Annotated in this window: 58 protein-coding genes and 2 tRNA genes (1 of these 60 only partly in view); 19 read left to right on the top strand and 41 right to left on the bottom strand. The window is 75.9% G+C overall.

Features of this window, described 5'->3' with window-relative positions; genetic code table 11:
- On the bottom strand, nt 1-872 hold an 872-nt coding region (locus FHN55_RS06220; RefSeq protein WP_180357683.1), incomplete at its 3' end, for a chromosome segregation SMC family protein.
- A gap of 221 nt (nt 873-1,093) precedes the next feature.
- Here FHN55_RS06220 and FHN55_RS06225 point away from each other — a divergent pair.
- The 3 genes from FHN55_RS06225 (at nt 1,094) to FHN55_RS06235 (ending at nt 3,998) form a co-directional block, all read left to right on the top strand.
- On the top strand, nt 1,094-1,543 hold the full coding sequence (locus FHN55_RS06225) for a hypothetical protein (protein WP_139711396.1): 450 nt from the start codon (nt 1,094-1,096) through the stop codon (nt 1,541-1,543).
- A 155-nt stretch (nt 1,544-1,698) separates the two neighbouring features.
- On the top strand, nt 1,699-3,201 hold the full coding sequence (locus FHN55_RS23230; protein ID WP_218974402.1) for a helix-turn-helix transcriptional regulator: 1,503 nt from the start codon (nt 1,699-1,701) through the stop codon (nt 3,199-3,201).
- A gap of 74 nt (nt 3,202-3,275) precedes the next feature.
- The gene (locus FHN55_RS06235) at nt 3,276-3,998 is read left to right on the top strand and encodes a hypothetical protein (protein WP_139711397.1); all 723 of its coding nucleotides are present in this window, start codon (nt 3,276-3,278) and stop codon (nt 3,996-3,998) included.
- Here the strand turns inward: FHN55_RS06235 and FHN55_RS06240 are convergent.
- From FHN55_RS06240 to FHN55_RS06280, 9 genes are all read right to left on the bottom strand, one after another.
- Nucleotides 3,979-4,221: an acylphosphatase gene (locus tag FHN55_RS06240; protein ID WP_218974403.1), complete on the bottom strand. Its 243-nt coding sequence runs from the start codon at nt 4,219-4,221 to the stop codon at nt 3,979-3,981. The genes FHN55_RS06235 and FHN55_RS06240 overlap by 20 nt on opposite strands.
- The gene (gene mutM / locus FHN55_RS06245) at nt 4,214-5,233 is read right to left on the bottom strand and encodes a bifunctional DNA-formamidopyrimidine glycosylase/DNA-(apurinic or apyrimidinic site) lyase (RefSeq protein ID WP_139711398.1); all 1,020 of its coding nucleotides are present in this window, start codon (nt 5,231-5,233) and stop codon (nt 4,214-4,216) included. Before mutM ends, FHN55_RS06240 begins: the two co-directional genes overlap by 8 nt.
- 7 nt (nt 5,234-5,240) lie before the next feature.
- Nucleotides 5,241-6,041 carry a ribonuclease III gene (gene rnc, locus FHN55_RS06250; RefSeq protein ID WP_139711636.1) on the bottom strand — a complete coding sequence of 267 codons (801 nt, stop codon included), beginning with the start codon at nt 6,039-6,041 and terminating at the stop codon, nt 5,241-5,243.
- Nucleotides 6,038-6,241 carry a 50S ribosomal protein L32 gene (gene rpmF, locus FHN55_RS06255; RefSeq protein ID WP_139711399.1) on the bottom strand — a complete coding sequence of 68 codons (204 nt, stop codon included), beginning with the start codon at nt 6,239-6,241 and terminating at the stop codon, nt 6,038-6,040. The genes rnc and rpmF overlap by 4 nt, the downstream gene beginning before the upstream one ends.
- Nucleotides 6,242-6,243: 2 nt before the next feature.
- Nucleotides 6,244-6,837, bottom strand: a complete 594-nt coding sequence (locus FHN55_RS06260; protein WP_139711400.1) for a DUF177 domain-containing protein — start codon at nt 6,835-6,837, stop codon at nt 6,244-6,246.
- A 119-nt stretch (nt 6,838-6,956) separates the two neighbouring features.
- Nucleotides 6,957-7,454 (bottom strand): pantetheine-phosphate adenylyltransferase, encoded by a 498-nt coding sequence (gene coaD / locus FHN55_RS06265; RefSeq protein WP_139711401.1) that lies wholly within the window; start codon nt 7,452-7,454, stop codon nt 6,957-6,959.
- Between the two features lie 9 nt (nt 7,455-7,463).
- Nucleotides 7,464-8,063 carry a 16S rRNA (guanine(966)-N(2))-methyltransferase RsmD gene (gene rsmD, locus FHN55_RS06270; protein ID WP_139711402.1) on the bottom strand — a complete coding sequence of 200 codons (600 nt, stop codon included), beginning with the start codon at nt 8,061-8,063 and terminating at the stop codon, nt 7,464-7,466.
- Nucleotides 8,060-9,322, bottom strand: a complete 1,263-nt coding sequence (locus FHN55_RS06275; RefSeq protein WP_139711403.1) for an MFS transporter — start codon at nt 9,320-9,322, stop codon at nt 8,060-8,062. The genes rsmD and FHN55_RS06275 overlap by 4 nt, the downstream gene beginning before the upstream one ends.
- A 107-nt stretch (nt 9,323-9,429) precedes the next feature.
- Nucleotides 9,430-11,721, bottom strand: coding sequence for an ATP-dependent DNA helicase RecG (locus FHN55_RS06280; RefSeq protein ID WP_139711404.1), 2,292 nt, complete (start codon nt 11,719-11,721; stop codon nt 9,430-9,432).
- 170 nt (nt 11,722-11,891) lie between these two features.
- Between FHN55_RS06280 and rpmB the strand changes: the two genes are divergently transcribed.
- Nucleotides 11,892-12,080, top strand: a complete 189-nt coding sequence (rpmB, locus tag FHN55_RS06285) for a 50S ribosomal protein L28 (protein ID WP_109772534.1) — start codon at nt 11,892-11,894, stop codon at nt 12,078-12,080.
- A gap of 77 nt (nt 12,081-12,157) precedes the next feature.
- On the opposite strand, the gene soxR is transcribed toward rpmB, so the two are convergent.
- Nucleotides 12,158-12,646, bottom strand: a complete 489-nt coding sequence (gene soxR, locus FHN55_RS06290) for a redox-sensitive transcriptional activator SoxR (RefSeq protein WP_257570741.1) — start codon at nt 12,644-12,646, stop codon at nt 12,158-12,160.
- Nucleotides 12,647-12,704: 58 nt separating this feature from the next.
- Here soxR and FHN55_RS06295 point away from each other — a divergent pair, with 58 nt between their 5' ends.
- Together FHN55_RS06295 and FHN55_RS06300 are read left to right on the top strand one after the other, a co-directional pair.
- On the top strand, nt 12,705-13,337 hold the full coding sequence (locus FHN55_RS06295; RefSeq protein WP_139711406.1) for a superoxide dismutase: 633 nt from the start codon (nt 12,705-12,707) through the stop codon (nt 13,335-13,337).
- A complete protein-coding gene (locus tag FHN55_RS06300) occupies nt 13,334-13,846 on the top strand; it encodes a flavin reductase family protein (protein WP_139711407.1) in 513 nt (170 codons plus the stop codon). The genes FHN55_RS06295 and FHN55_RS06300 overlap by 4 nt, the downstream gene beginning before the upstream one ends.
- A gap of 26 nt (nt 13,847-13,872) precedes the next feature.
- Here the strand turns inward: FHN55_RS06300 and FHN55_RS06305 are convergent, their stop codons facing one another.
- Entirely contained in the window at nt 13,873-14,907 is a 1,035-nt protein-coding gene (locus FHN55_RS06305; protein WP_257570742.1) for a thiamine-phosphate kinase, read from the bottom strand.
- Nucleotides 14,908-14,986: 79 nt separating this feature from the next.
- On the opposite strand from FHN55_RS06305, the gene FHN55_RS06310 reads away from it, so the two are divergent.
- Both FHN55_RS06310 and FHN55_RS06315 read left to right on the top strand, forming a co-directional pair.
- A complete protein-coding gene (locus FHN55_RS06310; protein WP_139711639.1) occupies nt 14,987-15,220 on the top strand; it encodes an Lrp/AsnC family transcriptional regulator in 234 nt (77 codons plus the stop codon).
- Nucleotides 15,213-15,731, top strand: a complete 519-nt coding sequence (locus FHN55_RS06315; protein ID WP_139711408.1) for a DUF3515 domain-containing protein — start codon at nt 15,213-15,215, stop codon at nt 15,729-15,731. The genes FHN55_RS06310 and FHN55_RS06315 overlap by 8 nt, the downstream gene beginning before the upstream one ends.
- Here the strand turns inward: FHN55_RS06315 and FHN55_RS06320 are convergent.
- Nucleotides 15,728-16,879, bottom strand: coding sequence for a D-alanine--D-alanine ligase family protein (locus FHN55_RS06320; protein WP_139711409.1), 1,152 nt, complete (start codon nt 16,877-16,879; stop codon nt 15,728-15,730). The genes FHN55_RS06315 and FHN55_RS06320 overlap by 4 nt on opposite strands.
- Nucleotides 16,880-16,939: 60 nt before the next feature.
- Here FHN55_RS06320 and FHN55_RS06325 point away from each other — a divergent pair, with 60 nt between their 5' ends.
- On the top strand, nt 16,940-18,145 hold the full coding sequence (locus FHN55_RS06325) for a PLP-dependent aspartate aminotransferase family protein (protein WP_139711410.1): 1,206 nt from the start codon (nt 16,940-16,942) through the stop codon (nt 18,143-18,145).
- On the opposite strand, the gene FHN55_RS06330 is transcribed toward FHN55_RS06325, so the two are convergent.
- The 5 genes from FHN55_RS06330 to FHN55_RS06350 are packed head-to-tail and all read right to left on the bottom strand — an operon-like array spanning nt 18,104 to nt 22,687.
- Nucleotides 18,104-19,357, bottom strand: coding sequence for an MGDG synthase family glycosyltransferase (locus tag FHN55_RS06330; RefSeq protein WP_139711411.1), 1,254 nt, complete (start codon nt 19,355-19,357; stop codon nt 18,104-18,106). The genes FHN55_RS06325 and FHN55_RS06330 overlap by 42 nt on opposite strands.
- The gene (locus FHN55_RS06335; protein ID WP_139711412.1) at nt 19,351-20,259 is read right to left on the bottom strand and encodes a DMT family transporter; all 909 of its coding nucleotides are present in this window, start codon (nt 20,257-20,259) and stop codon (nt 19,351-19,353) included. Before FHN55_RS06335 ends, FHN55_RS06330 begins: the two co-directional genes overlap by 7 nt.
- Nucleotides 20,260-21,168, bottom strand: coding sequence for a DMT family transporter (locus FHN55_RS06340; RefSeq protein ID WP_139711413.1), 909 nt, complete (start codon nt 21,166-21,168; stop codon nt 20,260-20,262).
- On the bottom strand, nt 21,165-21,974 hold the full coding sequence (locus FHN55_RS06345) for a polysaccharide deacetylase family protein (RefSeq protein ID WP_139711414.1): 810 nt from the start codon (nt 21,972-21,974) through the stop codon (nt 21,165-21,167). The genes FHN55_RS06340 and FHN55_RS06345 overlap by 4 nt, the downstream gene beginning before the upstream one ends.
- On the bottom strand, nt 21,971-22,687 hold the full coding sequence (locus tag FHN55_RS06350) for a response regulator transcription factor (RefSeq protein ID WP_139711415.1): 717 nt from the start codon (nt 22,685-22,687) through the stop codon (nt 21,971-21,973). Before FHN55_RS06350 ends, FHN55_RS06345 begins: the two co-directional genes overlap by 4 nt.
- Nucleotides 22,688-22,822: 135 nt before the next feature.
- Here FHN55_RS06350 and FHN55_RS06355 point away from each other — a divergent pair, with 135 nt between their 5' ends.
- Nucleotides 22,823-24,313, top strand: a complete 1,491-nt coding sequence (locus FHN55_RS06355) for a cell wall metabolism sensor histidine kinase WalK (RefSeq protein ID WP_139711416.1) — start codon at nt 22,823-22,825, stop codon at nt 24,311-24,313.
- Between the two features lie 39 nt (nt 24,314-24,352).
- Here the strand turns inward: FHN55_RS06355 and FHN55_RS06360 are convergent, their stop codons facing one another.
- The 3 genes from FHN55_RS06360 to FHN55_RS06370 form a co-directional block, all read right to left on the bottom strand.
- Complete coding sequence (locus FHN55_RS06360) at nt 24,353-24,778, bottom strand: Hsp20/alpha crystallin family protein (RefSeq protein WP_139711417.1); 426 nt, start codon at nt 24,776-24,778, stop codon at nt 24,353-24,355.
- A 115-nt stretch (nt 24,779-24,893) separates the two neighbouring features.
- Nucleotides 24,894-25,949, bottom strand: coding sequence for an NAD(P)H-dependent glycerol-3-phosphate dehydrogenase (locus FHN55_RS06365; protein WP_257570743.1), 1,056 nt, complete (start codon nt 25,947-25,949; stop codon nt 24,894-24,896).
- Nucleotides 25,946-26,713: a 1-acyl-sn-glycerol-3-phosphate acyltransferase gene (locus FHN55_RS06370; protein ID WP_218974404.1), complete on the bottom strand. Its 768-nt coding sequence runs from the start codon at nt 26,711-26,713 to the stop codon at nt 25,946-25,948. Before FHN55_RS06370 ends, FHN55_RS06365 begins: the two co-directional genes overlap by 4 nt.
- Before the next feature lie 75 nt (nt 26,714-26,788).
- Between FHN55_RS06370 and FHN55_RS06375 the strand changes: the two genes are divergently transcribed.
- A complete protein-coding gene (locus FHN55_RS06375; RefSeq protein WP_306821789.1) occupies nt 26,789-27,517 on the top strand; it encodes an NTP transferase domain-containing protein in 729 nt (242 codons plus the stop codon).
- Between the two features lie 21 nt (nt 27,518-27,538).
- On the opposite strand, the gene murA is transcribed toward FHN55_RS06375, so the two are convergent.
- The 3 genes from murA to leuC form a co-directional block, all read right to left on the bottom strand.
- A complete protein-coding gene (gene murA / locus FHN55_RS06380; protein WP_139711418.1) occupies nt 27,539-28,873 on the bottom strand; it encodes a UDP-N-acetylglucosamine 1-carboxyvinyltransferase in 1,335 nt (444 codons plus the stop codon).
- Between the two features lie 160 nt (nt 28,874-29,033).
- Nucleotides 29,034-29,633: a 3-isopropylmalate dehydratase small subunit gene (gene leuD, locus FHN55_RS06385; RefSeq protein ID WP_139711647.1), complete on the bottom strand. Its 600-nt coding sequence runs from the start codon at nt 29,631-29,633 to the stop codon at nt 29,034-29,036.
- Between the two features lie 42 nt (nt 29,634-29,675).
- Complete coding sequence (gene leuC / locus FHN55_RS06390; protein ID WP_218974424.1) at nt 29,676-31,103, bottom strand: 3-isopropylmalate dehydratase large subunit; 1,428 nt, start codon at nt 31,101-31,103, stop codon at nt 29,676-29,678.
- An 86-nt stretch (nt 31,104-31,189) separates the two neighbouring features.
- Between leuC and FHN55_RS06395 the strand changes: the two genes are divergently transcribed.
- Nucleotides 31,190-31,909 (top strand): IclR family transcriptional regulator, encoded by a 720-nt coding sequence (locus FHN55_RS06395; RefSeq protein ID WP_139711420.1) that lies wholly within the window; start codon nt 31,190-31,192, stop codon nt 31,907-31,909.
- A gap of 107 nt (nt 31,910-32,016) precedes the next feature.
- Here the strand turns inward: FHN55_RS06395 and FHN55_RS06400 are convergent, their stop codons facing one another.
- Nucleotides 32,017-32,505: a DUF4188 domain-containing protein gene (locus FHN55_RS06400; protein WP_139711421.1), complete on the bottom strand. Its 489-nt coding sequence runs from the start codon at nt 32,503-32,505 to the stop codon at nt 32,017-32,019.
- 74 nt (nt 32,506-32,579) lie between these two features.
- Between FHN55_RS06400 and FHN55_RS06405 the strand changes: the two genes are divergently transcribed.
- Entirely contained in the window at nt 32,580-33,209 is a 630-nt protein-coding gene (locus FHN55_RS06405; RefSeq protein WP_139711422.1) for a MerR family transcriptional regulator, read from the top strand.
- Between the two features lie 89 nt (nt 33,210-33,298).
- Here the strand turns inward: FHN55_RS06405 and FHN55_RS06410 are convergent.
- The 6 genes from FHN55_RS06410 to FHN55_RS06435 form a co-directional block, all read right to left on the bottom strand.
- Nucleotides 33,299-33,371, bottom strand: a tRNA-Glu gene (locus FHN55_RS06410).
- Nucleotide 33,372: 1 nt separating this feature from the next.
- Nucleotides 33,373-33,444: transfer RNA gene (locus FHN55_RS06415), tRNA-Gln, on the bottom strand.
- Nucleotides 33,445-33,449: 5 nt separating this feature from the next.
- Nucleotides 33,450-34,490 carry a CPBP family intramembrane glutamic endopeptidase gene (locus FHN55_RS06420; RefSeq protein WP_139711423.1) on the bottom strand — a complete coding sequence of 347 codons (1,041 nt, stop codon included), beginning with the start codon at nt 34,488-34,490 and terminating at the stop codon, nt 33,450-33,452.
- Nucleotides 34,487-35,971, bottom strand: coding sequence for a glutamate--tRNA ligase (gene gltX, locus FHN55_RS06425; protein WP_139711424.1), 1,485 nt, complete (start codon nt 35,969-35,971; stop codon nt 34,487-34,489). Before gltX ends, FHN55_RS06420 begins: the two co-directional genes overlap by 4 nt.
- On the bottom strand, nt 35,968-36,753 hold the full coding sequence (locus FHN55_RS06430) for a fumarylacetoacetate hydrolase family protein (protein ID WP_139711425.1): 786 nt from the start codon (nt 36,751-36,753) through the stop codon (nt 35,968-35,970). Before FHN55_RS06430 ends, gltX begins: the two co-directional genes overlap by 4 nt.
- 112 nt (nt 36,754-36,865) lie before the next feature.
- Nucleotides 36,866-37,570, bottom strand: a complete 705-nt coding sequence (locus FHN55_RS06435; protein WP_139711426.1) for a hypothetical protein — start codon at nt 37,568-37,570, stop codon at nt 36,866-36,868.
- A 193-nt stretch (nt 37,571-37,763) separates the two neighbouring features.
- On the opposite strand from FHN55_RS06435, the gene FHN55_RS06440 reads away from it, so the two are divergent.
- Nucleotides 37,764-39,881 (top strand): sensor histidine kinase, encoded by a 2,118-nt coding sequence (locus tag FHN55_RS06440; protein ID WP_139711427.1) that lies wholly within the window; start codon nt 37,764-37,766, stop codon nt 39,879-39,881.
- Nucleotides 39,874-40,596 carry a response regulator transcription factor gene (locus FHN55_RS06445; RefSeq protein WP_139711428.1) on the top strand — a complete coding sequence of 241 codons (723 nt, stop codon included), beginning with the start codon at nt 39,874-39,876 and terminating at the stop codon, nt 40,594-40,596. Before FHN55_RS06440 ends, FHN55_RS06445 begins: the two co-directional genes overlap by 8 nt.
- A 58-nt stretch (nt 40,597-40,654) precedes the next feature.
- On the opposite strand, the gene rnhA is transcribed toward FHN55_RS06445, so the two are convergent.
- Genes rnhA through FHN55_RS06460 form a run of 3 tightly spaced genes read right to left on the bottom strand, consistent with a single transcriptional unit; the run spans nt 40,655 to nt 43,910 of the window.
- Nucleotides 40,655-41,086 carry a ribonuclease HI gene (gene rnhA / locus FHN55_RS06450; protein ID WP_139711649.1) on the bottom strand — a complete coding sequence of 144 codons (432 nt, stop codon included), beginning with the start codon at nt 41,084-41,086 and terminating at the stop codon, nt 40,655-40,657.
- A 41-nt stretch (nt 41,087-41,127) separates the two neighbouring features.
- Entirely contained in the window at nt 41,128-42,780 is a 1,653-nt protein-coding gene (cimA, locus tag FHN55_RS06455; protein ID WP_139711429.1) for a citramalate synthase, read from the bottom strand.
- 11 nt (nt 42,781-42,791) lie between these two features.
- Nucleotides 42,792-43,910: a branched-chain amino acid aminotransferase gene (locus FHN55_RS06460; RefSeq protein ID WP_139711430.1), complete on the bottom strand. Its 1,119-nt coding sequence runs from the start codon at nt 43,908-43,910 to the stop codon at nt 42,792-42,794.
- 99 nt (nt 43,911-44,009) lie between these two features.
- Here FHN55_RS06460 and FHN55_RS06465 point away from each other — a divergent pair, with 99 nt between their 5' ends.
- Nucleotides 44,010-45,449, top strand: coding sequence for an LssY C-terminal domain-containing protein (locus tag FHN55_RS06465; protein ID WP_139711431.1), 1,440 nt, complete (start codon nt 44,010-44,012; stop codon nt 45,447-45,449).
- Here the strand turns inward: FHN55_RS06465 and FHN55_RS06470 are convergent.
- The 3 genes from FHN55_RS06470 to FHN55_RS06480 all read right to left on the bottom strand — a co-directional run bounded on the left by FHN55_RS06470 (nt 45,435) and on the right by FHN55_RS06480 (nt 48,931).
- Nucleotides 45,435-46,505, bottom strand: a complete 1,071-nt coding sequence (locus FHN55_RS06470; protein WP_139711432.1) for a 3-isopropylmalate dehydrogenase — start codon at nt 46,503-46,505, stop codon at nt 45,435-45,437. The genes FHN55_RS06465 and FHN55_RS06470 overlap by 15 nt on opposite strands.
- Before the next feature lie 97 nt (nt 46,506-46,602).
- Nucleotides 46,603-46,887: a hypothetical protein gene (locus FHN55_RS06475; protein ID WP_139711433.1), complete on the bottom strand. Its 285-nt coding sequence runs from the start codon at nt 46,885-46,887 to the stop codon at nt 46,603-46,605.
- Between the two features lie 235 nt (nt 46,888-47,122).
- Nucleotides 47,123-48,931, bottom strand: a complete 1,809-nt coding sequence (locus tag FHN55_RS06480; protein ID WP_218974406.1) for an ABC transporter ATP-binding protein — start codon at nt 48,929-48,931, stop codon at nt 47,123-47,125.
- Nucleotides 48,932-49,006: 75 nt separating this feature from the next.
- Here FHN55_RS06480 and FHN55_RS06485 point away from each other — a divergent pair, with 75 nt between their 5' ends.
- From FHN55_RS06485 to FHN55_RS06495, 3 genes are all read left to right on the top strand, one after another.
- Nucleotides 49,007-50,494 (top strand): DUF2252 domain-containing protein, encoded by a 1,488-nt coding sequence (locus FHN55_RS06485; RefSeq protein ID WP_218974407.1) that lies wholly within the window; start codon nt 49,007-49,009, stop codon nt 50,492-50,494.
- Nucleotides 50,495-50,557: 63 nt separating this feature from the next.
- On the top strand, nt 50,558-52,009 hold the full coding sequence (locus tag FHN55_RS06490) for an APC family permease (RefSeq protein ID WP_139711434.1): 1,452 nt from the start codon (nt 50,558-50,560) through the stop codon (nt 52,007-52,009).
- On the top strand, nt 52,009-52,470 hold the full coding sequence (locus tag FHN55_RS06495; RefSeq protein ID WP_139711435.1) for a universal stress protein: 462 nt from the start codon (nt 52,009-52,011) through the stop codon (nt 52,468-52,470). Before FHN55_RS06490 ends, FHN55_RS06495 begins: the two co-directional genes overlap by 1 nt.
- Nucleotides 52,471-52,473: 3 nt before the next feature.
- Here the strand turns inward: FHN55_RS06495 and FHN55_RS24085 are convergent, their stop codons facing one another.
- The 4 genes from FHN55_RS24085 to FHN55_RS06515 all read right to left on the bottom strand — a co-directional run.
- Nucleotides 52,474-52,902 carry a DUF2256 and DUF3253 domain-containing protein gene (locus FHN55_RS24085; RefSeq protein WP_218974408.1) on the bottom strand — a complete coding sequence of 143 codons (429 nt, stop codon included), beginning with the start codon at nt 52,900-52,902 and terminating at the stop codon, nt 52,474-52,476.
- A 140-nt stretch (nt 52,903-53,042) separates the two neighbouring features.
- On the bottom strand, nt 53,043-54,071 hold the full coding sequence (gene ilvC / locus FHN55_RS06505) for a ketol-acid reductoisomerase (RefSeq protein ID WP_139711656.1): 1,029 nt from the start codon (nt 54,069-54,071) through the stop codon (nt 53,043-53,045).
- Between the two features lie 52 nt (nt 54,072-54,123).
- Complete coding sequence (gene ilvN, locus FHN55_RS06510) at nt 54,124-54,657, bottom strand: acetolactate synthase small subunit (protein WP_139711436.1); 534 nt, start codon at nt 54,655-54,657, stop codon at nt 54,124-54,126.
- Nucleotides 54,654-55,527: the final stretch of an acetolactate synthase large subunit gene (locus FHN55_RS06515; protein WP_139711437.1), read on the bottom strand. The gene runs 989 nt beyond the window's last position; only the last 874 of its 1,863 coding nucleotides appear in the window; its start codon lies off the right edge, out of view; the stop codon is at nt 54,654-54,656. The genes ilvN and FHN55_RS06515 overlap by 4 nt, the downstream gene beginning before the upstream one ends.

Below are 55,527 nucleotides of genomic sequence, written 5' to 3' on the forward strand. Positions count from 1 at the left end.
GGGGCCAGCCGGGCGGCGGCGGCGCGCTCGGCGGCCTCGGCCGTGGCCAGCGCTGCGCGGGCGGCGGCCAGCCGCTGCTCGAGCTCGGCCCTGCGGGCGCTCGCGGCGGCCTCGTCGGCGAGGTCCGCCTCCAGGGCCGCCTGGGCCAGGGCGACGTCGTGGGCGAGCAGCACCGAGCGCGCCTCGCGCACCTCCGCCTGGACGGTCTGCGCGCGGCGCGCGGCGTCGGCCTGGCGGGCCAGCGGGCCCAGCTGCCGGCGCACCTCGGCCGCGAGGTCGGTGAGGCGCACGAGCCCGGCCTGCATGGTGTCGAGCTTGCGGAGCGCCTTCTCCTTGCGCTTGCGGTGCTTGAGCACCCCGGCGGCCTCCTCGATGAAGCCGCGGCGCTCCTCGGGGGTGGCGTGGAGCACGGCGTCGAGCTGGCCCTGCCCGACGATGACGTGCATCTCCCGGCCGATCCCGGTGTCGGAGAGCAGCTCGGTGACGTCGAGCAGGCGGGCGGGCGTGCCGTTGATGGCGTACTCGCTGCCGCCCGAGCGGAACATCGTGCGGGTGATCGTCACCTCGGGCGCCGCGAAGGGCAGCGCGCCGTCGGCGTTGTCGATGGTGAGGGACACCTCGGCGCGCCCCAGCGGGGGCCGCCCGGGGCTGGTCGGGGTGGCGGCGGTGCCCGCGAAGATGACGTCCTGCATGGAGGCGCCGCGCAGCGAGCGCGCGCCCTGCTCCCCCATGACCCAGGCGAGCGCGTCGACCACGTTGGACTTGCCCGACCCGTTCGGGCCGACGACGCAGGTGATGCCGGGCTCGAGGTGCAGCGTGGTCGCGGAGGCGAAGGACTTGAAGCCCTTCAGGCTCAGCGTCTTGAGGTGCACCCCCCGACGCTAGCGGGCGGGTCCGACGCCCGAGGCGCGTTCGCGGGCCACCGCACCTCCTCCGCCGGACCTGGGAGCGCTCCGAGGCGACTCCCAGGCAGCTCCCAGTGCTCAGACCCCTCTCGGGGCTGGTGCGACCGGTTGCCCAGGAGCACGATCACCATCGACCCGGGGGCCGTCCCGGGCCGCTGGACGAGACGACACCTCGGGAGGCGGGGACGATGAGCTGGAGCCTGGACCGGCGCGCCGAGCAGGAGCACCCGGAGCTGCTGGACGTGCGCAACCGGGAGCACCTGTGGGTGACCGGACGGACCCTCCACAGGGTCCTCGACGGGCACCTGCCCGTCGGCGAGCAGGTGCACGAGCTGCTCGTGGGCGCGGTCGGCGACGCCCGCGCCGTGCTGGCCGTGACGGACACCCGCGCCGTGCTGGCCGCCGAGCCGCGGGGCTCCGCGCCCGCGCGCTGCGCCGACCTGCCGCTGACCGCGGTCACGGCCGTGGAGTGGACCCGCCACGGCCCCACGGGGTGCCTGGTGCTGAGGACGGCGCACGCGTGCCACGTCCTGCGGCACGTCGAGCTGCGCCACGGCCCCGAGGTGGCCGAGCGCGTGCGCGAGCGCTGGCTCGCCGTGCGCCCCGCGGTGGCCGCGCACGAGCCGGTGAGCGCCTGACTCGTCTGACGGGTCTGACAGGAGCGACGGGCCCTGGGGCCGCCGGCCGGTGAGGCCGCGCAGCCCGTCGAGCAGCGGTCAGCAGGCCGCCCTTCCCTCGGACCAGGTCCGGCGGGGACCTGGTCAGCCGGTCGGCGGGCGGGCACCATCGACGCGTGGCCACGGCGACGACGCGCGCGCCGGACGGCGCCGCGGCGGCGCCCGCCCGGCCGACCGCTGCGGGGGCGGTGGTCCTGCTGCTCGGCCTGGGCGCCGCGGCGCTGGCCGCCGCGCTGGCGCTGGCGTCGGCGCTGGCGGGGTCGACGGCGTTCCCGGTCCACCCGGCGGGGCTGGGCGCCCTGCTCGTGGCGGGGCTCACCCTCCTCGCCGGGGGTCGGAGGGCACCGCGGGGAGCAGCGCGGGCCGACGGGGCCCCAGCGGCGCTCGTCACCGCCGGGGGCGCCGGCCTGCTGGTCTACGCGCTGCTCGGAGCGGCGGCCGCGGCGTCGGCCGCCGGTGCCCTCGTACCGGGCGCCGCCCCCGTGCTGGCGGCCCTGTGGGGCGCTGCCTGGCTCCCGCCGCTGGTCACCACGGCCGCCGCGCCGCTCGCACTGCTGCGCGCCGCGTCCCCTCCCCGCCTCGGCGGACCGCCCCGCGGCGCAGCGGGTGGACGGGCGACCGGTGCCCTCGTCCTCGTCCTGCTCGCCGGGGGTGCCGTCACCACCGCCGCCACCGCCGTGCTCCAGCGCCCCGTCGACCCCTTCGACGGGGTGCCGCCGGCGGCACCCTCGGCCTGGGCGGTCACGGGAGGCGGTGCCCTGGACGCCGCCTCGGCGGTGCTGGGGACGGCCCTGCTCGCCGCACCGGCGCTGCTGGCCCTCGCGGCGACCCGTCGCCGCGGGGCGGACCGCTCGCAGGCGCTGCTGCTGTCCCTCAGCGCGTCGACGCCGGTGCTCGTGGTGGCCGTGTGCCTGCTGCTCGCCGTCGCCCGCGACCCCGGCGGGGTCGACCCCTCGGTGGGCAGCACGGGCTTCCTCGTGGCGCTCGCCACCGGGGTGTGGGCGGGGTGCGCGGGGGTGGGGGCTGCCAGCGGCGGCCAGCCCGGCGCTGCCCTCCTGGCGGCCCGGTGCGCGGCCGGCGCCGTGGTGGTGCTCACCGTGCTCGCCGCCGGGGTGGTGCTCGCGGCGCTCCTCGACGGCGCACCGCTGCTGCTCCTGGTGGGTGCGGTGGCGCTGCTGGCCGCCGCGGGGCTCGAGGCGTGGCGCAGGGCGTCCGGGTGGGCCGCCGCGCTCCTGGAGGAGGCGCGTCCGTCCGGCCCGCCGGACGCCGGACCGGCTGTTGCGCTCGCGGACCCGCCGCCGGGGCCCGTGGCCGCGCACGCCGGGGCCCGGGAGCCGGTCCCCGCGGCGCCGGCGGCCCGCGCTCCCGCGCCGCGGGGCTGGGAGGAGCTGACGCCCCGCGAGCGGGAGGTGCTCTCGGTGCTGGCCTCCGGCGCCAGCAACGCCGGGATCGCCGCCGAGCTGGGCATCTCACCGCGCACGGTGGAGGCGCACCTCCGGTCGGCCTTCACCCGGCTCCGCCTGGACCCCGCCGACGGCGCCAACCGCCGCGTCGTGGCGGCGCGGATGTGGCTCGAGCACGGCGCTGGCCAGCACACCGGGCGGCGGGCCGCGGGCTAGGTGCTGGCACCGATGCGCTCCGGGCGACCGCGGCGCACCGTCGGCGGTGCCGACCCCGCCTCCGAGGAGCCCCCGTGCCTGCAGCCACCTCCGCCCAGCCCGACCAGCTCGCGTCCCACCCGCCGCGCCCGCACCCCGCACTCCTCGCCGTCGCGGTGCTCTTCGTCGTGGCGGTGCTGGCCCGCGCAGCGTTCCTCGCCTGGCACCCTCCGCTGGACCAGCACGTCTACGACGTGGCCGACGTCCGCTCGCACGGGCCGGGCACCTGGCTGCTCATGCACGCCCTCGTCGGAGGCCCGGGGGTCGCCCTGGCGCTGACCGGGCTCTCGGTGCTCGTCGGTGCGGCCTGCCCCGGCCGGGGCTCGGTGCTGGCCGCGGTGGGCGGCGTCCTCGCGTCGCTGGGAGGTCTCGCGTTCTGCGTGGCCGTCGGGGCCGAGGGCGTCGCCTGGTGGTACGCCACCGCCGACGGGGTGCTCCCGCCCGGCGCGGGCGCGGCGGCCATGGCGGCCTTCGCGGCCCACCCCCTGCCCGTCGACGTCCCCGCGCTGGCCGGGTCGCTGGCCGGAGCCCTCGGGGTCCTCCTGCTGTCCCTCGCGCTGTGGCGCGGGCGGGTCGTCGCGTGGTGGCTGGCCGCTGCCCCGGTCGCGCTGGCCGTGCTGACCGCCCTCCCGGTGCCGCTGCCCGCGGCGGCCGGCCCGGCGCTCGCGGTGGTCGAGGTGGTGGTGCTGCTGTCGCTGGGGCTGAGCGCGCTGCGTGCGGCCTCGGCGGCCCGGGCCCTCACCCCTGCAGCTGGCTGACGACCTCGTCGACGGTGCCGGGCCTGCCCGCGGTGCCCTCGCGCAGGTCGCCCAGCAGCTGCTCCAGCGCGTCGGACCCTCCCCGGGCGCGCACCAGCACCGTGCCGTCCGCCTGGTTCACCCCGCCGCCGTCGAGGCCGAGCTGCTCGCAGCGGCGCGCGGTCCACCAGCGGAAGCCGACGCCCTGGACGACGCCGCTGACCACGGCGCGCAGCTCAGCCACGGGACCCCGCACCGGCACGGGCGGGCTGCGCCGCGGCGCGCGGGCGCGGCTGGCACACCGGGCAGGAGTGCGAGGAGCGGTTGGCGAACGCCTCGCGGCGCACCGGCGCCCCGCAGCGCGGGCACGGACGGCCCTCCCGCCCGTACACGGCCAGGCCCCGCTCGAAGTAGCCGGAGGCGCCGTTGACGTCGACGTAGAGGCTGTCGAAGCTCGTGCCGCCCTGGGCCAGCGCCTCGGCCATGACGTCGCGGACGTCGCCGAGGAGCCGCCGCGCGGCGGGCCGGGTCAGCCCGGACGCCGGGCGCTCGCCGTGCAGGCGCGACCGCCACAGCGCCTCGTCGGCGTAGATGTTGCCGACGCCGGAGAGCAGGTCCTGGTCGAGCAGGGCCCGCTTCACCCCGGTCCGCCGACCGCGCAGGCGGTCCACGAGGGCGTCCTCGTCGAGGTGGGGGTCGAAGGGGTCGCGGGCGATGTGCGCCACGCCCTCCGGCACGCGGGCGCTCGACGGCCTGCCCAGGCGCTGCGGCCCGCCCGGGGCGTCGTCGTCCTCAGCGGCCACCGGGGCCAGGCCGCCCGTGCCGCCGGGCAGGCCGTCCGGGGTGGGGACCAGGTCGACGACGGCGAGACCGCCGAACATGCGCTGGTCGACGAAGCGGAGCTCGCGGCCCTCCAGGGCACCGGCGCCGCCCGCGCCGTCCGAGTCGGACAGGCGCAGCCGCACCCGCAGGTGCTTCTCGTCCGGGGCGTCCGGGGGCTCCAGCAGCAGCTGCCCGCTCATGCCCAGGTGCGCGAGCAGCGCCTCGCCGGTGTCCAGCTCGAACCAGAGGAACTTGCCGCGGCGGACCACGTCGTCCACGCGGGCGCCGGACAGGCGCGCCGCCAGGTCGTCAGGTCCGGCCAGGTGCCGGCGGACCGGGCGGGGGTGCAGCACCTCGACGGCGTCGACGACGGCGCCGGTGGTCCAGCGCGCCAGACCGCGGCGGACCACCTCGACCTCGGGCAGCTCGGGCACGGAGCGCTCAGGCGTCCTGCGGGACGGGCTGCACCAGCGGCTGCGCGGCCGGGGTCGCGCCGCGCTCGGCGTGCAGGGCGCGCCAGGCGGACGCGGCGGCCTCCTGCTCGGCCTCCTTCTTGCTGCGGCCCTCGCCGCGGCCGCGCGGCGCCGGGCCGCGGGGGTCGTCGGCGGGCGCCTCGGGGAAGGTGGCCTCGGCCGCGAAGGTCTTGGCGTGGTCGGGTCCCTCCTCGGTGACGAGGTACTCCACCGGACCCAGGCCGTGGGCGGCGCCGAGCTCCTGCAGGGACGTCTTCCAGTCCAGGCCCGCGCCCAGCTCCGCCGACACCTCGAGCAGCGGGCTCACGAGGCGCAGCACGAGGTCGCGGGCGGCGTCGGGGCCGCACGAGAGGTAGGCGGCGCCGATCACGGCCTCGGTGGTGTCGGCGAGGATCGAGTCCTTGTCACGACCACCGGTGGCCTCCTCGCCGCGGCCGAGGCGCACGGCGGAGCCGAGGTCGAGGGCGCGGGCCACGCTCGCCAGGGCGCGCATGTTGACCACGGCGGAGCGGAGCTTGGCCAGGCGCCCCTCGGGGAGGTCGGGGTGGCGGTGGAACAGCTCGTCGGTGACGACGAGGCCAAGGACGGCGTCGCCGAGGAACTCCAGCCGCTCGTTGGTCGGCACGCCGCCGTTCTCGTACGACCAGGAGCGGTGGACGAGAGCGCGCTCGAGCAGCTCGACCTCGACCGCGAGGCCGAGCTGCTCCAGCAGGCGTGCGTGGACCTGGTCGCGCGGCGGCTCGACGGGCCGACGGCGACGGGCCGTCAGAGGTCCTTGACCTTGCGGCCCTTGTACTCGAGGTACAGGGGGGTGCCGGCGGCGTCGGTGACGACCCGGGCGGTGTGGGGCAGGGAGTACTCGGTGCCGCTGCCGCGCGAGGTGGCGACCAGCGTCAGGGGGGCCGCCTTCCACTGCGAACGGCGGTGACGGGTGTTGGAACGGGACATCTTGCGCTTGGGGACCGCCACGGTCAGCTCCTCGGGTTCTCCGGCCCGGCGGGCCGCTCGTCGGTGGGGGTGGTGTTGGTGCTGTCCGCGGAGGCGGCGAGCTGTCGCAGCGCCGCCCAGCGGGGGTCGGTGTCGTCGTGGCCGTGCAGCGGGTCGTCCGCGAGGCGGGCGCCGCACTGCGAGCACAGGCCCGGGCAGTCGACGGTGCACACCGGCTGGAACGGCAGCGACGGCACGACGGCGTCGCGCAGGGCGGGCTCGAGGTCGAGCAGGTCCCCCTGCAGCTCGAGCACGTCCTCGTCCTCGGCGGAGGACTTGCCCGGGTAGGCGAAGAGCTCCTGGACGCGCACGTCCACCGAGCGCTGCACCGGGTCGAGGCATCGGACGCACTCCCCCGTCGCCTCGCCGTGCACGGTGCCGGAGACCAGGACGCCCTCCACGACCGACTCCAGGAGGAGGTCGAGCTGGAGGTCGCTGCCCTCGGCCACGCCGATGACCTCGGTGCCGAGGTGCGCCGGCGCCGGGACGGTGCGGGTGAGGGGGTGCGAGAGCCCGGGCCGTCGACCCAGCTCGCGGGTGTCGACGACGTACGGGGAGCGCACGTCGAGGTGTTCCATCGTCCTTCTGCCTTCGCTGTCCGAGCACGGCCCGCTCCGCTCGCCGCGCTCAGCGCGCGCGAGCAGCCTGCAGACCGAGGGTCGAGCCTACCTGGTGGCGGGCCGTGCCCCCAACCCGCTCAGCCGGCGGCCAGGCGGCGCAGCACGGCGGGCGGCACGTACGGCGCCACGGAACCGCCCAGGGCGTGCACCTGCCGCACGAGGGAGCTGGACACGTGCCCCCACCGGGGGTCGGCCACCAGCAGCACCGTCTCCACCCCCGCGAGGTCGCGGTTCACGAGGGCCATGGGCTGCTCGTGCTCGACGTCGGTGGCGGACCGCAGCCCCTTGACGACGGCGGTGGCGCCCACCGAGCGCACGTGGTCGACCAGGAGCCCGCCCTCGACGGCCTCGACGCGCACGCGGCCGGCGACGTCCGGCGGCAGGGCCTCGTCGAGGCACTCCCGCAGCGCCTCCACCCGCTCGTCGGCTCCCCACTGCGGAGTCTTGGCCGGGTTGACGTGGACCGCCACGACCACCTCGTCGAAGAGGGCGGCGGCGCGGGTGACGACGTCGACGTGCCCCAGGGTCGGCGGGTCGAAGGAGCCGGGGCAGACGCACCGCGTGGGGGTGTGCACGCGGCGACCCTACGGCCGGGTCGCTTCCGGCTCTGCCGGCTCGGCGGGCTCGGCCCACCACAGAGCGGTCTCGCCGTACTTCTTCTGCCCCAGGCCCACCACCCCGTCCGGCCAGGACGGCTCCGGGCTCCTGGTCGAGCGCTCGACCAGGAGGTGGGCCAGGGGCGCCAGCCACCCGTGCTCGACCAGGGCGGCCAGCAGGCCCGCCAGGGCGTCCTCGGGGAGGTCGTAGGGCGGGTCGACGAGGACGACGTCGGCGCCCCCCGCGAAGCCCGCCGCGGTCGCGCCCGCCGCCAGCACGGACGCGGCCGTCGCGGCGCGCACCTCGACACCGGACAGGCCGAGGGCCGCGGCGTTGCGGCGGCAGACCGCGGCGGCGGCGGGCGCCGAGTCGACCAGGAGCACGCGGTCCGCGCCGCGGCTGGCGGCCTCGAGCCCGAGCGCGCCGGAGCCGGCGAAGAGGTCGAGGACGGCGGCGCCGGCGAGGTCGCGCTCGTGCTCCAGGCGGGAGAAGAGGGCCTCCCGCACGCGGTCGGAGGTGGGGCGCGTGGCGCCCCTGGGCACCTCCAGGCGCCGGCCGCCCGCGGCGCCGGCCACGATCCGCGTCACGCCGCCGGCTCCTGGACGACCGGCTCGGCGGACCGCCGGGCGCGACCGCGCCCCGCGGCGACCGCCGCTGCCAGGAGGACCGCCGCGGCGAACGCGAGCACGCCCGTCGCGTGGAGCGCGCCGTGGTGCTCGGCGAGCCACCCGGCCGCGGCCGCGCCGCTGCCCACGCCGACGACGATGCCGCTGCCGACCAGGGTCATGGCGGTGGCGCCGCTGGCGGCGGTGCTGCGCTCGGCGGCCATGGAGGTGATGGTGACCATGGCCGGCCCCACGGCCAGGCCGGCCAGCGCGGTGGCGGCCGCCAGGGCCAGCAGCGAGGGCGTCAGGGCCAGCGAGACGGCCATCGTCGCGATGCCGACGAGGAGCACGCCCGCCGCGGTCGCCAGCCGCGCCGACAGCGAGACCCGCTCGGGCACCGCGACCATGGCCAGCGCGGTGAACGCCGACCCGACGCCCATGGCGGCCACCAGCAGCCCGCCCGCGCCGATGCTGCCGGCCTCCTGCGCGGCGGCTGTCAGCGTGGTCTGGCCGCCGCCGAAGAACAGGCCCATGCCCACCGCGGCGGCGATGACGACGGCGAGGCGGCGGAAGAGCTCACCGCTGGCGCGCGACCCGGTGCGCGCGCCGCCGCCGTCTGCGGCGGCGCTGCCCGTGGGCGTCGTCGCGCTGGGGTGCAGCGCGAAGGCCGGCACGGCGACCGCCACGAGCGCCGCCGCCACCAGCAGGGAGGTCGCCGGCGACCCCACGAGGGCCACCACACCGGCCAGGGCCGGGCCGAGGACGTAGGCCACCTCGTCGGCGGCGCTCTCCCCCGCCATCGCGGTGGGCACCAGCGCCGGGGTGCGCCGCATCCAGCGGGCGCGGGAGAAGGAGCCGATGGGCGGCATGGCGAACCCCGCCGCGAAGGTGGCCAGCAGGAGCAGGGGCACGGGCAGCAGCCCCGCGCCGGTGGCCACCACGAGCAGGGCGGCCACGTTGACCGCGGCGGCCGCCAGCAGCACCGGCCGCTGGCCGCCGCGGCGGGCGAGCCGGTCGGCGAGGGCGCCCAGGGTGGGGCCGCCGACGGCCTCGCCGACCGAGGTGGCGGCGGCCGCCAGGCCGCCCACCGCCACGGACCCGGTGCCCGAGGTGACCGCGGCCAGCACGGAGACCGGCACGAGCGTGATGGGCAGGCGCGCTGAGAAGGCGGTGACGAGGTAGGGGGTGCCGGCCGCCCGGTGCAGCTCTGCGTAGGGGGCGAAGGAGGCGGTGAGGCTCACGAGACGTGCTCCAAGGGACGTGTGCGCCTCCCCACCACAGGACGCACGGATCCCTGAGCTTCTGTCGAGGACATCGTAGGGCGCACCGACCGCTGCGGCCAGCAGGTTCAGCCGCGCTCGACGAAGGCCTCGCGCTCCTCGAGCCGCTCGAGCGCCTCCCTCACGCGGGGGGCGTCGGTGAGCTCGGGGTCGAACGCGACGAGGTCGCTGGCGTAGCGGCGGGCGCGGGTGATGAGGTCCTCGTTGCCGAGCACCCTGAGGTACCGCAGCGAGGAGTTGTTGCGACCCGACTGCGCGGCGCCCAGCACGTCGCCCTCCCGGCGGGACGCGAGGTCGAGGTCGGCCACGGCGAAGCCGTCGGTGGTCTCGGCGAAGCTCTTCAGGCGCCCCAGGCCCGCCTCGTCCTCCTGCGCCCCGGTCATGAGCAGGCACAGGCCCGGCTGGTCGCCCCGGCCGACGCGCCCGCGCAGCTGGTGCAGCTGGGACAGGCCGAACCGCTCCGCGTCGACGATGACCATCACCGTGGCCCCGGGGACGTCGACGCCGACCTCCACGACGGTGGTCGCCACGAGGACGTCGAGCTCCCCGGCGGCGAAGGAGCGCATGGCGGCGTCCTTGTCGTCCGGGCGCATCCGCCCGTGGAGCGTGCCGAGGCGCAGCCCCGCCAGCTCGGGCCGGGCCCGCAGCTCGGCCAGGACCTCGTAGAGCGCACGCGGGGGGCGGCGGCCCTCCTCGTCCTCGCCCGGGGCCCCGCCGAAGAGCTGCCCCTCCTCCCCGCCGGGCTGGGAGCGCTCGGCGCGCTCACCGGGGTCGGGCGCGGACAGCACGCCCTCGTCGTCGTCCTCCGCGCCCTCCCCGATGCGGGGGCAGACCACGTACACCTGGTGGCCGGCGTCCGCGGCCTCCCGGACGCGCTGCCAGCACCTGTCGACGTAGTTCTCGCGCCAGTCGGGCACCACCGCGGTGGTGATGCCCTGACGGCCGGCGGGCAGCTCGGTGAGCGTGGAGACCTCGAGGTCCCCGAAGACCGTCATCGCCACGGTGCGTGGGATGGGCGTGGCCGTCATGACGAGCACGTGGGGCGGCACGCCGGACTTGGCGCGCAGCGCGTCGCGCTGCTCCACCCCGAAGCGGTGCTGCTCGTCGACGACGACGAGACCGAGGTCGTAGAAGTCGACGGCGTCCTGCAGCAGCGCGTGGGTGCCGATGACGATGCCCGCGTCCCCACTGGCGACGTCGAGCAGCGCCGCCCGCCGGTCGGCCGTGGACTGGGAGCCCGTGAGGAGGCGGACCTGGACCTGCGGGCCTCCGCTGACCGCTCCCCCGAGCAGCCCGTGGGCCGCGAGCGGGCCGAGCATCCGCGTCAGCGAGCGGACGTGCTGCTGGGCGAGCACCTCCGTGGGCGCCAGCAGCGCGCACTGGGCGCCGGCGTCGACCACCTGGAGCATCGCCCGCAGCGCCACCACCGTCTTGCCCGAGCCGACCTCGCCCTGCAGCAGCCGGTTCATCGGGGAGGTGCGCGACAGGTCGGCGCTCAGCGCGCCTCCCACCTCCTGCTGCCCGGCGGTCAGCTCGAACGGCAGGGAGGCGTCGAAGGCGGCCAGCAGGCCGCCGTCGCGAGCCGGGTAGGGCGTGGCGGGGAGGACGGCGAGGGCCGCGCGGCGCCTGGCCAGGGCCACCTGCGTCACGTAGGCCTCCTCGAGCTCGAAGTGCCGGCGCCCGCGGGGCGGCTGCTCGAGGTCGGTGGGGCGGTGCAGGTGGAGCAGGGCGTCGAGCTTGCCGGGCACCTGCTCGAGGTCGCGCACGCCCGAGGGCAGGACGTCGGGCACGTCCTCGGGGGTGAGCGTGTCCAGCACGGTGGCGACGGCCTTGGCCGTCTTCCAGCTGGGGAGGTTCTTGAAGGCGGGGTAGACGGGGATGACCTCGTCGGCGCGGGCTCGCAGCGCGTCGGCGTCGGTCGCCATGACGGTGTCGAGGTCCCCGGGGAGGAGCTCGTACTCGGGGTGCACCAGCTGCAGGCGGCCGCGGTAGCTCTGGACCTTGCCGGAGAACATCGCCGCCTTCCCCCACTTCAGGCGGCCCTGGTGGTAGGCGACCTGGTTGGTGCGCCCGAAGAACGCCAGCGACAGCTCGTCGCGGCCGTCGGTGACCACCACCTCGACCATCATCCCGCCGCGCTGCCGCAGCGGGCGGGTGCTGGTGCGCACCACCTCGGCGACGACGGTCGCGTCCTCGCCCTCCACCAGCTGCGACAGCGGGGTCAGCTCTCCGCGCCGGTAGTAGCGGCGCGGGAGCACGAGGACGAGCTCGCCCGCGGTGGTGACACCGTGGGTCTTGGCGAAGACCTGGGCGTTCTTGTCACCCAGCTCCTTCTTGAGCGGCGACGACAGCCGGGACACGGGTGCCAGACTGCCAGCGACCCCCGACACCGGCGGAGCCGGTCGAGAGCACCCGCCGGTTTCGGCTACTCTTGACCGTCCGCTGGGCGCGCGCAGCCCTGCCGTCGGTCATCCGGCGCCAGCTGCCCCCCGGCCGAGGAAGACGCCTTCGAGATCACTGGAGTAGAGCTGTGGCTGCCACCTGCGACGTCTGCGGCAAGGGCCCTGGGTTCGGCCACGCCATCTCCCACTCGCACCGCCGCACGAAGCGCCGCTTCGACCCGAACATCCAGCGCGTGCGCACCCTGGAGAACGGCGTGACCCCCAAGCGCGTCAACGTGTGCACTTCCTGCCTGAAGGCCGGCAAGGTCACCCGCTGAACCACCCCGCGGCCTGAGCCGCACCCGCAGCGCCCGCCCGGCTCCGGCCCGGCGGGCGCTGCTGCGTCCACGGCGCCTCACACAGCGCCGTCGGCACCGTCGGGGCTGTCGGACCCGACGGCGTCGGGCAGCACCCGCACCGGCCCGCGGGCCCCTCGACCGAGGGCGTCGTCGGGGTTGGACAGGCCGCAGGAGTCCATCGACAGGCAGCCGCAGCCGATGCACCCCTCCAGCTGCGCCTCCAGCGCCTCGATGGCGCGCCGGCGCCGGGCGAGGTCCTCGCGCCAGCTTTCCGAGACGCGCGCCCACTCGGCGCGCGTGGGCGCGCGGTCGGGCGGGAGGTCGGCCAGGGCGGCCGCCACGTCGTCCAGCGGGACCCCGATCCGGCGGGCGATGACCAGCAGCGACACCCGGCGCAGCATGTGGCGCGGGTAGCGGCGGTGTCCGCTGGGAGCGCGTCGGGAGGCGATGAGCCCGCGCCGCTCGTAGTAGTGCAGCGCCGAGACCGCCACGCCGGTGCGCCGGCTCACCTCCCCCACCGAGAGCAGGTCCTCCGGCGCGGCCACGGCCACCTCCTGTGCTCCACCTTGACCTCGAGCGAGGTTGAGGTCGCAGGATCGTGACATGGCCCCCTACTCCCTGCCGGACCTGCCCTACGACTACACCGCTCTCGAGCCGCACATCAGCGGCGCGATCATGCAGCTGCACCACGACAAGCACCACGCCACCTACGTGGCCGGCGCCAACACCGCCCTGGAGCAGATGGCCGAGGCCCGCGAGAAGGACAGCTTCGGCTCCATCACCGGGCTGGAGAAGAACCTCGCCTTCAACCTCGGCGGGCACATCAACCACTCGATCTTCTGGCCCAGCATGTCCCCCGACGGCGGCGACAAGCCCGTCGGGGACCTGGCCGCCGCCATCGACGAGTTCTTCGGCTCCTTCGACGGCTTCCGCGCCCACTTCACCGCCAACGCCCTCGGCATCCAGGGCTCCGGCTGGTCCATCCTCGCCTGGGACTCCGTCGGCCAGCGCCTGGTGATCGTGCAGCTGTACGACCAGCAGGGCAACGTGCCCGTGACCCTCGTGCCGGTGCTCATGCTCGACATGTGGGAGCACGCGTTCTACCTGGACTACAGAAACGTCAAGCCCGACTACGTCAAGGCCTGGTGGAACATCGTCAACTGGGCCGACGTCGCCGCCCGCTTCGAGGCCGCCCGCACCGGGACCTCCGGACTGGTCGTCCCGGTGGCCCCGTGACCGTCCTGCGCCCGGTCCCGGTGGAGGGCTCGGACGCGGTCCGGGCCGCCTTCTCCCGCTACCCGACGGGCGTGGCCGTGCTGGCGGCCGTCGTGGACGGGGAGCCCACCGCGGTGGTGGCCTCGTCGTTCCAGGTGGGGATCTCCCTCGACCCTCCGCTGGTGCTCTTCGCCGTGATGCACGGCTCGCGCAGCTGGAGCCGGCTCGCCGGGGCGCCGGTGATCGGGGCCTCGGTGCTGGGCGCCGGCCAGGGGCCGCTGGCCCGCCAGCTCGCCGCGAAGGACGTCGGGGCGAGGTTCACCGGCGTGCCCGTGCGGACGGCCGCGAGCGGCGCGCTGCGCGTCGAGGGCGGACCCGTGTGGATGGAGTGCACCGTGCACGACACCGTCACCGCCGGAGACCACGACGTCGTGCTGCTGCGCGTGCGCGCGCTCGTGCACGAGGACGACGCGGCACCGCTCGTGTGGCACGCCTCGACGTTCGGCACGACGTCGATGACCGCCGCCTGAGCGCGGCAGGGGCGCGCGCACCACGGTCAGGCGTAGACGTCCCAGCCGCCGGCCACCTCGTCGTCGCCGTTCACGGTGACCGCCGGCCACCCCTCGCGCACGGGCAGGACCTCACCGATCCGCACGAAGGGCGCGGGCAGCCCGTGCTCGGCGACCTCGGGCGGGAAGGTGGCCAGCAGGGCGTGGTCCTCCCCGCCGCCGCGGACCCAGCCGCGCGCGAGCTGCTGCCCGCCGTCCTCGCCCGCCAGGCGTCGGGCGGCGGGCAGCAGCTCTGCGACGTGCTGGTCCTCCCACCAGGAGTCGACGTCGAGGTGGACGCAGGAGGCGGCGGCGAGCCGGGCGCCGTCCACCCCGAGACCGTCGCTGACGTCGAGCATCGCCGTCGCGCCGGCCAGCGCGGCCGCCGGACCGGCCTCCACGGGCGGCACGGGGCTGCGGTGGGCCGCGAGCAGCTCCGGCGCCACCTCCTCGGCCAGCTCCGGACCGCCGGCCAGCAGCAGCGCCAGCCCGGCTCCCGAGCGGCCCACCGCCCCCGCGAGCGCCAGCACGTCACCGGGGCGGGCGCCGCTGCGCAGGACGGGCGCACGGCCCTCGAGGTCACCGAGGGCCGTGATGGACACCAGCAGCTCCGAGGAGCCCGAGAGGTCGCCGCCGACCACGGACGTGCCCCACCGCTCGCACGCCGCCGCGGTGCCGCGTCCGAGGTCCTCGAGCCACGTCACGGGGGTCGCCGGTGGAGCCCCCACCGTGAGCAGCAGCCCGGTGGGCACCGCGCCCATCGCGGCGAGGTCGGCGAGGTTCTGCGCCACGGCCTTGGCTCCCACGTCGGCGCCGGAGGACCAGTCGGTGCGGAAGTCGCGGTGCTCGACGAGCAGGTCGGTCGTGGCCACCACCCGGGCGTCCGGGGCGGAGACCACGGCGGCGTCGTCACCGGGTCCGAGCAGCGGCGCCGCGCCAGCCGGCCCGCCGGCCGCGAGAGCCGCCAGCAGGCGTGCGAGCACCTCGCCCTCACCCGCCGCGCCGACCGTCCCCGGTGTGCGGTCCGGTCCCCTGCTCACCACCCGTGGAAGGTAGCGTGACCGTTCCGTGACCACCGCCGGCGAGGGCGCCGGTGGCGCGGGTGTGGGAGGTGCTGCGGACGTGGTCGAGGCGTACGTGCTGGTGCAGACCGAGGTCGGCCGGGCCGACCAGGTCGCGTCGGCGCTCGCCGAGCTCGACGGCGTGCTCGCCGCCGACGCGGTCACCGGCCCCTACGACGTGGTGGTCCACGTCGGCGCCCGCCCCGTGGACGACCTCGGCGCGCTGGTCCTCGGCCAGATCGCGGTGGTCCCGGGGATCGTGAGGACGGTCACGTGCACCGTCATGCGTGAATGACGGTGTGCGCTCCCGCTCGCTCCGCCTGACCGCTGCCGCCCTCGTCGTCGTCCCGCTGGTGTCCGCGGGGCTGGCGGGCTGCGTGAGCGCGGTGGGCGTGGAGCCCGCGCCCGGGGGCTACAGCCAGCTGTGCTCGCAGGTGTACACGGCGCTGCCGGACAGCGTCGCCGGCCTGCAGCGGCGGGAGACGACGGCGCAGGGGGCGGCGGCCTGGAGCGGCGTCCCGACCGGCAGCAGCGACGGCCGGGAGGTCACCGTGGTGCTGCGCTGCGGTGTCGACCAGCTGAGCGCGCTCGACACCGCGGGGGGCTGCCAGGCGGTGGAGGGCGACGGCGCCGCGGTGGACTGGATCCCGGCGGACGACGGCGACGGGCGCACCACCTGGACCACCTACGGGCGCGAGCCGGCCGTCTCGCTGCAGATGCCGGCTGACGCCTCGGTGACGAGCGCCGTGCCGCAGGAGGTGGCCAGTGCGGTCTCGATCATCGAGCAGACCGCCGTCTGCTCCTAGCGCAGGCCGGTGGGCCGGGCCAGCGCCAGGCGCAGCACCCGGTCGAGCAGCTGCGGGTAGGCCAGCCCCGACGCCGCCCACAGCCGCGGGAACATCGACGAGGCGGTGAACCCGGGCATGGTGTTGACCTCGTTGACCAGCAGCTCGCCGTCGGCGGTGAGGAACAGGTCCACGCGCGCCAGGCCCTCGGCACCCACGGCGGTGAAGACCTCCAGCGCCAGCGCGCGGGCGCGGTCGGAGACCTCCTCGGGCAGGTCCGCGGGACTGTCGAGGCGCACGGCGCCGTCGTCGAGGTACTTGGCCTCGAAGTCGTAGAAGTCGCGCCCGGCGCCGACGACCACCTCGCCGACCACGGACGCCCGGGGCACGGCGCGCACGGCGCCGCCGGGGACCTCGACGAGCTCGGACAGCACGCCGACCTCCACCTCGCGCGGGGAGGCGACGGCGGCCTCGACGACGACCTTCGGGTCGTGGGAGGTGGCCAGCTGGACGGCGGCGGCGAGCTCCTCCGGACCCGACACCTTGGAGACGCCCATGCTCGAGCCGGCGCGCGAGGGCTTGACGAACACCGGCCAGCCCAGCGCCGCAACGCGCTGCTCGCAGGCGGCGCGGTCGGCCCCCCACTGCCCCGGCAGCAGCGTCACCCACGGCCCGACGGGCAGGCCGGCGGCGGCCAGCACGGTGCGGGTGAAGCCCTTGTCCATCGACAGCGCCGAGGCGAGCACGCCGGAACCGGCGTACCGCACGTCGCCGAGCTCGAGCAGGCCCTGCAGGGTGCCGTCCTCGCCGTAGGGGCCGTGCAGCAGCGGGAGGACGACGTCGACGTCGCCCAGCTCCCGCGGCGGCGCACCGGGCTCGCTGACGCGCAGGGCGCGGTCGTCGGTGGCCACCGGCACCAGCACGCCGGGGCCGTCGTCCGCGCCGACCTCGGGCAGCGGCGCGCCCTCGCGGATGGACCAGCGCGCGGGGTCGTCGTCGACGAGCACCCAGTGCCCGCTCGGGGTGACGCCCACGGGGACGACGTCCCACTGCGACCTGTCCAGGGAGGCGAGCACTCCGGCGGCCGTGGCGCAGCTGATGGCGTGCTCGCTGGACCGCCCTCCGAAGACGACGGCCACCCGGGGACGCTCGCGCTGCGGCTCGGCCATGGCCAGCGACCCTAGCCGCCGACCTGTCCCGCCCCGCCGGCCGCCGCCTAGCCTGGCCGGGTGCACGACTCCCCCGCCGGCTCAGCCTGGTCGCCCGAGACCCTGGCGGTGGCCGCCGGCCGCCCGCCCCGCACCCCCGACGCGCCGGTCAACCCCGCGGTGCAGCTGACGTCCACCTTCGTGGCGAGCACCGAGCCCGGCGCGCGCGGGTACGCGCGGTTCGCGAACCCCACGTGGGAGGCGCTGGAGGAGGTCCTCGCGCTCCTGGAGGACGCGCGCCCGGCGGACGGCGGCGGCGCCCGGTCCTTCGCGTCGGGGATGGCGGCGGTCAGCGCGGTCGTCGAGCAGGTGCCGGTGGACGGCCTCGTCATCGCCCCCGAGAACGCCTACAACACCACGCTCGGCCTGCTCGACCACCTGGAGGCCACCGGGCGGCTGCGCCAGCTGCGCGTGCCGACCGCGGACACCGACGCCGTCGTCGCCGCCCTCGCCGACACCTCCCCCGGCGACCTGCTGTGGCTGGAGTCGCCCACCAACCCGCTGCTGGAGGTGGCCGACCTGCCGGCGCTGTGCGCGGCGGCGCGGGAGGCCGGCGTGCGCACGGCGGTGGACAACACCTTCGCCACCCCGCTCGTGCAGCAGCCGCTGGCGGTGGGCGCCGACGTCGTCGTCCACTCGGTGACGAAGTACCTCGCCGGGCACTCCGACGTGGTGATGGGCGCGGTCGTCACCCGCGACGCCGACCTGCTCGCGGTGCTGACCCGGCACCGCACGCTGACGGGCAGCATCCCGGGCCCGTTCGAGGCGTGGCTGGCGCTGCGCGGCGTCCGCACGCTGCACCTGCGCGTGGAGCGCTCCCAGGCGAGCGCCGCGGAGCTCGCCCGCCGCCTGGTCGACCACCCGGCGGTGAAGCGCGTGCGCCACCCCTCGCTGCCGTCGGACCCCGGCCACGAGCGCGCCAGGGCGCAGATGCGGGGCTTCGGGTCCGTGCTGTCCGTCGAGGTGCACGGCGGGGCCGCCGGCGCCCAGGCCGTGCAGGAGGCGACGCGGCTGTGGCTGCCCGCCACCAGCCTGGGCGGCGTCGAGTCGCTCGTCGAGCGCCGGCGCCGCCACCCGCTGGAGCCGGTGGTGGTGCCGGAGGACCTGCTGCGCCTGTCCGTGGGCGTGGAGGACGTCGAGGACCTGTGGGCCGACCTGTCCCAGGCCCTCGAGGCGGCCGTCCCGTCAGCTGCTGCGGCGCGCCAGGACCGGGGCGAGCAGGGCTGACACCAGCGCGGCGGTGGCCACGCGCCCGGGTCGCAGCGGCCGCGGGCCCCGCGCCGGACGGCGCCGCCCGGCGCGCAGGTCCACCAGCTCGACGGCGCTCGCGTCGGCCGGGACGAGCAGCGCGAGCACGGCCTCGGCGGGGTCGCCCAGCTGCGGCGCGCGGCGGCCGCGGGCCAGCGCCGAGCGCAGTGCCGGGGCCAGCTCCTCGTCGGTGCGCGCCCAGGGCGCGAGGCGGGCGCCCTCGAGCACCGCGGCGTTGGCGCGCCCGTGGCCGGGGATGCACCGGTAGCTGACGGCGGGCAGGCCCGCCACGAGGGCCTCGGTGTAGGACAGGCCACCGGCGTTCTGCACCAGGACGTCGGCCGCGCTGAGCAGCTCGTGCACGTCGCTGCGCCAGCCCAGCGCCACCGCGCCCGGCACGGCGGAGACCTGGGCGCGCAGCTCCTCGTTGCGCCCGCACAGCACCATCGGCACCAGACCGGCCTCGGCCACGCGGGCCGCGCTCTCGGCCACGTCACCCAGCCCCAGCGACCCGGCCACCAGCAGCGCCACCTTGCGCGCCGGGTCGATGCCCAGCTCGCGCCGCAGCTGCGCGCCGCGGCCGGCGGGGACCTGCGTGAAGCGCTCGGGCACCAGGGGACCGACGGCGGTCATGGGGGTGCCGTAGTCGCGCCGCCCCTGGCGGGCGGTGGCCTCCGTGACGGTCCAGTGGTGGTCGACGCCGGGGTGGATCCACGACCGGTGCGCGGCCGGGTCGCACAGGTAGGTCACCACCGGGACCCGCAGGCGCCCCTTCTCGCGCAGGTGCCCCAGCGCCTGGCTGGCGAGCGGGTACGTCGAGACGACCAGCGAGTACGGGCGCCGCCGCGACCAGCGCTGCAGGCGCCAGCAGCTGGTGCGGCACAGCAGCGCGAGCAGGCAGCGCCAGAACCGGGAGTCCTCGAGCACCCCGAAGAGCCACTCGAACAGCGCCGGCACCCGGCCGACGCTCTGCGTGTACCCCTGGCGCAGGAACAGCGCCGCACCCGGCACGAGGGCGCTCAGGTGGTCCTCGACGTCCACGTGCACGCCCAGCGCGCGCAGGCGCTGCGCGAGCTCGTTCGCGGCGCCGTCGTGGCCGGCGCCGACGCTGCCGGAGACGACGAGCACGCTGGCCCACGGCTCGGGCTCGACGTCGAGCACGACCTGGGGTTCGGCCGGGGGGTTCAGCACAGCTCCTCCTCAGGGGAGTGGGGTGTCTCGCGAGGGTTCTCGGCGGGGGCGGCCCCGGGGGCCTCCCCCGCGGTGAGGCGCGCCAGCATCACCACGGCGGTGATCATGAGCAGCACGCCGACCAGCTGCACGGCCCGCGCGCCGTCGCCCGCGGCGAGCCGCTCGCTGAAGGCCACGGCCCCCACGACGGCGGCGGCGACGGGCTCGGCGATGGTGATGACCGGCTGGGAGGCGGTGAGCACCCCGACGCGGTAGCTGGACTGGTTGAGCACCACGCCCGAGGCGCCGGCCACGAGCAGGGCCCACAGCGGCCAGGTGCCCAGCGCGTCCAGGAGCCCGTCCGCCTGGTAGCGGCCGGTGACCTCCTTGAGCAGCGCGCCCGCCAGGCCCAGCGCCGTGCCTCCTGCGAACCCGAGCAGCACCGCGCGGTAGCGACCGCCGCCGGCCCGGGACAGGAGGGCTGCCGCGGCCACCACCGCGGCGCCGGCCAGCGCGCACGTGCGCAGCGCGACGGGCTGCGCGACGGCGCTGCCGCCGCCGGGCTGCGCGGACACCAGGAAGACGGCGAGGCCGACGACGACGGCGGTGGCCCACAGCCACTCGAGCAGCGGCGGGCGCCGCCCCTCCACCAGCACCGACAGCGGCAGGGCCAGCAGCAGGCCGGTGACCAGCAGCGGCTGCACGACGAGCAGCGCGCCCTGCGAGAGGGCCAGCGTCTGCAGCGCCGCGCCCACCAGGCCGAAGACCAGCCCGAGCAGCCACAGCCGCTGGCGCAGCAGGGTGAGCACCAGCCGAACCCCGGTGCCGCTGTCGGCGGGAGCGGTGGAGGCGGCGCGGTGCTGCGTCACCGTGGAGCTGGCGAAGCAGGCGGCGGCCGCGAGGGCGAGGACGACGGCGAGCACTCAGGCCACCTCACGCCGCGCGCCGGGACGATCGGGACGGCCCGGGCGCTCCGGCTGGTCGTGGAGGTCCGGCACCACGGCGGCGATCGCGATGACGCCGGCCACCATGAGCAGCGCCCCCACCACCTGCCCCGCCACGGGCAGGGCGCCCACGGCGAGGTGCTCGGCGAAGGCGGTGGCGCCGATGGCCGCGGCCACGGCCGGCTCGGCGATCGAGTGCGCCGGCTGCGACGCGGACAGGTGCCCGGCGGCGTAGCCGGCCTGCGTGGCGATGAGCCCCGCGACGCCCGTGAGCACCACCCCGGCGAAGGCCGGGTCGAGCAGGGCGTCGAGCGGGCCGCGGCCGAACAGCCCGACGACCTGCTTGAGCAGCGCGCTGGAGACGCCGATGAGCGCCCCTCCGGACAGTCCCAGCAGCAGCGCCTTGCGCTGGCGCAGCACCGTCTCGCCCAGCAGCGCGGCCAGCAGGGCCAGCGCGATCCAGCCGCCGGCGGTGACCAGGAGGTGGCCCTGCCGGGCCACCGGGACCCCGCGGTCGGGGTCTGCCGCCACGATGAACAGCGCCAGCCCCACGAGCACCGCCAGCGCGGCTAGCACCTCCCCGCGGCTCGGCATCCGGCGCGCCAGCGCGTCCGACAGCGGCAGGGCCAGCAGCAGGCCGAGCAGCAGGATCGGCTGGACGACGACGAGCGCGCCCTGGCTCAGCGCGAGCGCCTGCAGCAGCAGCGCGGCCACGGCGGCCACGAGCCCGACCAGCCACAGCGGGCTGCGCGCCAGGCGCGCCACCAGGCGCAGCGGGGAGGTGCCCGTCCCCTCGTCGGCGTGCGCCACGGCGGCGCGGTGCTGGGCGACGGTGGACAGCGCGAAGCAGGCCGCCGACGCCAGGGCCAGCCAGATGTCGGCCCTCACGGCGCCACCGCCGCGGGCGTCCCCGCCGTCGTCGTCCTGCCCACCCCGAGGTGGTCGGACAGCAGGCGGAGCTCCCAGCCGCGCTCGCGGACGGCGGCCACGACCGCCGGCAGGGCGGCGGCGGTGCCGCGCCAGGAGCCGGGCGCGGAGGTGCAGTCGGAGTCGTGCAGGAGCACGGTGCCGCCGCCGCCGGCCGGGCCGGGGGCGTCGCGGTGCAGGCCGGCAAGCACCGTCGAGGCCACCCGGTCGCCGCCGTGCCCGAGCCAGTCGCGGCCCCAGGCCGTCCACAGCACGGGCCGCAGGCGCGAGGCGCGCGCGGCCAGCAGGGTCCCGCCGGAGACGGCGCCGTAGGGCGGACGCGTGAGGCGGAGCCCGGCCTCGACGTCCACCGCGCCCAGACCGCTGGCCACGGCGTCGCGCACCACCGCGGCGTGGGCGCGCTCGAGGTCGGCGGCCAGCGCCGGGGCGGTGCGGGCCAGGTGGTTGCGGTGCTCGTGGCCGTGCAGCGCCACCTCGTGGCCGTCGGCCAGCAGCTGCGCGACGTGGCCGGGGTGGCGCTCGACCTGGCTGCCGAGCACGAAGAAGGTGGCCCGCACGCCCAGGGCGTCCAGCACCCGTCGGACCGCGGGGGTGCCCTCGGGGTGGGGGCCGTCGTCGAAGGTGAGGGCCACCCCGCCCGGGGCGCCCCGGCCCAACAGCCCCGGCACCACCCGCTCGCGCCAGCGGCCGCGGCCCAGCACCGACGGCGCGGCGTGGCCGACGACGGCGGCGCCGACGAGCCCCGCGGCCAGGGCGGCGGGCCTCACCGGGCGCCGCCGTCGGTGCCGTCGGTGGTGCTGCCGTCCGCGGCGTCGTCGACCACGAGGTAGCCCGCGCCGCGGGAGGTGCGGATGCTCTCGCGCCCGAAGGGCCTGTCCACCTTCTCGCGCAGCCGGCGCACGTGGACCTCCACGACGTTGGACGCGCCGTCGTAGGCGGAGTCCCACACGTGGTCGATGAGGTGGGTGCGCGAGAGCACCTGGCCGGGGTGGCGCATGAGCTCGGCGAGCAGGGCGAACTCCTTGCTCGTCAGCTCCACGGCCACGCCGTCGCGCTCGACGCGGCGGCTGCCCGGGTCCAGCTCGAGGTCGCCGACGCGCATCACGGCCGGGCGCGGCACGGCGCCGCGGCGCACCAGCGCCCGCACGCGGGCGAACAGCTCGTCGAGGGCGAAGGGCTTGGTGAGGTAGTCGTCGGCGCCGCTGTCCAGTCCCCGGACGCGGTCGGCGACGTCGGCGCGGGCGGTGAGCATGAGCACCGGCGCCCACCGGCCGCGCTCGCGCAGCTGGCGGGCCACCTCGAAGCCGTTCGGAGCGGGGATCATCGCGTCGAGCACCACGACGTCGTAGTCGTTCTCGGTGCCGGCCCACAGCCCGTCGGGTCCGGTGGCGGCCACGTCGACGGCGTACCCCTCGGAGGCCAGCGCCCTGCGCAGCAGCCGCGCCATCGCCGCGTCATCTTCGACGACGAGGATCCTCACGACGACACCTCCCGCGGGAGGGGTCGCACGTGGCGGCGGCCGGTCATGCTGTCCTCTCGTGGGGCGGGTGCTGGCAGCTCGCTCTGGGAGCGCGCTGGACGCCACGTCATGCAGGGTCGACTGAGAGGGTGCCCGGTGCTGGATGACGGAGCGGTGAACCCGCCCCGGCGCGTCGCCGGCGGCCTGCGCCGTCCGGGGGCGGTCCGTCCGGGGCCGGGCCGTCCGGGGCTGGGGAGGCTGCTGCCGGCCGCGCTGCGGGCCCGGCTGGCGGTGCTGTTCGCCGCCGCGGTGGCCGTGGTGATCGCCGCCGGCGTGGGCCTGCTGGCCTTCGCCACCGACCGCCAGTTCGACGCCGCCGTCGACACCGGCCTCACCACCCGGACGTCGGCGCTGCTGCAGGCGCTGGACCGCGGCGACGTGAGGGTGGTCCGCGAGGACCCCATCGCCGAGCTCGTCGCCCCGGACGGGACGCTGGTGGAGACCTCCCCCGCCGCGTCGGTGCTGGAGTCCCGCGGGGGCCGGGCCAGCGACGAGTCCTTCCTGCCGGCGCGGGTGCTCGCCGAGGTGCGGGCCACGGGGTCGGCCGTGAGCGACAGCCTGGAGCTGCCCCGCCAGGGGCGCGTGCGCTTCACCGCCACCCCGGTGTCGGTGCCCGAGGCCGGTGCGGTGCTCGTGGTGGGCACGCGGATGCGCGAGCTGGACGAGGCCGAGACGCGCCTGGTGCTGCTCTTCCTCGCCGGGGCCCCGCTGCTCGTGGCGAGCCTGGGCCTGGCGGGGTGGGTGCTGGCCGGCGCGGCCCTGCGGCCGGTCGCGGACCTCACGCGGCGCGCCGCTCGGCTCTCCGCCGCCGAGCTGGACCAGCGGCTGCCGCAGCCACCGGGAGCCGACGAGGTGGCGGTGCTGGCGCGCACCCTCAACGGGATGCTGGACCGGCTGGAGGCGGCGGTGCGGCGCGAGCGGGAGTTCGTCGACGACGCCGCCCACGAGCTGCGCACGCCCATCGCGGTGCTGCGGGGTGAGCTGGAGCTGGCGCTGAGGCTGGGACGCGACCTCCCGGAGGACGCGGCGGAGTCGCTGGCGGCCGCACTCGGGGAGGCCGAGCGGCTCGAGCACCTCGCCCAGGACCTGCTGGTGCTCGCCTCGACCGAGCGCGGCGCCAGCGCGCGCGCCCCGGTGGACCTGGCGGCCCTGGCCCGCAAGGAGGCCCCGCGGCTGGGGGCCGCGCACCCCGTGGACGTGCGGGTGAGCGGCCCGGCCGCCGTGGTCGAGGGTGACGAGCGGGCGCTCGGGCGGCTGCTCGCCAACCTCGTGGCCAACGCCGAGTCCGCGGGCGCCGCACGGGTCCAGGTGCGCACCGCGGTCGCCGACGACGAGCGCGTGCAGCTGGTGGTCGCCGACGACGGGCGCGGGTTCCCCCCGGAGCTGGTGGCCACGGCCACGGAGCGCTTCACCCGCGGTGACGCGGCGCGGACCCGGGCCTCCAGCGGCGCGGGCCTGGGGCTGGCCATCGTCGCGGCGGTCGTCGCCGACCACGGGGGCCACCTCGAGCTGGGCCACGACGACGAGCTGGGCGGGGCCGCCGTCGTGGTGCGGCTCCCCCGGGCGCGCAGCGGCCCCCCGCGCTGACCCGGTGGGTCCGGCGCGGGGGGCCGGAGGTGCCGCGGCTCAGGCGGCGGGCTGCTCGGGCTGCTCGGGCTGCTCGACCGGTGCGACGTCGCTGGCGATGGCGACGGTCACCGTCTCGGGCTGGACCGGGGCGGGGAACATCCCCGCGACGCGCACGCGCAGCACGCCGGCGTCGTAGCGGGCGCTCACGGCGTCCGCGGTGACGCCCTCGGGCAGGCGCACGGTGCGGGAGAAGCGCGCCTCGCGGCGCACGCCGCCGAGCACCTGGCGGCGGGCACCGGCGACGACGAGGCGGTCGCCGGTCACCTGCACGGACAGGTCGCGCGCGGGGTCGAGGCCGGGGGCCTCGGCGGTCAGGACGCCGTCCTCGCCGTCGCGCTCGAGCGAGACGGCCGGGGCGGCGGGGGCGGGGACGTCGAAGGCCCAGGTGCGCAGGGCCGGGCGACGCAGGACGAGCGTGCTCATGCTGGACTCCTCAGGAGCGGGGCGCCGGGGCGGCGCCGACACCCTCCTCAACCTGAGCGGACCGCACTCAATTCCGGTGCGCCGCCCCGTGTCAGCCGACAGCGGAACCGGCTGCTCACCGCCAGGGCAGGCGCTCGCCGCGCAGCGGCTGCGACAGGAGGTGGAGGGCGGCGTCGCGGGGGTCGCGGCCCTCCACGAGCACCGCGGCCACCTGCTCCACCACGCCCATCGCCACGCCGGCGCCCTCGGCGAGAGCGGTGATGGAGCGCGCCGTCCCGACGGCCTCGGCGGTGCCGCCCAGGCCGTCGAGCACCTCCTGCAGCGGGCGGCCCTGCGACAGGCCCACCCCGAGGCGGTGGTTGCGCGACAGCGTGGACGCGCAGGTGGCGAAGGCGTCACCGGCGCCGGCCAGGCCGGCGACCGTGGCGGCCGACCCTCCGAGGGCCACCACCAGCCGCGTCACCTCCGCCAAGCCGAGGGCGATGACCGAGGCCTTGGCGTTGTCGCCCAGGCCCAGCCCCTCGGCCAGGCCGACGCCCACGGCGAGGAGGTTCTTGGCGGCCCCGGCCACCTCCACGCCGACGACGTCGCGGGCGGTGAAGGGGCGGAAGTAGTCGGTGGCGCACAGCGCGGCGGCGCGGTCGGCGACGTGCTCGTGCACGGAGGCGACCACGGTGGCGCACGGACGGCGCTCGGCGATCTCCCGGGCGAGGTTCGGGCCGGAGACCACCGCGTAGGGCACCTCGCCCAGGACGTCGGCCACGAGCTGGCTGACGCGCAGGTGCGTCTCCAGCTCCAGCCCCTTGAGCAGGCTGACGACGGTGGGGCGGGTCCCACCGCCGGAGCCGTCGGAGCCGCCGCCCAGGTGGGGCGCGGCGGCCCCGAGCACGCCGCGCAGCCGCTGCACCGGCACCGCGAGGACGACGTCGTCGGCGCCCGCCAGGGCCGCGGCGAGCTCGGTGGTGCCGGTGACGCCGCTGGGCAGGCGCAGCCCGGGCAGGTACCGGGAGTTGGCGTGCTCGCGGGTGATCTCGTCGGTGACGGCGCCGTCACGGCCCCACACCACCACCCGGGCGCCCGGGTCGGCGTCGGCGACCAGCTGCGCGAACGTGGTGCCCCAGCTGCCCGCACCGAGGACGGCGACGCGGCGGCCGTCGCTCACGGCGCTCACGCCGTCCCCTCGACCTCGGGACGGGCGGCGGGCGGCGCCTGCCCGCCGACGGCCGGTCGGCGGCTGCCGGTGCGCGGGTCCCACCGCGGCGGCACCGGCTCCCCCCGCAGCTCCGACAGGAGCTGCGCCACGGCGTCCACCACCAGGTCGGTGACCTCGCGCAGCAGCGCCTGCGTGAGCGGACGGCCCCGGTAGGCGGACAGGTCCAGCGGCTCCCCCACGAGCACCCGCATGGTGGGGCGGGGCCAGAACCGCGGGCGGCCGGTGCGCGGCAGCAGCTGCTGCGGTCCCCACTGGGCCAGCGGCACCAGCGGCGCACCGGTGGTGAGCGCCAGGCGGGCGGCACCGGTCTTGCCGACCATCGGCCAGCCGTCGGGGTCCTTGGTGAGGGTGCCGTCGGGGAAGATCACCACGCGGTCGCCAGCGCGGACGGCCTCCACCGCGTGCTGCAGCGCCGCGGCCGCGTCGCCCGTGCCGCGGCTGACGGGCACGCCCCGCATGACGCGGAGGACGGCTCCGAGCAGCGGCACCCGGAACAGGCTCTCCTTGGCCAGGATGCGCGGCACGGGGCCCGCGGCCACCAGGACGTCGGCCAGCGTCACCGGGTCGAGCCAGGAGACGTGGTTGGCGGCGACGACGCAGCCGCCGTCGGGCAGGTTCTCCAGGCCCCGCCACTCGTGGCGGGAGACGGTGCGCAGCACCCCGCGCACCACCACCGCCGCAGCTCCGAGGGGGACGCCCAGGCCGGGCTGCAGGAGGGACACGGCTGCCGAGGCTAGCCGGAGGCCCCCACCCCCGGCAGCGCGGGCACCACCGGCGCGGGCTGGCAGGATCGTCGGGTGCTCGAGGACACCGGAGCGGACGGCTGCGGGGCCGGCGCGGACGCCTCCGCCTGGCGCCTGCTCATGCCCGTCAGGGGCGGGCCCTCCGCCAAGAGCCGCCTGGCCGACGTCGTGCGCCACGTGCCCGGGCTGCCGGAGGCCATCGCGCTCGACTCGGTGGAGGCCGCACTGGCCTGCCCGCGCGTGGCGGGCGTGCACGTGGTGTGCGCCGACGTCGGCCGCGGTGAGCGGCTCGCGGCGCTGGGCGCGCGGGTGGTGCGCGAGACGGCACCCGGCGGGGGCCTGCTCGCCGCCCTGGCCGAGGGCCTGGACGCGCTGCGCGGCGACGACGGCGAGGGCGGCCCCGGCGCGGACGGCCCCGTCGCCGTCCTCCTGGCCGACGTGCCGAGCCTGCGCCCGGCGGACCTCGCCGCCGCGCTGGACGAGGCGGCCGCCGCGCTCGCGCAGGGCGGCACCGCGACCGTGCCCGACGCGGAGGGCACCGGCACGGTGCTGCTGGCGGGACGGCTGCACGGCCCGGTCGGCGGCCTCCTGCGGCCGCGCTTCGGGCCCGGGTCGGCGCTGGCGCACCGGCGGGTCGGCGCGGTGCCGGTGGGGCTGGGCCTGACGCGGCTGCGCCGCGACGTCGACACCCCCGCCGAGCTGGACGAGGCCCGCGCCCTCGGGCTCGGGCCCCGCACCGCGCGCGCCCTGGAGGGCTGCGCGCGGCGCGAGGCCTGCGCCTGACGCCCCCTCGAGGCCGGGGCCTCAGACCCGGGCGGGCTCCTCGTCGCGGACCGCCTGGGCGCCCAGGGCGGCGAGCTTCTCGGCGAAGTGCTCGTAGCCGCGGTCGATGAGGTCGATGCCGTGCACCCGGGAGGTGCCGTCGGCGGCGAGGGCCGCGATCAGCTGGCTGAACCCGCCCCGCAGGTCGGGCACGGTGATCTCCGCGCCCTGCAGACGGGTGGGCCCGGACACGACCGCGGAGTGGCGGAAGTCCTGAGCGCCGAAGCGGCACGGGGTCGAGCCCAGGCACTCGCGGTACACCTGGATGGTGGCGCCCATGCGCACGAGGGCGTCGGTGAAGCCGAGCCGGTTCTCGTAGACCGTCTCGTGCAGGATCGACAGGCCCTGCGCCTGGGTGAGGGCGACGACGAGCGGCTGCTGCCAGTCGGTCATGAAGCCGGGGTGCACGTCGGTCTCGAGCGCGATGGAGCGCAGCGGACCGCCGGGGTGGGAGAAGCGGATGCCCGAGTCGTCGACGTCGAAGGCGCCGCCGATCTTCCGGAAGGTGTTGAGGAAGGTCATCATGTCGGGCTGGCGGGCGCCCTCCACGTACACGTCACCGCCGGTGGCCAGCGCCGCGGCACCCCAGCTGGCGGCCTCGATGCGGTCGGGCAGGGCGCGGTGCTCGTAGCCCGTGAGGGACTCGACGCCCTCGATGCGGATGACGCGGTCGGTGTCGACGCTGATGATCGAGCCCATCTTCTGCAGCACCGCGATGAGGTCGAGCACCTCGGGCTCGACGGCGGCGTTGCGCAGCTCGGTGACGCCCTCGGCGCGCACGGCCGTCAGGAGCACCTGCTCCGTCGTCCCGACGCTGGGGTAGGGCAGGGCGATGCGGGTGCCGCGCAGGCGGCGGGGAGCGCTCAGCGCGATGCCGGAGGGGCGCTTGTCCACCACGGCGCCGAACTGGCGCAGCACGTCGAGGTGGTAGTTGATCGGGCGGTCACCGATGCGGCAGCCACCGAGGTCGGGGATGAACGCCTCGCCCAGGCGGTGCACCAGCGGGCCGCAGAACAGGACGGGGATGCGGCTGGAGCCGGCGTGGGCGTCGATGTCGGCGACGGCCGCCACCTCGACGTCGGCCGGGTCGAGCACCAGCTCGCCGTCCTCGGCGCCCTCGGAGACGCGCACGCCGTGCAGCTCCAGCAGGCCGCGGACCACGGCGACGTCGCTGATGTCGGGGACGTTGCGCAGGCGGGACGTGGTCTCACCCAGCAGGGAGGCCACCATCGCCTTGGTCACGAAGTTCTTGGCGCCTCGCACGGAGACGCTGCCCTTCAGGGGTGCGCCACCGGTGACGGTCAGAGTGCTGCTCATGGGTCCCCTCGTGTTCGCCCTTCGAGCGCGCGGGCCGAGCGACCGGACGCTGGGGCGTCCAGCAAGTCTGCACCAGGTCTGCACCGGGGCAGAACGGGCGGTGACGACCCGGTCGGTCACCGGGTCGTCACCGCCCGCTCAGGACGAGATCACGACGAGATCAGGACAGGACGGGCAGCGTGGCCGGCTTGTAGCCGGGGCGCGCCGCCTCGAAGGCGTCGATCTCGGCCTCGTGGCGCAGGGTGAGCCCGATGTCGTCGAGGCCCTCCATGAGGCGCCAGCGGGTGTAGTCGTCCACCTGGAACCGGAAGACGGAGGTGCCGCAGGTGGCGGTGCGCTCGGCGAGGTCGACCGTGACGGTGGCGCCAGGGTCGTTGTCGAGGAGCTTCCAGAGCTGCTCGACGTCGTCCTGGGACATCTGCCCGGCGAGCAGGCCCTGCTTGCCGGAGTTGCCGCGGAAGATGTCGGCGAACCGGGAGCTGAGCACCACGCGGAAGCCGTAGTCCTTCAGGGCCCAGACGGCGTGCTCGCGGGAGGAGCCGGTGCCGAAGTCGGGGCCGGCGACGAGCACCGACCCGTTCCGGAAGGCGTCCTGGTTGAGCACGAAGGTCGGGTCGCCCCGCCAGGCGGCGAACAGGCCGTCCTCGAAGCCGGTCTTCGTGACCCGCTTGAGGTAGACCGCCGGGATGATCTGGTCGGTGTCGACGTTGCTGCGGCGCAGCGGCACGCCGACGCCGGTGTGGGTGGTGAAGGGCTCCAGAGCCATGTCAGTACCTCGCGCTCCTCTTCGGCTGTTCCGGGCTCAGACCAGGGCCGGCTGGGCGGCCGGGGCGAGGTCGGCGGGGCTGGACAGGGTGCCGCGGACGGCGGTGGCGGCGGCCACGGGCACGGAGACGAGGTGGGTGCGCCCGCCCTTGCCCTGGCGGCCCTCGAAGTTGCGGTTGGAGGTGCTGGCCGCGCGCTCGCCGACCGTGAGCTGGTCGGGGTTCATGCCCAGGCACATGGAGCAGCCCGCGCCGCGCCACTCGCCGCCGGCGTCGAGGAAGACCTGGTCCAGGCCCTCCTCCATGGCCTGCAGGCGCACGCGGACGGAGCCCGGCACCACCATGAGGCGGACCCCGTCGGCCACCTTGCGGCCCTTGAGGACCTCGGCGGCGGCGCGCAGGTCCTCGATGCGGCCGTTGGTGCACGAGCCGATGAAGACCGTGTCGACGGCGATCTCGCGCATCGGCGTGCCGGCGGTCAGGCCCATGTACTCCAGCGAGCGCTCGGCGGCGGCGCGCTGGCCCTCGTCGGTCATCTGCGCCGGGTCGGGCACGGACGCGCTCAGCGGCACGCCCTGGCCGGGGTTGGTGCCCCACGTGACGAAGGGCTCGAGGTCGGCCGCGGAGATGACGACCTCGGCGTCGAAGACGGCGTCGTCGTCGGTGACCAGCTCGCGCCAGTCCGCGACGGCCGCGTCCCACGCGGCGCCCTTGGGCGCGTGCGGCTTGTCCTTGATGTAGGCGAAGGTCTTCTCGTCGGGGGCGATCATGCCGGCGCGGGCGCCCGCCTCGATCGACATGTTGCAGATGGTCAGGCGCGCCTCCATGGACAGCGCGCGGATCGCCTCGCCGCGGTACTCGAGCACGTAGCCCTGGCCGCCGCCGGTGCCGATCTTGGCGATCACCGCCAGGATGATGTCCTTGCTGGTGGTGCCCTCGGGCAGCTCGCCGTCCACGGTGATGGCCATGGTCTTGAACGGGGCCAGCGGCAGCGTCTGGGTGGCGAGCACGTGCTCGACCTCGGAGGTGCCGATGCCGAACGCCAGCGCGCCGAACGCGCCGTGCGTGGAGGTGTGCGAGTCGCCGCAGACGATGGTCATGCCCGGCTGGGTCAGCCCGGTCTGGGGACCGACGACGTGGACGATGCCCTGGTCGACGTCGCCCAGGGAGTGGATGCGGACGCCGAACTCCTTCGCGTTGCGGCGCAGGGTGTCGACCTGGGTGCGGCTGACGAGGTCGGCGATGGGCTTGTCGATGTCCACCGTGGGGATGTTGTGGTCCTCGGTGGCGATCGTCAGGTCCGGGCGGCGCACGGGGCGGCCGGCCTCGCGCAGGCCGTCGAAGGCCTGCGGGCTGGTGACCTCGTGGATGAGGTGGAGGTCGATGTAGAGCAGGTCGGGCTCACCCGCAGCTCCCTTGCGCACCACGTGCGCGTCCCAGACCTTCTCGGCCAGCGTGCGTCCCACTGCGTCCTCCACATCAAGGTCCTGCCTGTCCCGGCGTGTCGCCAGCTGACTTGCGTTCTCAGCATTCGAGACAGGAGTATCGAGCCGTGGACAAGTCTAGCGGAGTCGGCGTCCTGGACAAGGCCGTCGGCGTGCTCACCGCCCTCGAGGCCGGGCCCCTGTCGCTGGCGCAGCTCGTCAGCGCGACGCAGCTGTCGCGCCCCACGGCCCACCGCCTCGCCGTCGCCCTCGAGCACCACCGCCTCGTCACGCGGGACCTGCAGGGCCGGTTCGTCCTCGGCGCCCGCCTGGGCGAGCTGGCCGCGGCGGCCGGCGAGGACCGCCTGCTGGCGAGCGCCGGGCCCGTCCTGACCGCGCTGCGCGACTCGGCCCACGAGAGCGCCCAGCTCTACCGCCGCCAGGGCGACGTGCGCGTCTGCGTGGCCGCCGCGGACCGTCCCGGCCCCGGCCTGCGGGACTCGGTGCCGGTGGGCGCGTCGCTGTCCATGCACGCCGGGTCGGCGGCGCAGGTGCTGCTCGCCTGGGAGGACCCCGAGCGCCTGCACCGCGGCCTGTCGGGCGCGGCCTTCACCGCTGCCGGGCTCGCAGCGGTGCGCCGGCGCGGCTGGGCCAGCTCGGCCGCCGAGCGCGAGGACGGCGTCGCGTCCGTCTCGGCGCCGGTGCGCTCGCCGGCGGGGCGGGTGGTGGCCGCGGTGTCCGTCTCCGGCCCTCTCCAGCGCCTGGGCCGCCAGCCCGGCCGCCTGCACGCCGAGGCGGTGCTCGCGGCGGCCTCGCGCCTGTCCGAATCCCTGGCCCGCTCCGCCTGACCGCCCCCCTTCCCGCGCCTTCCGCGCTTTCCGCGGAAAGTGCCTCTCCCGCGGCGTCCTTGGCGCACTTTCCGCGGAAAGTGCGAAGAGGGCGCGGCGGCCGACGGTCAGGCGGCGGGGCGACCGCGGCCCATGCGCTGGCGCGCGCTGTGCGTGGCGCCGACCACCGGGACCGCTCGCGTGGCCGCGAACAGGCCCGCGACCGGCGCGTCGACGCAGATCGACTCCGCAGCACCGGGCTCGACGGTGTAGGTCTCGTGCCAGATGCCCACCGCGCCGGCCGCCGACCGGGCCCGGCGGTTGAAGGCCGTCCACGCGGGGCGGTGGTGCGCCGAGGTCGCCGAGGCGTACTCGTAGACGTGCTCCGCGGAGTCCCAGTACTGCACCAGCAGCGGCCCTCGAGGCGTCAGGCCGCCGCGGTACCCGAGGAAGCCCCACTCGGGGTTGCGCTCCAGCTCGGCCAGCATCGCCGGCATGGCCGTGAAGACGGGCGCCCAGAGGTCCGGGCGCCAGGGCTGGTTGAAGGTCATGCCGATGAGAAAGACGGCCAGGCCGCCCTCGTGCTCGTGGGTCCAGCGGCCGCGCAGCAGTGCCATGACGTCCTCCCGGTACATTGGAGAGCGGGACTCTCCAATAATGGAGAGTTTAACTCTCCATTGCAAGGGGGCCCATGCGGATCGGCGAGCTGAGCCAGCGCACCGGCGTGCCCGTGGCGACGCTCAAGCACTACCTGCGCGAGGGGCTGCTCCCCCGCGGTCGAGCCACCGCGCGCACGCAGGCCGAGTACGGCGAGGAGCACGTCCACCGCCTGCGACTGGTGCAGGCGCTCACCGAGGTGGGTGGGCTCACGCTCGCTGCGACCCGCACCGTGCTCGACGCCGTCACGACGCCCGGCACCTCGGTGACGCAGGCGCTGGGAGTGGCCACCGAGGCGCTCCCACCGCGACCGGCCGAGGACGCCGACCTCGACCTCGCCCCCGCGCAGCGCGCCCTCGAGCTGGCCGGCTGGGACACCTGGCCCGACAGCGCGCCCGTGCGCCAGCTCGCCACGGCCATGCGGGCACTGGAGGCCGCGGGCCTGGACGCCTCCCCCGAGCTCGTCGCCGAGCGGGCGCGCCTCCTGGCCCCCCTCGTGCGGGAGGAGGTGGCAGCCGTCCCCGACACCTCCATCGCCGACGCCGCGACCTTCGCCGCGCTGGGCACCGTGCTGTACGAACCGCTGCTCCTCGCCCTGCGGCGACTCGGCCACCAGGACGCCTCGGTCCGCCGCTTCGGCCATCCCGGCCAGCGCCCCACCTGAGGGGGTCGCGGCCCGATGAGCTCTGAGACCTGACGAGCCTCGAGACGCAAGAGAGGCCCGGTGCGCATCTGCGCACCGGGCCTCAGGTGTAGCCCCGACGGGATTCGAACCCGCGCTACCGCCTTGAGAGGGCGGCGTGCTAGGCCACTACACAACGGGGCCGCTGGGGTACCAGGACTCGAACCTAGACTAAGGGAATCAGAATCCCTTGTGCTGCCAATTACACCATACCCCACCCGGTCACCTGGGGTTCTCACCCTCAGCGACCGAAGCACTGGCACCGCCCCGAGATCCGGCCTGCAGACCGTCCCGCGTGACCGCGCCGAGGGAAGACTCTACCCGAGGCGGGACGGAGAGCCGAACCAGCCCCCTCCGACGGGCGAGCCAGGCCGTCCCGACCGCGATGACCGCGAAGCCGACGCCGTCCAGGAGGACCAGCGCCGGCGAGGCCGACGTCGTCTCCAGCGACTCCCCGAGCCCGCCCGCCAGCACCGTCGGGACGAAGATGACCACGTTGTTCACCGCGTGGAAGGAGATGCCCGTCTCCAGCCCGCCGGTCCGCCACGCCAGGTAGGACGCGGTGAGCCCGAAGAGGAACCTGTCGGCGTACAGCCACGGGTCCTGGTCGCCGTGGGCGAAGGCGAACGCCGCCGCGGACACCAGCGCCGCCACGACCGCCCCCAGCACCGGCCGGCGGAACCACGACCCCACGGCCTGGCTCATCCAGCCGCGGAAGAGGTGCTCCTCCCCCGCCGCCTGCAGCGGCGTGGTCAGCAGGACGACGACGAGCAGCGCCGCCGTCGTCGCGCCGCTGCGCGCGTCGCCGGACCCGAACGGCTCCTCGCCGGACGCCAGGGCGAGCAGGCCGAGGCCCAGCACGCTGACCAGCACGACGGCAGTCGGCAGCAGCCCCGACACGAGCATCCAGCGCCACCGCGTGCGCCCGACCACCGATGCCTGCCAGCGCGGTGCGACCCCGTGCCCGACGCGCAGGGCCGCCCAGCTGAGCGGGACGAGCGCGGCCAGCAGGAGGTTGTTCCCCAGGAAGGCCACCGGGCTGGCCAGCGCCTCGGCGTCCGTCACCGGCCGGCCCAGCACCGCCTGCGCCACCGCGTAGGCGACCACGGCCAGCAGCACGAGGACCGCGAGGCCGCCCGCCGCCACCGCGGCCCCCACGAGGGGGCGCCACCAGCGGTGCCGTGGCCCGCGCAGCAGCTGCGGGTAGGGCCGCGGCCCCCAGCGCACCATCTGGTCGAGCTGGTCGACCTCGCCGGGACTCACCCCAGGGAGGCCCTCAGCGCCCCCAGGCGCGCCAGGCTGCTGTCCCGCCCCAGCAGCTCCATCGACTCGAACAGCGGCGGCGACACGCGCCGTCCGGTGACGGCGACGCGCAGCGGCGCGAAGGCGAACTTGGGCTTGACGCCCAGCCCGTCGACGAGGGCCTCGCGCAGCGACGCCTCCAGCGCGGCGGCGGTCCAGCCGTCGTCGTCGAGGCCCTCCAGGGCGCTCACCGAGGCGTCGAGGACGTCAGCAGCCTCCGGGCGCAGGGAGGAGCGGGCGTCCTCCTCGACCACGAGGGCGTCGTCGGCGGCGAAGAGGAAGCCGAGCATCGGCGCGGCCTCGCCGAGCAGCACCATGCGCTCCTGCACCAGCGGCGCCGCCGCGGTCAGCACCTGCAGCTGCCGCTCGCTCGGGTGCTCGGACAGCACGCCGTCGGACTGCAGCCGGGCGAGGACCCGGTCGCGGAAGTCCTCCGGGGCCAGCAGGCGGACGTGCGCGGCGTTGATGGCCTCGGCCTTGCGCAGGTCGAACCGCGACGGGCTCGCGACGACGTCGGCGATGTCGAACGCCTCGACCATCTCCGCGGGCGTGAAGACGTCGCGGTCGGGACCGATCGACCACCCGAGCAGCGCGAGGTAGTTCAGCAGCCCTTCGGGCAGGAACCCGCGCTCGCGGTGCACGAAGAGGTTGGACTCCGGGTCTCGCTTGGACAGCTTCCGGTTGCCCTCGCCCATGACGTACGGCATGTGCCCGTACAGCGGCGTGACCGTCGCCGTCCCGATGGCCTTGAGGGCGTCGAACAGCGCCAGCTGCCGGGGCGTGGAGGAGAGCAGGTCCTCGCCGCGCAGCACGTGGGTGATGCCCATGAGCGCGTCGTCGACGGGGTTGACCAGCGTGTACAGGGGCGTGCCGTCGGCGCGGGCCACCACGTAGTCGGGCACCGACCCGGCGGGGAAGCGCACCTCGCCGCGCACGAGGTCGTGGAAGGAGTGGTCGCCGTCGGGCATCCGCAGGCGCCACACCGGCTCGCGGCCGGCGGCCCTGAACTGCTGCTTGGCGGCCTCCGTCGTGTCGCGGTCGGCGTTGTCGTACCCGCGCTGGGGGTCCTCCCCCGCGGCCCGGCGCCGCTCGGCGGCCTCCTCCGGGGTGGAGAACGACTCGTAGACGTACCCGCCCTCGACCAGCTTCCGGAGCACGTCCGCGTACAGCTCGCTGCGCTGGGACTGCCGGTACGGCTCGTGCGGGCCGCCGACCTCCACGCCCTCGTCCCAGTCCAGGCCCAGCCAGCGCAGCGCCTCCACCATCTGGTGGTAGCTCTCCTCGCTGTGGCGGGCGAGGTCGGTGTCCTCGATGCGCAGCACGAAGGTGCCGCCGGTGTGGCGGGCGTAGGCCCAGTTGAACAGCGCCGTGCGCAGGAACCCGACGTGGGGCACGCCGGTCGGGGACGGCGCGATGCGGACCCTGACCGGGCTGGCGCTCATCGCCGCACCACCGGGTTGCTCAGCACGCCGATGCCCTCGACCTCGACCTCGACGCGCTGGCCCTCGCGCAGCTGCCCGACGCCGGCGGGGGTGCCGGTGAGGATGACGTCGCCGGGGAGCAGCGTGAACGCGCGGCTGGCGGTGGCGACGAGCTCGGCGACGCCGAAGACCATGTCCCTGGTGGTGCCGTCCTGCACCGTCTTCCCGTCGAGGCGGGTCTGCAGGCGCAGGTCCTCGACGTCCTCGAGCGTCAGGTCGGGGACGATGTAGGGGCCCAGCGGCTTGGAGGAGTCGAAGCCCTTGGCCCGGGCCCACTGCCCGTCGCCCTTCTGCCAGTCGCGGGCCGTGACGTCGTTGGCGACGGTGTAGCCGAAGACCACCTCGGCCACCCGGTCCTCCGGGACGTCCTTGCAGACCCGGCCGATGACGACGGCGAGCTCGCCCTCGTAGTCGACGCGCTCGGAGCCCTCGGGCAGGACCACCGGGTCCCCGGGTCCGATGACGGCGGTGTTCGGCACGAGGAACATCAGCGGCTTCTCGGGCAGCTCGTTGCCCATCTCCTTGGCGTGGTCGGCGTAGTTGCGCCCGATGCCCACGACCTTGCTCCGGGGGATCACCGGTGCCAGCAGGCGCGCGTCGGCCAGGGGCACGCGCTCGCCCGTGGGCTGCAGCGGGGCGTACAGCGGGTCGCCGACGACGACGTGGATCACCTCCTCACCGGCGTCTCCCTCGACGAGGCCGAACCTCGGGTCGTCTCCGGTGGTGAACCTGGTGATGCGCACCCGGCAAGCCTAGGTCCGGCCGCCGCGCCGCCCCTCCCCCGGGCGTGATCATGGGCGGTCGGCCACTTGCTGAGGTGGCCGACCGCCCACGACCGCGCAGAGCAGTGCGGGGTCAGTCGCGCGCTCCGGTCAGGTGGGGCCGCGCGGCGACGAGGAGGCCGAGGGCCGTGTAGCCGGTGAGCACGACGGTGGCGCTGGCCGCGTCGATGGCCCCGGTGCCGAACAGGGCGATCGCGGTCATGACCAGCGGGAAGTACGCCTCGGCCCACAGCGGCACGAACCGCAGCGCTCCGCGCCACCGCCCCACCACGGCCACCTTCACGGCGATGACGAGCATGCCCAGCATCGACAGCGGCCAGAACATGTCCACCACCACCAGCCAGGTCGGGTGGGTGGTGAAGAAGACGGTGGTCAGCACCGTCGAGACCGTGGCCACGCCGAGCAGGACGTGCTCCACGGCGAGCATCCCGCGGGCGAGCCTCGAGGTGCCGGTGGCCCTGGTCGCCCACATGACGCGCAGGAGGGCGAAGACGCCGACCTGGAAGGCGAGGCCGGCAGCCTCGCTGACCCGCCCGATGACCGGGGACTCCTCGTTCAGGCCGATGGCGAGGGTGGCGACGGCCCACACGAGGCCGCCGGCGGCGAGGACGAGGCCGCGGCGGCGCACCCAGCTGGCCGTGGGCGGGTCGGCCAGCGGCGCGTGCTGGCGGCGGCCGCGCTGCGCCGGGACCTGCGCCGGGACCTGCGCCGCGGCGGGGGCGCCGGTGGTGGTGAGGAGGTCGGTGCGGGCGGGGGCGGGGCGGTCGGTGAGGGACACGGTGGGCTCCTGAGCGGTGAGGCGGGCGGCGGCTGGCCGTCCGAGGGGGTCGTGCTGACGAGGACGACGCTCCTCGGCGCGGCGTCCCGGGCGTCAGGGCCGCACGCTCCCGTGCTGGTCACGTCCGGTGTCCCGGCCGTCCGGGACACCGCGACCCGGGACAGCGGGACGCGGGCGGTGCCACCATCGGCGGGTGCGCGAGCTGGTGCGCCCGACCGGGGCGCTCGTGGTGGCCGCCTGCGCGGCGGCCCTGCTGGTGAGCGCCGTGCTCGACGCCCGCTCGCCCGTGCCCGAGGTGCCGGACGTGGCGAGCACCGGCTGGAGCACGGCCCTGACCGGTCTGCTCCTCGCCGTCCCGGGAGCTCTCGTGCAGGCGCGCGGTCCCCGGCCGGTGCGCCGCGGACGCGACCGGACGCACCCCGTCGCCGTCGTCCTGCTGGTCGGGGGGCTGCTGTGGGCGGTGGACGGCGTCTCGGCGTCCTGGCTGCTGCACGCCCTGATCGCCGGAGAGGGCGCCGGCGCCACCGCGGCGTTCTGGTCCTACAACCGGCTCGGCGCGTGGCTGCTGATGCCGCTGCCGCTCGTGCTGGTGCTCGTGCACGACGGTGGCCTGCCGCGCGGGGCGTTCTGGCGGCCGGCGGTGCTGCTGAGCCTGGCCAGCACGGCGCTGCTGCCGGTGGTGGTGCTCGGCGTGCCGTCGGCCGTGGTCGGGCAGCCGCCGGTGCCTGGCGTCGACCTCGACCCGACGCCCGTCCCGCTCCCCGAGCCGGTGTGGGCCGTGCTGTGGGGACTGGCGCGGGCGCTGGTGCCGGTGAGCCTGCTGGTGCCGTTCGCGCTGCTCGTGGCGCGCTCGCGCGGCCCGGCCGGCCCCGCCCGCGACCGCAGCCGCTGGATGCTCTGGTCGGCCCTGGTCGCCGTCGTCACCATGCTGACCGTCTGGGCGCTGCCCGACGGGTTCGCCTCGGCGGCGCTGACGGTCTCGTGCGGGGTGGTCGCCGCCTCGTGCGCGGTGGCGCTGGTGCGACCCGACCTCGTGGACGTCGACAGGCTGCTCGGCGGCACGCTGGTGTGGGCGCTGGTGGCGGGCTCGGTCGTCGTCGTCGACGTGGTCCTCGTGGCGGCGGCCTCGGCGCTGCTGGGCCGCGGCCTGGCCGAGCGGGAGGCCGCGCTGGTGGCGGTGCTGCTGGTGACGGCCGTGTACGGGCCGCTGCGCGAGCGCGTGTGGGCCGCGGTGCGCCGCCTCGTGCTGGGAGACCGCGACGACCCGTGGCACGCGCTGTCGTCCCTGGCGCAGGCGCTGGAGCGCTCCGGGTCGGCGCGCGAGCAGCTGGTCGCCGTGGCCGGGTCGGTGGCGCACGCGTTCCGGGTGGACGCGGTGGTGGTGGAGGTGGAGCGCGCGGACGGCGGCAGCCTGGTCGCGGTGCACGGCCGCCACCTGGAGCCGCACGCCCGGCGAGAGCTCCCGGTCACCTACCGCGACCAGCCGCTGGGCCGGCTGCTGCTGCCGGCCGGCGGTGCGGGCCGCAGCCGGCTGTCGCGCCGCGACGAGCGGCTCCTGGGCGACCTGGTCCGCCAGGCCGCGCTCGCGGCCCGCGCCGAGGCGCTCGCGGAGGACCTCCAGGCGAGCCGCGCCCGGATCCTCGCGGTGCGCGAGGAGGACCGCCGCCGCGTGCGCCGCGACCTGCACGACGGCCTCGGACCCGTCCTCGGTGCCGCGGTGATGGCCGTCGACACCGTCCGCAACCTCGCGCCCGACCTGCCCGAGCCGGCGCAGCGGATGCTCGGCAGGGTCCGCGACGACGTCCAGGAGGCGCTCGGGGAGGTCCGCCGGCTCGTGCACGAGCTGCGCCCGCCGGCGCTGGACGACCTGGGCCTGGTGGGCGCGCTGCGCCAGCACGCCGAGCGGCTCGGCGTGGGCGGGCTCGACGTGCGCGTGGACGCCGCCGGTGACCTCGACGCCGCGGCGCTGCCCGCCGCGGTGGAGGTGGCGGCCTACCGGATCGCCGGCGAGGCGGTCACCAACACCGCCCGGCACGCCCGCGCCACCCGGTGCTCGGTCCACCTGGAGCGGAGGGGCGGCGCGCTCGCGGTGGTCGTCGACGACGACGGCCGCGGCATCGACCCGGCTGCTCCCGCCGGAGTGGGCCTCGCCTCCCTCAAGGAGCGGGCCCGTGAGCTGGGCGGCACCTGCGCCGTGACGTGCCCGCCCGGCGGCGGCACGCGCGTGGAGGCGCTGCTGCCGCTGGCAGCTGCCGAGACCTCCGGCGAGCCAGCCGCAGCCGCCGTCCCCCAGCAGGTGGCCCGTGCCTGACGCGGTCCCCCGGGTCCTCGTCGTGGACGACCACCCGCTGTTCCGGGACGGCGTCGCCGCGCTGCTGGCGTCCACGGGCGTGGTGGAGGTGGTGGGGACGGCCGCCGACGGCGAGCGGGCGCTGGCCGCGGTGTCCGAGCACGACCCCGACGTCGTGCTCATGGACGTGCAGATGCCCGTGCTCGACGGCGTGGCCGCCACCCGCCGGCTCGTGGAGGCGGGCGCGCGCGCCGCCGTCGTCGTCCTGACGATGTCGGAGGAGGACGCGACGGTGTTCGCGGCCGTACGCGCCGGGGCGCGCGGCTACCTGCTCAAGGGTTCCGGCCAGGAGGAGCTGGTGGCGGCCGTGCGGGCCGCTGCGACCGGCGGGGCGGTGTTCGGGGCCGCGCTCGCCGGGCGCATGGCGGCGTTCTTCTCCGCTCCCCCCGCCACGCCCACGGCCGCCGCGGCCTTCCCCGAGCTGACCGCCCGCGAGGCGGAGGTGCTCGAGCTGCTGGCCGCCGGTCGCAGCAACGCCGAGATCGCGCAGGCGCTGTTCCTGTCGTCCAAGACCGTGCGCAACGTGGTGTCAGCGGTGCTGGCCAAGCTGCAGGCGGCCGACCGCACCGAGGCGGCCGCCCGCGCGCACGAGGCCGGCATCACCCCGCCCCAGGTGGGGAGCCTGGGACCCGGTGGGCAGGCTGGAGACCGGGTCAGGGGCGGGAAGCGGACCTGAGCCTGCCCACCGGACGCGGGCGCAGGCGCGGGCGCCGGCCGGGACGGCCGGCCGGCGGTCAGCGGGCGGCGGCGCGGACCTGGTCGACGCCCTTGTTGGCCAGGGCGTCGGCGGCCTCGTTGCCGGGGTCGCCGGCGTGGCCCTTGACCCAGCGCCACTGCACGTCGTGCCGGGCGACGGCCTCGTCCAGGGCCCGCCACAGCTCGGCGTTCTTCACCGGCTGCTTGGACGCGGTGCGCCACCCGTTGCGCTTCCACCCGGCGATCCAGCTCTGGATGCCCTGCATGACGTAGGTCGAGTCGACGTGGAGCAGCACCGTCGAGCGCCGCTTGAGTGCGCCCAGGCCCTCGATGACGGCGGTGAGCTCCATGCGGTTGTTCGTGGTGGTCGCCTCACCGCCGAACATCTCCTTGGTGTGCTCCCCCGACCGCATGAGCACGCCCCAGCCTCCGACGCCGGGGTTGCCCTTGCACGCGCCGTCGGTCCACATCTCCACGACGGGCTGCTCGGGCTGCTCCTCGCTGGCGCCGCTCACGCCGGGGACACCGCCGGGGCCGCCTCGGGCGCCGGGACGCCGGCCTTCAGCAGGCCGTAGGTGATGCCGTCGACGAGCGCCTGCCAGGACGCCTCGACGAGGTTGGGCGCCACGCCCACCGTCGTCCAGGTGGCCCGCCCGTCGGTGGTGTCGATGAGCACCCGCGTGGTGGCGTCCGTGCCGGCGTCGGCGTCGAGGATGCGCACCCGGAAGTCGGTGAGGTCCAGCCCGGCGATCTGCGGGTAGACCGGGATGAGGGCCTGGCGCAGCGCGGCGTCGAGGGCGTTGACGGGCCCGTTGCCCTCCCCGGTCGCCACGAGGCGCTGCCCACCGGCACGCAGCTTCACGGTGGCCTCCGACGTCGGGCCGGTGCCCTTGCCGTGCTCGATGAACGCCCGCCAGCTCTCCACCTCGAAGTAGGCGGGGCGGGCGCCGTCGCGGACCTCGCGCAGCAGCAGGTCGAAGCTGGCGTCGGCGGCCTCGAAGGTCCACCCGGCCAGCTCGAGCTCCTTGACCCGGGCGACGGCGCGGGAGAGCACGTCCTGGTCTCCGGCGAGGTCGTGGCCGAGCTCGCGGCCCTTGAGCTCGATGGAGGCGCGCCCGGCCATGTCGGACACGAGCATCCGCATGTCGTTGCCGACGGCGGTGGGGTCGGTGTGCTGGTAGAGGTCGGGGTCGACGCGGATGGCGCTGGCGTGCAGCCCCGCCTTGTGCGCGAACGCCGAGGCGCCCACGTACGGCGAGCGCGCGTACATCGCCACGTTGGTGATCTCCGCGACCGCGTGGGTGATGCGGGTGGCCTCGCGCAGGCACTCCGCGGGCACCACCTGCTGGCCGAGCTTGAGGACGAGGTCGGCGACGACGACGACGAGGTCGGCGTTGCCCGTCCGCTCGCCGTACCCGTTCACGCAGCCCTGGACGTGGGTGGCGCCCGCGCGCACGGCCGCGAGGGAGTTGGCGACGGCGCAGCCGGAGTCGTTGTGGGCGTGCATCCCGACCCGCGTCCCGGGGGGCGAGGCGGCGAGCGTCGCCGCCACGACCTCCTCCACCTCGTGCGGCAGCCGGCCGCCGTTGGTGTCGCACAGGACGACGGCCTCCGCGCCGGCCTCCACGGCGGTGCGGACGACGGCGAGGGCGTGGTCCCGGTCGAGCTCGTACCCGTCGAAGTAGTGCTCGGCGTCGAGGAAGACCCGCCGGCCGTGCGCCACGAGGTGCTCCACGGTGTCGCGCACCATGGCGAGGTTCTCCTCCTCGGTGGTGCGCAGCGCCAGCTTCACGTGGCCGACGTGGCTCTTGGCGACGATGGTCACCACAGGCGTCTCGGCGTCGAGCAGCGCCTGCACCTGCGGGTCGGTGGCGGCCGAGCCGCCGGCCCGGCGCGTGGCCCCGAACGCCGCGAGCACCGCGTGGCGCAGGTGCAGCTCGGTGCGGGCGCGGGCGAAGAACTCCGTGTCGCGCGGGTTGGCGCCGGGCCACCCGCCCTCGATGAAGCCGACGCCGAGCTCGTCGAGGTGCGCGGCGATGGCCAGCTTGTCGGCGACGGAGAGGTTGAGCCCCTCCTGCTGGGCGCCGTCGCGCAGGGTCGTGTCGTAGACCTGCACCTCGGGCAGGACGGCGTCCGCCGTCGGCGTCGGGGTCGTCGAGCTCATCGTGGGTCTCCTCAGACCAGGCGGTGCATCCAGCCGCGGCGGTCCTCGGCGCGGCCGTACTGGACGTCGAGCAGGGTGGCGCGGACCGCCTCGGTGACCTTGCCGGCCACGTCGGCGTCCGCGGCGGCCGGCTTGGTGTCGCCGCCGTCCACGAAGCTGCCGATGGGCGTGACCACGGCCGCGGTGCCGCAGGCGAACGCCTCGGTGACCTCGCCGCTGGCGACCATGGCCAGCCAGTCGTCGAGGGCGATGCGCTGCTCCACGGGCTGCAGGCCCATGTCACGGGCGATCTCCAGGATGGAGTCGCGGGTGACGCCCTCCAGGATGGAGCCGGTCAGCTCCGGCGTCAGCAGGCGGCCGTCGGCGGTGACCAGGAAGACGTTCATGCCCCCCAGCTCCTCCACCCACCGCTGCTCCGCGGCGTCGAGGAAGACCACCTGGTCGCAGCCGGCGGCGTAGGCCTCCTGCTGCGCGAGCAGGCTGGCGGCGTAGTTGCCGCCGCACTTGGCGGCTCCGGTGCCGCCCGCGGCGGCGCGCGTGTAGGTGCGGCTGACCAGGAGCTTCACCGGGCGGGGCCCGGAGGTGAAGTAGGAGCCTGCCGGAGAGGCGATGACGAGGTAGTCCACCTTCGCCGCGGGGCGCACGCCGAGGAACGCCTCGGAGGCGAACATGAACGGCCGCAGGTAGAGGCTGGTCTCGCCCCCGGTGGGCACCCACGCCTCGTCGGCGGAGACCAGCGCCTCCAGCGAGGCGAGGAAGTCGGCCTCGGGCAGCTCCGGCAGCGCCAGGCGGCGCGCTGAGCGTGCGAACCGGGCGGCGTTGGCCTGCGGGCGGAACGTCCACACCGAGCCGTCGGCCCACCGGTAGGCCTTCATGCCCTCGAAGACCTCCTGCGCGTAGTGCAGGACGGCCGCCGAGGGGTCCATGAGCAGCGGTCCGTAGGGCTCCACGCGGGCCTGTCCCCAGCCGCTCTCGGCGGTCCAGACGGCGTGCGCCATGTGGTCGGTGAAGTGCTTGCCGAAGCCCGGGGCGGCCAGCACGGCCGCGCGGTCTGCGTCCGAGACGGGGGCGGGGTGCGGCTGGCGCTCGAAGGACAGCGGCGCGGGGGCCTGCAGGCTGTCAGCGGACATGCTACGGAAGCGTAGCCTCTGGCGCCCCGGGCCCCTGCAGCCTCCGCCGCGGACGGCGGACGGCGGGCGGCGCGCGGCCCGGGCGGGCACCATCTCGGGGTGCGTGCCGCCCCCAGGAGGCCCCGCGGTCGCCGCGCGGCGCTGCTCGCCATGGTCGACGGCGCCTTCACGCTGCTGGGCGCCGTGGCCGCGGGGTGGCTGGCGCTGCTGACGGTGCAGCGCATCGCCACCGGCGGGCTGCGGGACTGGTGGCTGGTGCTGGTCCTGTGGGTCCTGCTGGCCTACCTGCTGCTGCCGCGCCTGCACGGCCTGCTCACGCGCGTCTACGTCCCCGACTACTTCATCGGGCGCACCCGCACCTACGAGGGCCTGCTCGGGGACCCCGTCAACGCGGCCGTGCTCGGCACCACCGAGGACCTGCACACCGCCATGACCCGCGGCGGCTGGCAGCTGGCCGACGAGCTGGGCTTCCGCAGCGGGCTGCGCACGGTGACCTCCACGCTGGCGCGCCGCACCTACACCACGGCGCCGGTCAGCCCCCTGCACCTCTTCGGGCGCAGCCAGGACCTCACCTACCAGCAGGAGGTGGAGGGCAGCCCGGCCCGGCGCCACCACGTGAGGTTCTGGAGGACGCCGCCGGGCTGGCGCCTGCCGGGTGGTGCGCGCGTCGACTGGCTCGCCGCGGGCACCTACGACCGCCGGGTGGGGCTGTCGGCCTTCACCCTCCAGGTCACGCACAAGATCGACGTGGACACCGACGCCGAGCGCGACCACCTGGTGGCCACCGTGCTGGCCGGGTCGCCCGAGGTCCGGGTGCGCACCATCCGGCACTTCTCCTCGGGGTACCACGCGCGCAACGGCGGTGGCGACGCGATCCGCACCGACGGCCACCTGCCCGTCATCGACCTCACCGACGTCGTCGACGAGGCCCGGGCCGTCCACGGCGCGCCGCCACCGGAGTGGCACGGCCTGGCGGCGCCGGCCCGGGCCCTGCTCGCCGCCGTGCGCGACACCGGCGCCTCCAACCGCGACCACCGCCCGCTCACCCTCTACCTGGGGCACGTCCTGGTGCTGCTGCGGCTTCTGGTGACGGCGGTGGTCGCCGCCGGGGCAGCGGCAGCGGTCGTCCTCGCGCCCGGGGGCGCTGCACCGGCCTGGCTGCCCGCCCCCGAGGACCTCGTCCCGTGGCCGTCGGCGCCGGGTCCCCCGCTGCTCGTCCTCGGCGGCGCGCTGCTGGCCTGGCTGGCGTGCGCGGTGCTGTCCCAGCTGGTCTTCGCCGGGTCCTCCACGGCCCGGCTCGTCGTGCTGGCGGCCGCCGTCGTCGACGTGGTGGTCCTGCTCACGGCGACGACGACGGGCAGCGGTCCGCTGGCCTCGCGCGCGTGGACCACCGCGCTGGTGCTGGACCTGGGCGTGGTCATCACGCTGTCGTCGGGCGACGTGCGCGACTTCACGCTGCGCAGGCGCCACCCGGGGACGCCCCCGGCCGGTCCCCGGGCGCGCGCAGCGCCCGGGGACCAGGGGTCAGGACAGGCGTGAGGCCAGCGCGTCGCCCACCTCGGAGGTAGAGCGCTTCGCCGTCCCGCGCTCCAGCAGGTCCACCGCCACGGCGGCCTCCACGCGCGCCGCGGCGTCGTCGTGGCCCAGGTGCGCCAGCAGCATGCCGACGGACAGCGCGGTGGCGGTCGGGTCGGCGATCCCCTGGCCGGCGATGTCGGGGGCGGAGCCGTGGACGGGCTCGAACATCGACGGCGCGGTGCGGTCGGGGTTGATGTTGCCGCTGGCCGCCAGTCCGATGCCGCCGCAGACGGCCGCGGCGAGGTCGGTGACGATGTCGCCGAAGAGGTTGTCGGTGACGATGACGTCGAACCGGCTCGGGTCCTGCACCAGGTAGATCATCGCCGCGTCGACGTGGGCGTAGTCGGCGGTGACGTCGGGGAAGTCGGCGTTCACCCGCTCCACGGTGCGGCGCCACAGGTGTCCCGCGAAGGTCAGCACGTTGTGCTTGTGCAGCAGCGTCAGCTTCTTGCGGGGGCGCGCCTGGGCGCGGGCGAAGGCGTCGCGGACCACGCGCTCCACGCCGAAGGCGGTGTTGACGCTGACCTCTGTGGCGATCTCGGCCGGGGTGCCGACCCGCAGCGACCCGCCGTTGCCCGTGTACGGGCCCTCGGTGCCCTCGCGGACGACGACGAAGTCGACGTCGCCCGGTTCGGCCAGGGGACCGCGCACGCCCGGGAAGAGCTTGCCGGGGCGCAGGTTGACGTAGTGGTCCAGCTCGAAGCGCAGCTTCAGCAGCAGACCGCGCTCCAGCACGCCGGAGGGCACGCCCGGGTCACCCACGGCGCCGAGCAGGATCGCGTCCGCCCCGCGGACCTCCTCCAGCACGGAGTCGGGCAGCGTCTCGCCGGTGGCGTGCCAGCGCTTGGCGCCCAGGTCGTACTCGGTGGTGGACACGCTGGTGCCGGTGGGCTCCACGGCGGCGCGCAGCACCTTCAGGCCCTCGGCCACGACCTCCGGGCCGATGCCGTCACCGGCGATGACGGCGAGCTGGACGCTCGAGGGCGGCGTGGTGGGCGCTGCAGCGGTGCTGGTCATGGCCCCAGAGGCTACCGACGCACCACCGCCCCCCCCCTGCCCCCGACCGTGATCATGGACCTCGTGAGCGGGAGGCACCCCCCACTCGCGAAGAGCATCAGCCGGCCGAGGGGGCCCAGTCGGTTCCCAGCGGCGGCACGGCCATCGGCGTGCACGCGTCCACCGGTCCGCTGGCGACGTCGAGCTCGACCCTCGTGGTCACGCCGCTGACGGAGCGGACGTCGTCGTCAGGGTCCTCGTCGCCCGCTCCCAGCTCGGCGCCCGTGAGGAGACGGGCGGACGCCACGATGACGAGCGTCGTGCCCGGCGGCACCGCCCCCGCGGGCACACGGGCGCCGACGCTGCGCTCGCCCGTCGAGACGGTCAGCCCCGACGCGTCCACGTCGGCGCTCGTGGAGCGACCGGGGGCGCAGTGACGTCGCGGACGCAGGCGCGGTACACGGCCTCGAGCGCATCGGGGTGGGCACCCGTGCGTGCACAGCGACCTGGCAGGTCGGCGTGGGCGCTGGTAGCCGGAGGCGTGCTCACACCCCTCCTCGCCGGTCTGCGGCACGCAGCGTCACACGGTGCTCGGGACGTCCATGATCACGGCGGGAATGCGCACCGGAAGCCGGTGATCACGGAGCAGGAGCGGGGGTGTGCTCGCCGGTCTGCACGGCCCACAGGCCGGCGTAGGCGCCGCCGAGGGCCACCAGCTCGTCGTGGGTGCCTGACTCGGCGACCCGTCCCGCCGAGAGCACCCAGATCCTGTCGGCGTCGCGCACGGTCGACAGGCGGTGCGCCACCACCAGCGCGGTCCGCGTGGCCGTGACGCGCGTGAGCGAGCGCTGGATGGCGGCCTCGGTCTCGGTGTCCACCGCGGAGGTCGCCTCGTCGAGCACGAGCAGCGCCGGGTCGCGCAGGAGCGCCCGCGCCAGGGCGAGCCGCTGGCGCTGACCGCCCGACAGGGTCTGGCCCCGCTCCCCCACCACGGTGGCGTAGCCGTCGGGCAGGGCCGCCACGAAGTCGTGGGCCTCGGCGGCGCGGGCGGCCTCCTCGACCTGGGCGTCGGTGGCGTCGGGGCGGCCGTAGGCGATGTTCTCGCGCACCGTCCCGTGGAAGAGGAACGCGTCCTGGCTGACGTAGCCGATGGCGCCGCGCAGCGAGTCCCACGTGAGGTCGCGCACGTCACGGCCGTCCAGCAGCACCGCGCCGGAGCGCGGGTCGGCGAAGCGCAGCACCAGGCGCAGCAGCGACGACTTGCCGGCACCCGTCGTCCCGACCACGGCGTGGGTCTCCCCCGCCGGGACCACCAGGTCGACGCCCTGGAGCACGTCGGGCCCGTCGTCGTACCCGAACCGCACGCCGCGCAGCTCCAGCCCGCCGCGTGCCGGCGCTGGCAGGGCGGTGGAGCCCTCCACGGCGCTGGGGCGCAGCTCGAGCAGCCCGAAGATGCGCCGGGTGGAGGCCATGGCCCGCTGGTAGAGGTCCAGGGTCTGTCCGAGGTCGGTGAGCGGCCACAGCAGGCGCTGCGTCATGAAGACCAGCACGGTGAACAGGCCCACCTCGAGGCGGCCCTGCAGCGTGTACCAGCCGCCCAGCAGCAGCGTGGCGCTGAACCCGGCGAGGATCGCCATCCGGATCAGCGGCACGAACGCCGAGCTGGAGCGGATCGCGCGGGCGTTGGCCAGGCGGTACTCCCGCGAGGCGCGGGCCACGCGGGCGCTCTCGCGCTGCTCGGCGGTGAAGGCGCGGATGGTCGCGACGCCCCCGAGGTTGCCGGCGACGACGGCCGCCACCTCCCCGGCCGTGCTGCGCACGTCGGCGTAGAGGGGCTCCAGGCGGCGCTGGAACCGGATGGAGCCCCAGGCGATGACCGGCACCGGCAGGAACGCCAGCACCGCCACCTGCCACGACGTCGCCCCGAAGACGATCCCCACGAACACCACCGTCAGCGCCGTGTGCAGCACCGTGCGCGCGCCGACGTCGAGGAAGCGCTCCAGCTGGTTGACGTCGTCGGAGAGCACCGAGAGCACCTGGCCGGATGGCGTGCGCTCGTGCCAGCCGACGTCCATGGCCTGCACGGCGGTGTACGCCTCGGTGCGCAGCTCGTCCTGCACCGCCTGCGCCAGCCCGCGCCACAGCACGGAGGCGGCGTAGTCGGTGAGCGACTCCACCACCCACACGGCGGCGTTGACGACGGCGACGACGACGAGCTGCTCGAAGCGCCCCTCGACACCGAGCAGCGTGCTCACGAAGGAGTCGGAGCCGCGCACCACGATGTCGATGGCCACGCCCAGCAGCAGCTCGGGCGCGACGTCCGCGGCCGTGTTGAGCGCGGTCATGAGCACCGCGAGCGCGAAGCGGGGGCGGTGGCGGCGGTGGTGGCGCCACAGGGCGCGCAGCGGTGGCGTCGCCCCCAGGGGCGCCGTGGGGCCAGCGGTCACGGGGGCCCAGCGTACGGGGCGGGTAAGGATCACCTAACTCCCTCGCCGGGCGCTCAGGGTGCCACGCTGCGGGCCGTGGGCATCGAGACGGGACACCTCCGCAACCCCGGCCGCCCCGGGCACGTGGTGCTGGCGCAGGCGGACTCCGCCCCCTACGGCTCCCTGCGCTCGCGGCCGCTGCCCCGGGCGGAGCGGTACGCGCTGGGGAAGTCCCTGCGCCAGCAGGTGCCCCGCTCGGCGATGGCGGACTGGCGGCCGGCACCCGAGCGCCGCAGCGTGGTCGAGCAGATCAGGGAGGCGCACGAGGGCCGGCTGGACCGCCTCGTGCCCGTGCGCGTGGGCCGGATGGCCGCGAGCCCCTACGGGTTCCTGCGCGGCACGGCCGGCCTCATGGCCGCCGACCTGGCCACCCTCCCGGCCACCGGGGTCACACCGGTGATCTGCGGCGACTCCCACATCGGCAACGTCGGCCTGTACGGCTCGCCCTCGCGCGAGCTGGTGCTCGACCTCAACGACTTCGACGAGGCCCACCCCGGTCCGTGGGAGTGGGACCTGCGGCGCCTCGTGGCGAGCGCCTGGGTGGCCGGCCGGCAGGCGGGCCTGGCGGAGGACTCCTGCGAGCGGGCCGTCCGCGCCGCCGTGCGGGCCTACCGCGAGCACCTGCACGAGCTGGCGGAGCAGCCGCTGCTGGAGCGCAGCTGGACCAGCTTCGGGGTCGACCGGCTCGCGAGCGCCACCAAGGACCCCGGCCTGCGCCACGAGGTGGAGCGCGCCGCCAAGCGCGCCCGCCACCGCACGAGCGACCGCGCCCTGCCGCGCTTCACCGAGGTGGTGGCGCACGAGGACCGGTCCGGTGGGTCCGGCGGGTCCGGCGGGGTGACGGCCAGCCGGCGGATCGTGGTGGAGCCGCCGCTCATCACGCGCCCCGAGGTCGACGACGAGCCGCTGCTGGCCGAGGCCCTCGACGACTACCTCGCCACGCTCGCCCCGCACTGGGCGCGGCTGCTGGGCGGCTACACGCTCGTGGACATCGCCCACAAGGTGGTGGGCGTGGGCAGCGTCGGCCTGCGCGCCTACGTGGCGCTGCTGGAGGGCTCCGACAGCGACGACGTCGTCTTCCTCCAGCTGAAGCAGGCCCGGCGCTCGGTCGTGGCGCCGTGGGTCCACGGCGACAACGCCTGGCACAAGCACCAGGGCCAGCGGGTCGTGGAGTACCAGCAGGCGCTGCAGACGACGTCCGACCCGCTGCTGGGCTGGACGACGGTCGGTGAGCGGCAGTACTACGTGCGCCAGTTCCGGAACATGAAGGGCAGCGTGGTGCTGGACGGCATCGGAGCCAACGCCCTGCGCGACTACGCCGGCGTGTGCGCCCAGCTGCTGGCCAAGGGGCACGCCCGGACCTCGGGCGCGTCGATGATCGCGGGGTACCTCGGCTCCTCCGACAAGGCCGACCACGCGCTGGCGACCTTCGCCCGCCGCTACGCCGACCAGACCGAGGCCGACCACGCCGAGCTGGTCGACGCGGTCTCCCGCGGGGTGCTGCCCGTCGAGCGCGGCGTCTGAGGGCCGGCGGAGGCACGCGGCTCGACACGCGCTCGTCACATCCTGGGTGCAGGCTGTGCCGGCATGGCGACGACGACGGCGGACTCCGGTCCCGAGAGCGGCCTGAAGCGCACCATCACGGGTCGGCTCCTCTACTTCTACGTCCTGGGCGACGTGCTCGGCTCCGGCGTGTACGTGCTCATCGGCCTGGTGGCCGGCGCGGTCGGCGGCGCGTTCTGGGTGGCCTTCGCCGCCGGCGTGACGGTGGCCGCCATCACGGGCCTGGCGTACGCGGAGCTGGTGACCAAGTACCCCCAGGCCGCGGGCGCGTCGCTGTACGTGAGCAGGGCGTTCCGCAACCCCACGCTGACGTTCTTCGTGACCGTCTGCATGCTCTCGGCCTCGTTCGCGGCGATCGGGTCGCTGGCGAGCGGCTTCTCGCGCTACTTCGGCTCGCTGTGGGACCTGCCGCCGGCACTGCTCGTCTCGGTGCTCTTCGTGGCGGCCGTCGCGGTGGTCAACTACATCGGCATCACCGAGTCCGTGGTCATCAACATGCTCATGACGCTCGTCGAGGTGGCCGGGCTCGTCATCATCGCCGCCATCGGCGTGGTCGCCCTGGCCGGCGGCGACGCCGACCTGTCGGTGCTCACCGACTTCTCCGCCGAGGGCAGCCCGGTCATCGCCGTGGTCGCCGGCGTGACGCTCGCATTCTTCGCCATGACCGGCTTCGAGAACGCCGCCAACGTCGCCGAGGAGACCATCGACCCCTCGCGCACCTTCCCGCGGGCGCTCGTGGGCGGCATGGTCACCGCGGGCGTCATCTACGTCGTCGTCGCCGTGTCGGCGGCGCTGGTGGTGCCGGTCGACCAGCTGGCCGGCTCCGACGCGGCGCTGCTCGAGGTGGTGCGCGCGGGGCTCCTGCCGCTGCCCGTCGGCGTGATGATCGTCCTCTTCTCGGTCATCGCGATGATCGCCATCAGCAACACCACGCTCGTCACCACTGCCGCGGGCGCCCGCATCCTCTACGGCATGGGGCGCGTGGACGTGGTGCCCCGCGTCTTCGCCCGCGTCCACCCGACCCGGCGCAGCCCGGTCGTCGCGCTCGGGTTCACCCTCGCCGTCGTCGTCCTGCTCATGGCAGTGGGGTCGGTGTTCACGGCGCTGGGCGGCCCGGACGTGGTGGAGCGGCTGGCCACGATCACCGTGGTGTTCCTCGTGTTCGTCTACGCGCTGGTCATCGTGTGCGCGCTGAAGCAGCGCGGGAAGGACGAGCACCCCGGCGTCTTCCGCGCCAGCACTCCGCTGCTGGTCCTCGGCATCCTCGGCAACGCGGCGATCCTCGTCTACACGGTCGTCGACGACCCGACGTCGCTGCTCTGGGTGGCAGGGCTGCTCGGGCTGGGCGCGGTGCTGTACGCCGTGCAGCGCGCCCGCGGCGGCGGCGCGAGCACCGAGGCGCTGCTGTCGGGTGGCGTCGAGCGTGCGGGTGATCCGGACGTGCCCGATGGTGTCCCTGACGAGAGGAGCCGCTGATGGGCACGAAGGTGGTCGTGGCGACCGACGGGTCGCTGGAGTCGCTGCAGGCCGCGCGGGCGCTGCCCGCGCTGCTCGACGAGGCCGAGGTGCAGGAGGTGCTCGTGGTCGCGGTGCTCAGCCCGACGGCGGCGGTGCCCTTCCGCGACGAGATCGGCGGCCGCGGCTCGGCCGCCAGCCCCGACCCGACGGCACCCAGCTACCGCCAGGAGGCCGAGTCGGCGGTCGCCGTGGTGGCGCAGGAGTTCAGCGCCTGGCCGGGACGCGTGCGCACGCAGGTCCGCAGCGGCTCGGCGGCCGCGGAGATCGTCGAGGCCGCCGAGGAGGCCCGGGCCGACCTGATCGTCATGGCGTCCGGCAGCAAGGGCCTGACGCGGACGGTGCTGCTGGGTTCGACGGCCACGCGGGTGCAGCACTCGGCGCCGTGCTCCGTGCTCGTCTGGCGCCAGCCCCGCTCCTGACGCTCAGCGGGGGCGCCGCACCCGCACCGGGCCCTTCGCGGTGTCCGGGTCGACCACCGCGCCCTTCTGCGTGATCTCGGCCCGCCCCGCCACCACGAGCCGACGAGCCGCGGCGCGCGCCGGCTCCATGAGGTCGCGCCAGGCCTCCCCCTCCAGGCCACGCTCGCCCGCGACGGCGCGGGCCGCCTCGGACGGGCACACCGAGGACGACGACGCGCGCGCGTCCAGCAGGCGCTCGAGCGAGGACTCGAGGGCGGCGTCGACGTCGGACGCGGCCGCCGAGCGCCCGCGGCGCCGGCAGGCGTCGGAGCAGTAGCGCACGCCCTCCCAGTCGCGCTCCCACTTCTTGCGCCACGTGATGGTGCGGCCGCACACCGCGCACGGCTTGGTGGGCAGCTCGCTCTTCGCGCTCGCGCGGGACCCTCGGCTCACACGGTCACCAACGCCGGGGGGCTCCGCACCACTCCCGCACTGGCACGGGGTGGCCCTGTGCCAGACCTACTGGCACGGGGCCACCCCGTGCCGCTCGAGGGAGTGGCGCGGAGCGGCCCCGTGGTGGGGACGCGGGTGCGTCAGCGGGCGGCAGAGCCCTCGACGTAGTCGTCGTCCTTGGTCTCGACCCAGCTCATGAGCTTGCGCAGCTCGGCGCCGGTCTTCTCCAGCTGCGAGCCCTGCTGCTCCTCGCGGAACTTCTTGAACTCCGGCGCGCCGGCGTCCTGGTCCTCGATGAACCGCTTGGCGAAGGCACCCTGCTGGATGTCGGTGAGGACGTCCTTCATGCGGGCCTTGACGGAGGCGTCGATGACGCGCGGGCCGGAGACGTAGTCGCCGTACTCGGCGGTGTCGGACACCGACCAGCGCTGCTTGGCCAGACCGCCCTCGTACATGAGGTCGACGATGAGCTTGAGCTCGTGGAGGCACTCGAAGTAGGCGACCTCGGGCTGGTAGCCCGCCTCGACGAGGGTCTCGAAACCGGCCTGCACCAGCGCGGACGCGCCGCCGCACAGCACGGCCTGCTCGCCGAACAGGTCGGTCTCGGTCTCCTCGGTGAAGGTGGTCTTGATGCCGCCGGCGCGCAGGCCGCCGATGCCCTTGGCGTAGGAGAGCGCCAGCGGCCAGGCCTTCCCGGACGCGTCCTGCTCGACAGCCACGATCACCGGGACGCCACGGCCCTCGGCGTACTCGCGGCGCACGAGGTGGCCCGGGCCCTTGGGGGCGACCATGGCGACGTCGACGTCGGCCGGGGGCTTGATGTAGCCGAAGCGGATGTTGAAGCCGTGGCCGAAGAACAGCGCCTTGCCGGCGGTGAGGTGCGGCTCGACGGACTCGGCGTAGACGTGGCGGGCCACGTGGTCCGGCACCAGCAGCATGATGACGTCGGCCCACTGCGAGGCCTCGGCCGGCGTGGTGACGGTCAGGCCCTCGGCCTCGGCCTTGGCGCGGCTCTTGGAGCCCTCGGCCAGACCGACCTGCACCTCGACGCCGGAGTCGCGCAGCGACAGCGCGTGGGCGTGGCCCTGGCTGCCGTAGCCGATGACCGCGACCTTGCGGCCCTGGATGACCGACAGGTCGGCGTCGTCGTCGTAGAACATCTCAGCCACGGTGGCTGTCACTCCTTCAGTAGGGATCACGGGAAGTCTTGCGGACGGGGTGTCAGGCGCTGCGCAGGGCCCGGTCGGTGATGGAGCGCGAGCCGCGGCTCACGGCCACGACGCCCGACTGGACGATCTCGCGCACGCCGAACGGCTCGAGCACCTTGAGCAGCGCGGCGTTCTTCTCCGGCGCCCCGATCGCCTCGATGGTCATGGCCTCCGGGGCGACGTCGACGACGGCCGCCCGGAAGACGTTGACGACGTCGAGGACCTGGCCGCGCGTGGTGGCGTCGGCCCTGACCTTGACGAGCAGCACCTCGCGCTGGACCGAGGTCTCCGGCTCCAGCTCGACCACCTTGAGGACGTTCACCAGCTTGTTGAGCTGCTTGACGACCTGCTCCAGCGGGGAGTCCTCCACGTCGACCACCACGGTGATGCGCGACAGCGACGGGTGCTCGGTGGGGCCCACCGCCAGGGAGTGGATGTTGAACGCGCGGCGCGCGAACAGCGAGGCCACGCGCGCCAGCACGGCGGGCTTGTCCTCGACGAGCACCGACAGGGTGTGCCGCTCCGTGCCGGCAGCGGTCGCGCTCATCGTGCGGCTCCGTTCATCTCCAGGCCGGTCTCCGGGTCCTGCTCCTCGCGGTCCCACACGGGCGACAGGCCGCGGGCGTACTGGATGGCGTCGTTGGACAGGCCGGCGGCCACCATCGGCCAGACCATGGCGTCGCGGTGGACCACGAAGTCGACGACGACGGGCCGGTCGTCCACGCTCATCGCCTTGTCGATGACGGCGTCCAGGTCGGACGGGTCCTCGCAGCGCAGCCCGACGCAGCCGTAGGCGTCGGCCAGCTTGACGAAGTCGGGGATGCGCTGGCCGAGCGCCCGGCCGACCCCGGTGTGCAGGTCGGTGTTGGAGTAGCGGCCGTCGTAGAAGAGGGTCTGCCACTGCCGGACCATGCCGAGGCTGGAGTTGTTCACCACGGCCACCTTGATCGGGATGCCCTCGATCGCGCAGGTGGCCAGCTCCTGGTTGGTCATCTGGAAGCAGCCGTCGCCGTCGATCGCCCAGACGGTGGCGTCGGGGCGGCCCACCTTGGCGCCCATCGCGGCGGGCACGGAGTAGCCCATGGTCCCCAGGCCACCGGAGTTCAGCCAGGTGTTCGGCTTCTCGTACCTGATGAACTGCGCCGCCCACATCTGGTGCTGGCCGACGCCGGAGGTGAAGACCGTGTCCGGGCCGCTGATCTCACCCAGGCGCTGGATCACCTTCTGGGGGCTGAGCGAGCCGTCCTCGGGCTCGTCGTAGCCCAGGGGGTAGGTGCTGCGCAGGTCGTCGAGCTGGCGCCACCAGCCGCCCAGGTCGGCGCGCCGGCCGGCGGCGTGCTCGGCCTCCAGGGCCGGGACCAGGTCGGCGATGACCTCCTTGGCGTCCCCGACGATCGGGACGTCGGCGCGGCGGTTC

The sequence above is a fragment of the Streptomyces sp. NP160 genome (assembly GCF_006335115.1).
GTDB lineage: Bacteria > Actinomycetota > Actinomycetes > Actinomycetales > Quadrisphaeraceae > Quadrisphaera.

Bases quoted from the DNA above. Each gene is read 5' to 3' on its own strand.
- FHN55_RS06225 (WP_139711396.1), top strand. From the start codon at position 1,094: ATGAGCTGGAGCCTGGACCGGCGCGCCGAGCAGGAGCACCCGGAGCTG.
- FHN55_RS06260 (WP_139711400.1), bottom strand. From the start codon at position 6,837: ATGGAACACCTCGACGTGCGCTCCCCGTACGTCGTCGACACCCGCGAG.
- FHN55_RS06295 (WP_139711406.1), top strand. From the start codon at position 12,705: ATGGCCCCCTACTCCCTGCCGGACCTGCCCTACGACTACACCGCTCTC.
- FHN55_RS06320 (WP_139711409.1), bottom strand. From the start codon at position 16,879: ATGGCCGAGCCGCAGCGCGAGCGTCCCCGGGTGGCCGTCGTCTTCGGA.
- FHN55_RS06360 (WP_139711417.1), bottom strand. From the start codon at position 24,778: ATGAGCACGCTCGTCCTGCGTCGCCCGGCCCTGCGCACCTGGGCCTTC.
- murA (WP_139711418.1), bottom strand. From the start codon at position 28,873: ATGAGCAGCACTCTGACCGTCACCGGTGGCGCACCCCTGAAGGGCAGC.
- FHN55_RS06400 (WP_139711421.1), bottom strand. From the start codon at position 32,505: ATGGCACTGCTGCGCGGCCGCTGGACCCACGAGCACGAGGGCGGCCTG.
- FHN55_RS06405 (WP_139711422.1), top strand. From the start codon at position 32,580: ATGCGGATCGGCGAGCTGAGCCAGCGCACCGGCGTGCCCGTGGCGACG.
- gltX (WP_139711424.1), bottom strand. From the start codon at position 35,971: ATGAGCGCCAGCCCGGTCAGGGTCCGCATCGCGCCGTCCCCGACCGGC.
- rnhA (WP_139711649.1), bottom strand. From the start codon at position 41,086: ATGTGGACCGACGGCGCGTGCAAGGGCAACCCCGGCGTCGGAGGCTGG.
- cimA (WP_139711429.1), bottom strand. From the start codon at position 42,780: ATGAGCTCGACGACCCCGACGCCGACGGCGGACGCCGTCCTGCCCGAG.
- FHN55_RS06460 (WP_139711430.1), bottom strand. From the start codon at position 43,910: ATGTCCGCTGACAGCCTGCAGGCCCCCGCGCCGCTGTCCTTCGAGCGC.
- FHN55_RS06470 (WP_139711432.1), bottom strand. From the start codon at position 46,505: ATGACCAGCACCGCTGCAGCGCCCACCACGCCGCCCTCGAGCGTCCAG.
- FHN55_RS06490 (WP_139711434.1), top strand. From the start codon at position 50,558: ATGGCGACGACGACGGCGGACTCCGGTCCCGAGAGCGGCCTGAAGCGC.
- FHN55_RS06495 (WP_139711435.1), top strand. From the start codon at position 52,009: ATGGGCACGAAGGTGGTCGTGGCGACCGACGGGTCGCTGGAGTCGCTG.
- ilvN (WP_139711436.1), bottom strand. From the start codon at position 54,657: ATGAGCGCGACCGCTGCCGGCACGGAGCGGCACACCCTGTCGGTGCTC.